This window comes from Ruegeria sp. YTSB088 (genome assembly GCF_059609825.1).
This window is the reverse complement of record NZ_JBXWMM010000007.1, coordinates 222,655-279,985: the sequence shown is the minus strand read 5'-3', so window position 1 is coordinate 279,985 and position 57,331 is coordinate 222,655. Positions and strand designations below refer to the sequence as shown.

51 protein-coding genes, 1 tRNA gene and 4 pseudogenes (2 of these 56 running past the window's edge) are annotated in these 57,331 nt (G+C 57.3%); 35 read left to right on the top strand and 21 right to left on the bottom strand.

What is annotated here, in order from left to right:
* A pseudogene (locus AC2FFA_RS13755) lies at positions 1–150 on the top strand (IS5/IS1182 family transposase) (its annotated part extends 21 nt beyond the left edge of the window); the annotation flags it as partial.
* Positions 151–159: 9 nt separating this feature from the next.
* Here the strand turns inward: AC2FFA_RS13755 and AC2FFA_RS13750 are convergent.
* From AC2FFA_RS13750 to AC2FFA_RS13735, 4 genes are all read right to left on the bottom strand, one after another.
* Positions 160–1,176 carry a DUF2955 domain-containing protein gene (locus tag AC2FFA_RS13750; RefSeq protein WP_496852025.1) on the bottom strand — a complete coding sequence of 339 codons (1,017 nt, stop codon included), beginning with the start codon at positions 1,174–1,176 and terminating at the stop codon, positions 160–162.
* Positions 1,166–2,230 carry an HlyD family secretion protein gene (locus AC2FFA_RS13745; RefSeq protein WP_496852024.1) on the bottom strand — a complete coding sequence of 355 codons (1,065 nt, stop codon included), beginning with the start codon at positions 2,228–2,230 and terminating at the stop codon, positions 1,166–1,168. The genes AC2FFA_RS13750 and AC2FFA_RS13745 overlap by 11 nt, the downstream gene beginning before the upstream one ends.
* A complete protein-coding gene (locus AC2FFA_RS13740) occupies positions 2,227–3,306 on the bottom strand; it encodes an AI-2E family transporter (protein ID WP_496852023.1) in 1,080 nt (359 codons plus the stop codon). The genes AC2FFA_RS13745 and AC2FFA_RS13740 overlap by 4 nt, the downstream gene beginning before the upstream one ends.
* A 176-nt stretch (positions 3,307–3,482) precedes the next feature.
* Complete coding sequence (locus AC2FFA_RS13735) at positions 3,483–3,752, bottom strand: potassium channel family protein (protein WP_496852022.1); 270 nt, start codon at positions 3,750–3,752, stop codon at positions 3,483–3,485.
* 883 nt (positions 3,753–4,635) lie between these two features.
* On the opposite strand from AC2FFA_RS13735, the gene AC2FFA_RS13730 reads away from it, so the two are divergent.
* The 3 genes from AC2FFA_RS13730 to AC2FFA_RS13720 all read left to right on the top strand — a co-directional run bounded on the left by AC2FFA_RS13730 (position 4,636) and on the right by AC2FFA_RS13720 (position 6,047).
* A tRNA-Ser gene (locus AC2FFA_RS13730) sits at positions 4,636–4,725 on the top strand.
* Between the two features lie 146 nt (positions 4,726–4,871).
* Positions 4,872–5,819, top strand: a complete 948-nt coding sequence (locus tag AC2FFA_RS13725) for a tyrosine-type recombinase/integrase (protein ID WP_496852021.1) — start codon at positions 4,872–4,874, stop codon at positions 5,817–5,819.
* 39 nt (positions 5,820–5,858) lie between these two features.
* The gene (locus AC2FFA_RS13720; protein ID WP_496852020.1) at positions 5,859–6,047 is read left to right on the top strand and encodes a hypothetical protein; all 189 of its coding nucleotides are present in this window, start codon (positions 5,859–5,861) and stop codon (positions 6,045–6,047) included.
* A 215-nt stretch (positions 6,048–6,262) separates the two neighbouring features.
* Here AC2FFA_RS13720 and AC2FFA_RS13715 read toward each other — a convergent pair whose 3' ends face one another.
* From AC2FFA_RS13715 to gntH, 6 genes are all read right to left on the bottom strand, one after another.
* A complete protein-coding gene (locus AC2FFA_RS13715; RefSeq protein ID WP_496852033.1) occupies positions 6,263–8,158 on the bottom strand; it encodes a DUF3604 domain-containing protein in 1,896 nt (631 codons plus the stop codon).
* A gap of 514 nt (positions 8,159–8,672) precedes the next feature.
* Positions 8,673–9,326 carry a DUF3299 domain-containing protein gene (locus tag AC2FFA_RS13710; RefSeq protein ID WP_496852019.1) on the bottom strand — a complete coding sequence of 218 codons (654 nt, stop codon included), beginning with the start codon at positions 9,324–9,326 and terminating at the stop codon, positions 8,673–8,675.
* A gap of 18 nt (positions 9,327–9,344) precedes the next feature.
* Positions 9,345–10,835, bottom strand: a complete 1,491-nt coding sequence (locus tag AC2FFA_RS13705) for an ABC transporter permease (RefSeq protein WP_496852018.1) — start codon at positions 10,833–10,835, stop codon at positions 9,345–9,347.
* Complete coding sequence (locus tag AC2FFA_RS13700; protein WP_496852017.1) at positions 10,835–11,521, bottom strand: ABC transporter ATP-binding protein; 687 nt, start codon at positions 11,519–11,521, stop codon at positions 10,835–10,837. The genes AC2FFA_RS13705 and AC2FFA_RS13700 overlap by 1 nt, the downstream gene beginning before the upstream one ends.
* A 29-nt stretch (positions 11,522–11,550) precedes the next feature.
* Positions 11,551–12,660 carry an HlyD family secretion protein gene (locus AC2FFA_RS13695; RefSeq protein ID WP_496852016.1) on the bottom strand — a complete coding sequence of 370 codons (1,110 nt, stop codon included), beginning with the start codon at positions 12,658–12,660 and terminating at the stop codon, positions 11,551–11,553.
* Between the two features lie 82 nt (positions 12,661–12,742).
* Positions 12,743–14,317, bottom strand: a complete 1,575-nt coding sequence (gntH, locus tag AC2FFA_RS13690) for a guanitoxin biosynthesis MBL fold metallo-hydrolase GntH (protein ID WP_496852015.1) — start codon at positions 14,315–14,317, stop codon at positions 12,743–12,745.
* A gap of 454 nt (positions 14,318–14,771) precedes the next feature.
* Here gntH and AC2FFA_RS13685 point away from each other — a divergent pair, with 454 nt between their 5' ends.
* Positions 14,772–15,980 (top strand): tetratricopeptide repeat protein, encoded by a 1,209-nt coding sequence (locus AC2FFA_RS13685; RefSeq protein ID WP_496852014.1) that lies wholly within the window; start codon positions 14,772–14,774, stop codon positions 15,978–15,980.
* Between the two features lie 351 nt (positions 15,981–16,331).
* On the opposite strand, the gene AC2FFA_RS13680 is transcribed toward AC2FFA_RS13685, so the two are convergent.
* Positions 16,332–17,225: an AraC family transcriptional regulator gene (locus tag AC2FFA_RS13680; RefSeq protein ID WP_496852013.1), complete on the bottom strand. Its 894-nt coding sequence runs from the start codon at positions 17,223–17,225 to the stop codon at positions 16,332–16,334.
* A gap of 168 nt (positions 17,226–17,393) precedes the next feature.
* On the opposite strand from AC2FFA_RS13680, the gene AC2FFA_RS13675 reads away from it, so the two are divergent.
* From AC2FFA_RS13675 to AC2FFA_RS13605, 15 genes are all read left to right on the top strand, one after another.
* A complete protein-coding gene (locus tag AC2FFA_RS13675; protein WP_496852012.1) occupies positions 17,394–18,347 on the top strand; it encodes an SDR family oxidoreductase in 954 nt (317 codons plus the stop codon).
* A gap of 749 nt (positions 18,348–19,096) precedes the next feature.
* On the top strand, positions 19,097–20,173 hold the full coding sequence (locus AC2FFA_RS13670) for a metallophosphoesterase (protein ID WP_496852011.1): 1,077 nt from the start codon (positions 19,097–19,099) through the stop codon (positions 20,171–20,173).
* Positions 20,174–20,629: 456 nt separating this feature from the next.
* On the top strand, positions 20,630–20,893 hold the full coding sequence (locus AC2FFA_RS13665; RefSeq protein ID WP_496852010.1) for a hypothetical protein: 264 nt from the start codon (positions 20,630–20,632) through the stop codon (positions 20,891–20,893).
* Between the two features lie 464 nt (positions 20,894–21,357).
* Positions 21,358–22,920 (top strand): arylsulfatase, encoded by a 1,563-nt coding sequence (locus AC2FFA_RS13660; protein WP_117871178.1) that lies wholly within the window; start codon positions 21,358–21,360, stop codon positions 22,918–22,920.
* A 130-nt stretch (positions 22,921–23,050) separates the two neighbouring features.
* On the top strand, positions 23,051–23,440 hold the full coding sequence (locus tag AC2FFA_RS13655; RefSeq protein ID WP_117871176.1) for a DUF4345 domain-containing protein: 390 nt from the start codon (positions 23,051–23,053) through the stop codon (positions 23,438–23,440).
* The gene (locus tag AC2FFA_RS13650) at positions 23,441–24,301 is read left to right on the top strand and encodes a DUF302 domain-containing protein (protein ID WP_496852009.1); all 861 of its coding nucleotides are present in this window, start codon (positions 23,441–23,443) and stop codon (positions 24,299–24,301) included. It abuts the gene before it with no gap.
* Between the two features lie 642 nt (positions 24,302–24,943).
* The gene (locus tag AC2FFA_RS13645) at positions 24,944–25,858 is read left to right on the top strand and encodes a LysR family transcriptional regulator (protein WP_496852008.1); all 915 of its coding nucleotides are present in this window, start codon (positions 24,944–24,946) and stop codon (positions 25,856–25,858) included.
* A 122-nt stretch (positions 25,859–25,980) separates the two neighbouring features.
* A complete protein-coding gene (locus AC2FFA_RS13640; RefSeq protein ID WP_496852007.1) occupies positions 25,981–28,059 on the top strand; it encodes a hydantoinase/oxoprolinase family protein in 2,079 nt (692 codons plus the stop codon).
* Positions 28,060–28,070: 11 nt separating this feature from the next.
* A complete protein-coding gene (locus tag AC2FFA_RS13635; protein WP_496852006.1) occupies positions 28,071–29,780 on the top strand; it encodes a hydantoinase B/oxoprolinase family protein in 1,710 nt (569 codons plus the stop codon).
* On the top strand, positions 29,780–30,997 hold the full coding sequence (locus AC2FFA_RS13630; protein WP_496852005.1) for an NAD(P)/FAD-dependent oxidoreductase: 1,218 nt from the start codon (positions 29,780–29,782) through the stop codon (positions 30,995–30,997). Before AC2FFA_RS13635 ends, AC2FFA_RS13630 begins: the two co-directional genes overlap by 1 nt.
* Entirely contained in the window at positions 30,997–31,770 is a 774-nt protein-coding gene (locus tag AC2FFA_RS13625) for an HpcH/HpaI aldolase family protein (RefSeq protein ID WP_496852004.1), read from the top strand. The genes AC2FFA_RS13630 and AC2FFA_RS13625 overlap by 1 nt, the downstream gene beginning before the upstream one ends.
* Positions 31,767–32,543, top strand: coding sequence for an aminotransferase class I/II-fold pyridoxal phosphate-dependent enzyme (locus AC2FFA_RS13620; protein WP_496852003.1), 777 nt, complete (start codon positions 31,767–31,769; stop codon positions 32,541–32,543). The genes AC2FFA_RS13625 and AC2FFA_RS13620 overlap by 4 nt, the downstream gene beginning before the upstream one ends.
* The gene (locus AC2FFA_RS13615) at positions 32,543–33,379 is read left to right on the top strand and encodes an NAD-dependent epimerase/dehydratase family protein (protein WP_496852002.1); all 837 of its coding nucleotides are present in this window, start codon (positions 32,543–32,545) and stop codon (positions 33,377–33,379) included. Before AC2FFA_RS13620 ends, AC2FFA_RS13615 begins: the two co-directional genes overlap by 1 nt.
* 15 nt (positions 33,380–33,394) lie before the next feature.
* Positions 33,395–34,564 carry an aminotransferase class I/II-fold pyridoxal phosphate-dependent enzyme gene (locus tag AC2FFA_RS13610; protein ID WP_496852001.1) on the top strand — a complete coding sequence of 390 codons (1,170 nt, stop codon included), beginning with the start codon at positions 33,395–33,397 and terminating at the stop codon, positions 34,562–34,564.
* 9 nt (positions 34,565–34,573) lie between these two features.
* Positions 34,574–35,473, top strand: a complete 900-nt coding sequence (locus AC2FFA_RS13605; RefSeq protein WP_496852000.1) for a Rossmann-fold NAD(P)-binding domain-containing protein — start codon at positions 34,574–34,576, stop codon at positions 35,471–35,473.
* 157 nt (positions 35,474–35,630) lie between these two features.
* On the opposite strand, the pseudogene AC2FFA_RS13600 reads toward AC2FFA_RS13605, so the two are convergent.
* Positions 35,631–35,822 (bottom strand): annotated as a pseudogene (locus AC2FFA_RS13600) (integrase core domain-containing protein); the annotation flags it as partial.
* Between the two features lie 105 nt (positions 35,823–35,927).
* Between AC2FFA_RS13600 and AC2FFA_RS13595 the strand changes: the two are divergent.
* A pseudogene (locus tag AC2FFA_RS13595) lies at positions 35,928–36,083 on the top strand (IS3 family transposase); the annotation flags it as partial.
* Between the two features lie 16 nt (positions 36,084–36,099).
* On the opposite strand, the pseudogene AC2FFA_RS13590 reads toward AC2FFA_RS13595, so the two are convergent.
* Positions 36,100–36,255, bottom strand: a pseudogene (locus AC2FFA_RS13590) (DUF2924 domain-containing protein); the annotation flags it as partial.
* Here AC2FFA_RS13590 and AC2FFA_RS13585 point away from each other — a divergent pair.
* The 5 genes from AC2FFA_RS13585 (at position 36,254) to AC2FFA_RS13565 (ending at position 38,785) form a co-directional block, all read left to right on the top strand.
* Complete coding sequence (locus AC2FFA_RS13585; protein ID WP_496851999.1) at positions 36,254–36,547, top strand: hypothetical protein; 294 nt, start codon at positions 36,254–36,256, stop codon at positions 36,545–36,547. The pseudogene AC2FFA_RS13590 and the gene AC2FFA_RS13585 overlap by 2 nt on opposite strands.
* Before the next feature lie 142 nt (positions 36,548–36,689).
* The gene (locus AC2FFA_RS13580) at positions 36,690–37,217 is read left to right on the top strand and encodes a DUF4142 domain-containing protein (protein ID WP_496851998.1); all 528 of its coding nucleotides are present in this window, start codon (positions 36,690–36,692) and stop codon (positions 37,215–37,217) included.
* Between the two features lie 62 nt (positions 37,218–37,279).
* The gene (locus tag AC2FFA_RS13575; protein WP_496851997.1) at positions 37,280–37,564 is read left to right on the top strand and encodes a cupredoxin domain-containing protein; all 285 of its coding nucleotides are present in this window, start codon (positions 37,280–37,282) and stop codon (positions 37,562–37,564) included.
* A gap of 28 nt (positions 37,565–37,592) precedes the next feature.
* Positions 37,593–38,306: a glutathione S-transferase family protein gene (locus tag AC2FFA_RS13570; RefSeq protein ID WP_496851996.1), complete on the top strand. Its 714-nt coding sequence runs from the start codon at positions 37,593–37,595 to the stop codon at positions 38,304–38,306.
* Complete coding sequence (locus AC2FFA_RS13565; RefSeq protein ID WP_496717865.1) at positions 38,303–38,785, top strand: GNAT family N-acetyltransferase; 483 nt, start codon at positions 38,303–38,305, stop codon at positions 38,783–38,785. Before AC2FFA_RS13570 ends, AC2FFA_RS13565 begins: the two co-directional genes overlap by 4 nt.
* A 13-nt stretch (positions 38,786–38,798) precedes the next feature.
* Here the strand turns inward: AC2FFA_RS13565 and AC2FFA_RS13560 are convergent, their stop codons facing one another.
* On the bottom strand, positions 38,799–39,440 hold the full coding sequence (locus AC2FFA_RS13560) for a hypothetical protein (protein ID WP_496851995.1): 642 nt from the start codon (positions 39,438–39,440) through the stop codon (positions 38,799–38,801).
* Between the two features lie 217 nt (positions 39,441–39,657).
* Entirely contained in the window at positions 39,658–40,146 is a 489-nt protein-coding gene (locus tag AC2FFA_RS13555) for a GFA family protein (protein ID WP_496851994.1), read from the bottom strand.
* Between the two features lie 641 nt (positions 40,147–40,787).
* Between AC2FFA_RS13555 and AC2FFA_RS13550 the strand changes: the two genes are divergently transcribed.
* Both AC2FFA_RS13550 and AC2FFA_RS13545 read left to right on the top strand, forming a co-directional pair.
* Positions 40,788–42,770, top strand: coding sequence for a phosphatase PAP2 family protein (locus AC2FFA_RS13550; RefSeq protein ID WP_496851993.1), 1,983 nt, complete (start codon positions 40,788–40,790; stop codon positions 42,768–42,770).
* 144 nt (positions 42,771–42,914) lie between these two features.
* Positions 42,915–44,162: a DUF8225 domain-containing protein gene (locus AC2FFA_RS13545; protein WP_496851992.1), complete on the top strand. Its 1,248-nt coding sequence runs from the start codon at positions 42,915–42,917 to the stop codon at positions 44,160–44,162.
* A gap of 7 nt (positions 44,163–44,169) precedes the next feature.
* Here the strand turns inward: AC2FFA_RS13545 and AC2FFA_RS13540 are convergent, their stop codons facing one another.
* A complete protein-coding gene (locus AC2FFA_RS13540) occupies positions 44,170–45,111 on the bottom strand; it encodes a hypothetical protein (protein WP_496851991.1) in 942 nt (313 codons plus the stop codon).
* A 68-nt stretch (positions 45,112–45,179) separates the two neighbouring features.
* Between AC2FFA_RS13540 and AC2FFA_RS13535 the strand changes: the two genes are divergently transcribed.
* Positions 45,180–45,491, top strand: a complete 312-nt coding sequence (locus AC2FFA_RS13535; RefSeq protein WP_171171326.1) for a hypothetical protein — start codon at positions 45,180–45,182, stop codon at positions 45,489–45,491.
* Positions 45,492–45,523: 32 nt separating this feature from the next.
* Positions 45,524–47,143 (top strand): hypothetical protein, encoded by a 1,620-nt coding sequence (locus tag AC2FFA_RS13530; protein WP_496851990.1) that lies wholly within the window; start codon positions 45,524–45,526, stop codon positions 47,141–47,143.
* A gap of 7 nt (positions 47,144–47,150) precedes the next feature.
* Here the strand turns inward: AC2FFA_RS13530 and AC2FFA_RS13525 are convergent, their stop codons facing one another.
* Genes AC2FFA_RS13525 through AC2FFA_RS13505 form a run of 5 tightly spaced genes read right to left on the bottom strand, consistent with a single transcriptional unit; the run spans position 47,151 to position 51,123 of the window.
* Positions 47,151–47,534 (bottom strand): carboxymuconolactone decarboxylase family protein, encoded by a 384-nt coding sequence (locus AC2FFA_RS13525; protein ID WP_496851989.1) that lies wholly within the window; start codon positions 47,532–47,534, stop codon positions 47,151–47,153.
* A 17-nt stretch (positions 47,535–47,551) separates the two neighbouring features.
* Entirely contained in the window at positions 47,552–48,298 is a 747-nt protein-coding gene (locus tag AC2FFA_RS13520; RefSeq protein WP_496851988.1) for a sulfotransferase-like domain-containing protein, read from the bottom strand.
* Positions 48,299–48,312: 14 nt separating this feature from the next.
* On the bottom strand, positions 48,313–49,131 hold the full coding sequence (locus AC2FFA_RS13515; RefSeq protein WP_496851987.1) for an aspartate racemase/maleate isomerase family protein: 819 nt from the start codon (positions 49,129–49,131) through the stop codon (positions 48,313–48,315).
* A 19-nt stretch (positions 49,132–49,150) separates the two neighbouring features.
* Positions 49,151–50,239 (bottom strand): aromatic ring-hydroxylating oxygenase subunit alpha, encoded by a 1,089-nt coding sequence (locus AC2FFA_RS13510; RefSeq protein ID WP_496851986.1) that lies wholly within the window; start codon positions 50,237–50,239, stop codon positions 49,151–49,153.
* Positions 50,236–51,123, bottom strand: coding sequence for a MurR/RpiR family transcriptional regulator (locus AC2FFA_RS13505; RefSeq protein ID WP_117870585.1), 888 nt, complete (start codon positions 51,121–51,123; stop codon positions 50,236–50,238). The genes AC2FFA_RS13510 and AC2FFA_RS13505 overlap by 4 nt, the downstream gene beginning before the upstream one ends.
* Before the next feature lie 67 nt (positions 51,124–51,190).
* Between AC2FFA_RS13505 and AC2FFA_RS13500 the strand changes: the two genes are divergently transcribed.
* The 5 genes in view from AC2FFA_RS13500 to AC2FFA_RS13480 are tightly spaced (each overlapping or abutting the next) and all read left to right on the top strand, a layout consistent with a single transcriptional unit that may run on beyond the window.
* Positions 51,191–53,644, top strand: a complete 2,454-nt coding sequence (locus tag AC2FFA_RS13500; protein WP_496851985.1) for an FAD-dependent oxidoreductase — start codon at positions 51,191–51,193, stop codon at positions 53,642–53,644.
* On the top strand, positions 53,644–54,726 hold the full coding sequence (locus AC2FFA_RS13495; RefSeq protein ID WP_496851984.1) for an alcohol dehydrogenase family protein: 1,083 nt from the start codon (positions 53,644–53,646) through the stop codon (positions 54,724–54,726). Before AC2FFA_RS13500 ends, AC2FFA_RS13495 begins: the two co-directional genes overlap by 1 nt.
* A complete protein-coding gene (locus AC2FFA_RS13490) occupies positions 54,723–55,301 on the top strand; it encodes a dimethylsulfonioproprionate lyase family protein (RefSeq protein ID WP_299899330.1) in 579 nt (192 codons plus the stop codon). Before AC2FFA_RS13495 ends, AC2FFA_RS13490 begins: the two co-directional genes overlap by 4 nt.
* Positions 55,298–56,404 (top strand): mandelate racemase/muconate lactonizing enzyme family protein, encoded by a 1,107-nt coding sequence (locus AC2FFA_RS13485; protein WP_496682404.1) that lies wholly within the window; start codon positions 55,298–55,300, stop codon positions 56,402–56,404. Before AC2FFA_RS13490 ends, AC2FFA_RS13485 begins: the two co-directional genes overlap by 4 nt.
* Positions 56,401–57,331 carry the 5' portion of a mandelate racemase/muconate lactonizing enzyme family protein gene (locus AC2FFA_RS13480; protein ID WP_496851983.1) on the top strand. The gene runs 176 nt beyond the window's last position, so 931 of the gene's 1,107 nt are visible here — the first part of the coding sequence; it begins with the start codon at positions 56,401–56,403; its stop codon lies off the right edge, out of view. The genes AC2FFA_RS13485 and AC2FFA_RS13480 overlap by 4 nt, the downstream gene beginning before the upstream one ends.

Sequence of the window (57,331 nt, the reverse complement as noted above, 5' to 3'; positions counted from 1 at the left end):
ACGCCGTTCAAGTACGACAAGCGCAGATATAAGCGGCGAAATCGCATCGAGATTATGTTTGGCAGGCTCAGGGATTGGAGGCGCGTGGCGGCACGCCACGAGCCTTGTCCCAAGGTCTGCGTCTCAGCAACTGTCATCTGCTGGTTATGAATCCTGACCCTAGCTGCATTCAGCTGTCTGGCGCTTTTTTTCCGGCCAGAATTCATCCACCACAACATATGCGATGATCACAAAGATAGCGGCGCTGGCAACTTGCATAACCCGAGTGATGCTCTTGACGTCAGCCTCGTCTGAAAACGGCGCAACCGACCCGCCATATACGATCAGAGCCGTTGTAATAGCTGAACCGGCTGCCGCGGCGAGCGGAGCTTGAGATTTTCCAAGCGCTCCGAGTGACAGACAGAAGAAGAAACACAGCAGAATGGGTGTCAGAATAACCGGAGCCATGACGTTTATTTCATAGCATACGATAGACACCGCAGCCCCAAGGAGGTTTGCCGTCAGCATAGATTTTGCAACTGTCTTGCCGGCCGCAGGCATCGCCGCAAGTTGCTGGCTCAGCAACGCGACAAAGAACAGAACCAGCAAAGCAGACGCGCCGGAAACAAAAAACGCCATAGCAAACGGAATGGTGACAAGCGACATCCTGACTATTCGACGATGTGGGTCGAAGTCCGGCGACAATACAGCTTTCTTTTGAGCTGCCGTTTGAGGTTCAGCAGGTATCAGTACGAACATCAGCGTCGATACCATGCCTGCAAACAGCAGGTTCAACGGAATCCAATACACTAGCACCAAGGCCAGATCCTGGGATTGCAGAACCAGGTTCGGGATCATCAACGCCCCCATGAGAGCTATGACGCCCGGTAAAACTCCGGCGCCGGAAACCGACCACATGAAAGACAGGATTATTCCAATTGCCACGAGAATGAGAAACACGAGTGGATAAGGCGAGAAGATCGACGACATAAGGAATGAAATGAACATCAATCCAATAGAGAAGACAAAAAGCTTGGCAAATGCTGCTAAAGGCAATGCGGCAGGTGCTTGCAGAAAAAGGGCCGTGAACACCGCGCCAACAACAGCGAGTGGCCAGCCAAGAAACAGGCCCAAGGAAAACACGCCAGTTACACCCAGTGCAAGCCGGGTGACAGAGCGTTGGTCCTCAGTACGCATAGGACAGAATTGAAACCAAGCGAATGTAGGTACGACCAACGAGGTTCAGCAAAGTGTTGTCACCTAGGTACATAATCACATCGGCCTGTCCGTTGAGCTGAAAGCGAAGGTCATCTTCTGTGCTTCCAGCTTCGTAACCGGGCAAAACAATCCGGACCGGGAACCTTTCAGGCTCTCGCAAAAACCCTTTGGTGCTTGGCGGGCTCGCCAATTGCCCGGGCTCATCACCGCCACTTAAGGAAACGGCCGCACTAAAGCTCTCGATGACGCCCGAAACGATTTTACCGGGATGCATGTCCAACACGACATCAACCGGGGACCCTATGGAGGCTCTTCCAAGGTTGTTCTCGGTAAAATACGCCTCGATCCAGACGTCAGTTGCATCAAGAAACGTCAATAGATCCTGACCGGATCGCGCATACGTCCCTGGCGCTATCAGCAGATTGGATATGACGCCCGTCGCCGGAGCGCGTAGTTCGGTCCATTCAAGGTTCAGTTCCGCATCCGCCAATGCAGCCAACGCGCGCTGGATTTTCGGGTTTTCAATCCCGTCGTCACCAAGCCTCTGTTTTGCTTTTTCCAGATCCGCTTTTGCGTTCTCAAAGTTTGCCTCAGACTCTGCAAGTTGACCTCGTGCATCATCGGCCTTTGAGACGGCAATCAACCCTTTCTTTTCAAGCGCAAAAACGCGTTCCGTTTGAATGCGCATTGTATCCAGATCACTCTGCGCCCTTGCCAGCTTGGCTTGTGCAGCTCTTACCTCTGCCGAGGATGCACCCACTTCCTGCGTGGCAGCTTCGAGGTCAGCTTCCGCCTTGTCGCGCTGAATTTCATAGGGTCGGGGGTCGATCCGGACAAGGACATCTCCGGCCGAGACAATCTGACCATTTTCGACCAGTACTTCAGTCACGGTACCAGTCACCTGCGGGACGATCTGGGTCGCCACGGCTTTCACTCTGGCGTTCCCGGTAAATGGCGTTTTCCGATCAGCGACCAGGTACCAGACAAGAAAAATCAGAATGACAGCCAGGGTTGTCCAGATCGTCTTCCTCATTTCGCCGCACCTTCTGCAGCGGCCTCGGCTTCGGGCGAGGTATCAATCCAAACCTTGAACAACTCATAAAAGACGGCAAAGAGTACCGGTCCCATGAATACGCCGATCAAACCGTACGCCATCATACCTCCGAGAACACCGATGAGGATGACCAACATGGGAGTCTCGAGGCCTTTTGAGATGAACACGGGTCTTAGGAAGCTGTCCATTATTGTGACGGGCACGGCCAATATGGTGAATATCAAAGCAGTTCCGCCGGACATGGAACTCCATGCGTAGATAATAACCGGTATAAGAACCAATCCGGGCCCGATTTGGATGATCGAGAGTATCAGGCAGATAAATGCCAGCGTGGCGGCCGAAGAAATTCCGAACAAAGCCAGCAGTATCCAAACGAAGACCGCCTGAATGGCTGCTACGCCGATCACGCCTTTTGTCACGTTCCGAATTGTTGCACCTGCCAGTGTTACGAATTCACCGCCGCGCGGTGCGAAAACACGGTTTGCAAAGCGTTGGAGACCTTGGACCAAATTTGGCCCGGGGCTGAACAACGCCCCCATAATCAATACGGACAGGGCCAAGCCAAGAAGCCCGATTCCGATGCCCAACACCTTTCCGAAGAGCGATTTTGTGATTTCAAGGATTTGCGCGCCGTATTTTGCAAGCGCGCCGTCCAGATTCCGCTCGAACATACCCCAAACATCGGAAATTTTGTCTCCAACCAATGGCAGTTCCTTAAGGCCCTCGGGCGCAGGCGGGACTTTCAACTCACCCTTGTCTGCTTGTTCCGCGAACTCAGACCCAAGTTCTGCAGCACCGGATATCGCCGTAGCAACCGGCCCCAAGGTCAAAACAAGACCCGCCAAAACCAAGATCGCCGCCGCAAGCTTCTTCCGCCCTCCCAACTTGGATTGCAGCCAATCAAATGCCGGGTACAGCGCAACGCAAAGGATCGTTGCCCAGATAACCACGCTTGCAAGCGGGGCGACCATGATCAAGGCGCTGTAGAGGAATAATCCGAGAAAGAGCAATCGTATTGCCAGATCGACAATCTTCGCGTCCTGAGTCTTTTCCATTCCATCCCTCCATGTGTTTTTCGAATGTTACACTCAAAAAACATAATATGTATATTTTTTTGAATTTTGGTGATCATCTATCAGCTTGAAGACACAAATGAATCCGGGCCACGGCTTGAGGGTCCCAGTCAAACCAATGCCTGGGCATGAACTCGATTTGGCCAAACTGGGATAATCTACTTGTCCGCTTTTTTGTCGTCCTGGGACAAGATTGTATCCGCCACTGTGGTCGCCGCGGTTACGAAGACACCGAGGCCCACGACGATGTAAATCATTGTGAAGATCTTCCCTGCCGCGGTTTCAGGTGAGAAGTCACCAAACCCCACGGTCGAAATTGTCACGACAGAAAAGTAGATTGAGTCGAGCCAACTCCAACCTTCGACAAAGTGGTAAAAGACCGAGGCCCAAAAAATCATTCCAACCGTGAATGCAAGAATGCCTTTCACTCTGCCGTCCTTGAGGGCGACGCCTATCCCTCGTGTTATTCTGGTTAGTGAGTTCATCATGTCCTCATTGTTTGATGAATTCACATATAACAGTTATTGGATGAATGTGGAGAATCCAGGGAAACCGGCTGCCTGTCGGTTGAAGGATGCGTCGACCCGCCAAAGGGTCCTGACCCCTTGATTTCCGTTTGGCAGAGTAACTCACGTTCGATAACGAGCGATAAACACGTCTGATCTCTTGGGGGCGGCCGACGCCTAGATGGCGCGTCTTGAACCCGTTGCCCAAGTTTCCCGGCAAGCCGCGCGTTCACTGCCCGTTATATCCATGCGGTCATCCCGCCGCGTGAGAACACCAAACTCTGAAACAACCAGCGCAGAGGCAATAGCCCGGAACGAAGCAGTCAACGCATCGCGATACCTGGGCCGTGCCCTGTGGCGGCGAAGGAGCGGATATCACCACTGGATCCATGTCGAGAGCAAGACGAACTTCGTGTTCAGTCACTCATGGCTCGCACCTGCGACTGACAGGTCGTTGAAATCCGGGCAGGCGTCGGGGCCCTGAACCACTAAACCGCTTTTGGCACACCCGTCAAAGAGCCCGTAGGATTAGTCCGTCCGGGGAGTGAGCCCGTCCGGGCAAAGGGGAAGTCTGCCCGACAACGGATTTGTGCAACAAAGCCCATCCGACCCCTTGGGAAACGCGATTCTATGAATATTGCTGAATGTTGGGGCTTGAAATGCGTTAATCAAATCTGACCCAAAACCGGTGGAAGACGCAGCTATTCTGCGCTTTTTCAATGGCTTCGAGCGAGTCGGTAAAAAAAGCCAAACAATGTAGAAACGGCCTTGTATTTCCGTCGCTTGCACGGATATACCCGTCGACGGAGACGTGGCCGAGTGGTCGAAGGCGCTCCCCTGCTAAGGGAGTAGGCCCGGAAGGGTCTCGAGGGTTCGAATCCCTTCGTCTCCGCCATCAACCCATTTCAGTGAATTGGCATGGCGTGTTTAACATGCTGTAAATATATAAATAATCGGTATTTACCATCTCATAGTATCATCTTGAGTTTTACTAAGTTGCTCTTAGTGTATTTCATTGAGTGGTATATATTGTGGTGTTTCATGGCTGCGCTCAGCGGGAAGCAGACAAAGAAGCTGGTAGAGAATCTTGGCCCGGGTCGGCATGGCGACGGTTCTAGCCTGTACCTTGTTGTCGATCCCTCGGGTGCGCGACGCTGGGTCGTCCGCGTAACAGTCAAGGGACAGAAGAACCGCAAGGGCGCGCCGCTGCGCACAGATTTTGGATTGGGCGGCGCTGACGTCGTCACACTGATTCAGGCCCGCGAGAGGGCACTGGAATACAGGCGTATGGCGAAAGCCGGGTTGAACCCGCGCTTCAACGCCCAGCGTGAAATCCCGACCTTCGAAGAACTCAGCCGACAAGTTCACATCGACCGCCTGCCAACATGGAAGAATGCCAAGCACGGCCAGCAGTGGCTCAACACGTTACGCGACTATGCGTTCCCCAAGATCGGCCGCATGCCGGTCGACAGCATCGATCAGCCCGAAGTGCTGATGTGCCTGTCCCCCATCTGGACCGAGAAACACGAAACCGCAAAGCGACTGTCGCAACGGATCAAAACGGTGCTCGATGTGGCAAAGTCCAAAGGCTTCCGCTCGGGCGAGAACCCGGTGACCGCGATCCGCGAAGGCAAGGTACTTCCCACCGTCAAAGCCAAGGTCCAGCACCATGACGCGATGCCGTGGCAAGAGGTACCCGCGTTCTATGCCGAGTTGCAGACGCGCTCAGCCATGGCTGCCAAGGCGCTACAGTTCACCATCCTGACCGCCTGCCGAACCTTAGGGGTGTTGGAGATGAAGTGGCCTGAGGTTGATGTCGAGACGCGTCTGTGGACCATACCTGCGGATCGCATGAAAGGCGGGCAGGTCCATCGTGCCCCCTCACCGACGAAATGCAGGCCATACTGGAGCCGCTGCGTGCGCTGGCGTCTGACTATGTGTTCGAGGGTCAAAAGCGGCATTACCCCTTGTCGAACATGTCCATGCTGATGCTGCTGCGCCGGATGCGGCAGGATGGAGTCACCGTGCATGACCGGCACCAAGGAAAAGCAGTCATTCGACAGAACTGTTTCGATGGCCGCTTCGAGCCCGGAGCGGATCTTCGTTTCGCCGTTGGAAACGAAGGAGCAACGAAGGAACACATACCTAGCGACACAACCCGGCATCGAAAACGGCCATCATTGCGCTTCTCAGGCGGGCCACATCTTCGTCCACTGAAGCGGAGTGATCGCATTTTAATGACGGCAATACCTCGACCCGGATCGTTCCGCACTTGGCACTTGCTGGCTGCCCTCTGGGCGCACGACCCGACAAGCACCCTGCACCCCGCCTCTATTCGGCAATGGCGAGGGCACATCAACAGAAAGTCTGACGTTGGCGATTGGCATCATTACCAGGTGTGAACCCATACCCGACCGACATTGTAAATCGAGCTACTGTTGCGGCGAGTACCAAATCGGCGAAGTGTAGGCGCGTTCCTGTGCTGTCATTGGGACGTTATCTGGCATTTGTATTCCAAATTTGACGGCATCATACGTCGTCCATCGAGGGGTTGGAATTTCTATGACCCGGGCATAATAGAATGCGCTTTCCGAAGGATCGAAATCCGGGTCTTCCCACACGGTTCCCAGCTCAGAGGCTCCAATTGTGTTGGTCCACGAGGGAATTGAAAGGTCCACTGTGGTGCCTACGGATGACAACCTACCAGCGGCATCTGGTTCGCGGGTACCAGACCAGGCCACGTCATAGACCTTTTCCCGTTGATCTCCATCTGCATCCAACCAGCCCTTTATGATCTGGATTCGATCCAGGTTTGCTCCCATCGGATCACGAAGCGCATATACCAGAAAGGAAGGTGCGCCTTCCCCGGGGGCAAGATCACCACCCATCGGCACACCTTTGGTGTATCCCACAAGCGCCAAGTCGCGCCGCAAGGCATCTTCTTCGGTAAAAGAATATCCACCGAACATACGGACGCGCATTCGAGGTCCTGTAGTTGCGTAGGTTTCACGCCGATGCATCGCATCCCAAATGGCTTCTCGGGAATTCTCCTGCGCCCATACTGCGGTCAGACCGCCAGTAATGTATTGCGATGAAAGCAGCGCAACAGTCCCGTCAGCATAGGTCTTGCTGACATGTTGGCTGCGCTCTTCGCTGGGCTCATACCCGGTGAATTTCCCGAAGAAATTGTCGTTGTCTGGAGTTGTCAAACCTGTGTGTGTGTCACTGGCCCCACCCAAGCCAAACTTGAAAGGATTCACCCCCAAAGTCTTTTGTAGGGACAGGCCTCGAAGCAACCCGGATCGAGCGTATTCACCGGGCAACATTTCTGGCTCTTTCGGAACCGAAGCATCCAGATTGCCGTAATCCCACGTTTCGAAGTCGGCAAATTCATCGTCAGGTGACAGGAACGGGTGGGCCTCACCATCTCCCTTAATCTGGGTTGGTTCGTACAGTCTTTCCCATTTGTTTCGCGCTTCTGAGTATGCGGGATCTAGCGGCACCCCATCCGCGAAGTCATCGACTAAAGGGAACATCCAGCCGTTAGACAAGTTCCCATTATGTGGAATAGCAAGCACACGCCCGCCTGTCGTTTGCTCATAGTTCTCCAACCACTTCCAAAGATCACGAGGGTTAGGTGAGCCCACCGGTGGCGTTGTTGTGTAAGGCAGTACCTGTCTTGTGAGCTCAGGGCCGTCGCGAAAGATCACATTTCGGTGCAAATTGTTCCCTGCAACAAGAGATGTCCATTCATAGGCGATAAAGGTGCTGAACACGCCGGGATCATTGTACTCTTCCGCGGCATCGATAATATCGCCCCAAACACGGGCATACGCGGGGTTGCCCGGTTGATAGTTCAGCGCAGGGGAAACCTGTCCTTGAGCAAACGCCGCTGTCAGCTCGAGCGCAGCCGCCAGAGCGGCTTCTCCACCTTTGTTGAATTCTTCATGGAAATATCTGCCTTGCTCATCTGCTAAGATGTTGGGAGCACCTCCGATGATGTCGGTGATAGCACCCATCGCATCCGAATGATCTGTAATCATGAAGAAATCGAGAGGCATCGACAATTTTACAGGTTGCCCCGTGTTCGACACAACTTCTTCGCCACGCGCAAACCGATAGGCATCACGCGGCATGAGGCGCGTACCGCCTCCACCAGCATCGCCGGAAAGCCCAGTATGAACGTGAGTGTCACCAAAATAGACTTGTGTTGGATATGCGCGTTCGGCGTAAGGTGAATAAGGTCGACCGGAAGGACCGGAAAGGCCCGACGGATTTATTGCATCCTGAGCTAAGACTGGGCTCCCCAGAATGAGAGCTGCTGGCAAAACATAGCGAAACAATTTTTCCTCCCTAATTTAAGGCACCATAGCACAACTCTGCTCCGGAATTTTTTCCGACTTAGTTCGAAGGTTTGCTAAGTCCGCAAAGTACACGTTCAAGCAAGTTGCAGCGAACGACCGCATTGAGCCCAAACTAACGGATGCCGCGACACGCACGAAAGGCGGCTTACAAGCGCGGTATGCGATTCGATTAAGAACTCTGATCAATTAGTCAAAGAGACAACATGATCGATCAAGAGCAATGAAAAAGAGTTCTCGCTACTTATGATAAGCAGATTAACCAGCGAGGGTTGCCGGGTGTACTTGTGAAACCCATGCGCGCGGATTGGTGTGGTCACAAAATGGCGGTTTGTGACAAAAAAATCGCCGTATTGATCATCAAGGAGCTTCAGGAGAGATTTGCAGCGTCACATCTGCACGAACCAAAGATCCTGATACAGGGGTGTGGTGCAAAGATGTATCCCGGTGAAGCCATGGAACGGACCTCTAGTCTGACTGATCAGTCATAGATTTCTACCGACAGCGCATCCATCGCATATGAGGTTTCGATGTTGGCCTGGCCGTCCACGTAATTGAGTGACTGGGACCTGCTCAGTGCCCGCATTTCCCCGCTTATCCAGACTGGCTTATACAACTCGTCGATTTCGAAGCCTTGTTCGTATCGCACATAGACCATCTGATTGGCTGGAGGTGGTGGTGTGTGAATGCAGGCTCCAACTGTCGGAACCAGAAGGAATTCGACCGCCTTCTGGTCAACAATATCCAGGGGAAGGAGATAGCCGGGAAGGCGCACGTTCTCCCCCAAAAGGTCAAGGTTCGGTTCGCGCGCGGCAATCAACCGTTGGTTCATCACAATTTCGCGTTGTTCAAACAACCAATCTGGATCAAGACCTTGAGATACGAGGTCTTCGCGGATCTGAACCGCTTCGGCGCGCTTCTTGTCATCCGCAGTGTCCGCATGCAGAACCTCAATCCGATAAAGCATGGCCAACGCATTGACCTGAGAATATTCTAGGGTGGCAAAAGGATCGTGGTAGGGCCGCTCTTCAGGAAGGAGATCCTGCCAACTTATGTTGCGCGGATCCGCTGCAAGAAGAGGCCCCGCAATCGCAAGGGCGAATAAGATATTCAGAAAATGCGCAATGGTCTTCATTTCAGCGGATCCTCTTATTCAAAGCCGCACCGACAGTCCGTCTGATAGCGTCATACGGTACACCCTTAACGCAGGTATAATACTGGCAAGAAGACCAGAGCAGAAAACGAGGGCTATGAGAAGAACCTCGCGAAAACTCGGCAGGTCAACACCGATGCGGAGCCCAAAATTTGCGGCAAGAATCGGATCTATCACGAGCGTGAGAGCGCTGAGCGCGATTACTCCAAGCACGATGCCGGCCGACAACAATAAAACGGCTTCAAGCAAGATCAGGGAAAAGACGCCGGCTGGTGTTGCGCCCACGGATCGAAGGATCGCAAATTCACGCCGCCGGTTGTCGAGCGAAGCAGACAACATGACCACCATGCCGATCATTCCAGCCACTGCCACAGCGCCTGCCATCAGACGCAGCGCAGTCTCGGCCGTACTGGTAATCGACCAAAGCTGCAACAGCGCAACATTAGGAAGAACAGCAGTCAGTGCCTCGTCGCGATGGTCTGCCAGTTGCCGTTGAACTGAAAGCACCGCTGTCTTCTCCTCAAGCCCGGCAAAAATCGCGTTGATGGCCCCCGGTTCATGATCATGGCCACCGTGATCGTGCTCGCCAGAAGTCCTGACAGCTTCCGCCTCGTCTTCAAGGTCGCTTTCGTGGGCATGACTGTCGTCATGTTCCTGATGCCCTTCTTCGTGCTCGTCAGGCTCGTCTAACTCCACATGGCTATGGTCTTCGTGTTCTTCGCCGTGATCCGCATGCCTGTTCGCAAATTCGCTGGCTGCGTGGTCTTCATTATGGGAATGCTCGGTGTCATGGTCTTCGTGTTCTTCGGCGACTTCAGGTGCATCGACCAAAACAAACGGGTCCGCACCCTCTGATGTAGGTTCTTCGTGTAAGGCGTCAAAACCCTCGAGCGAGACAAAAACCATTCGGTCAACGGCCGTCCCGGTATGCCCCAGCACGCCGGTCACTGTGAAAGGCGCTTCGTCGTGGACATCAAAGGCAACTTCACCCGAACCATGGGCATTCACAATCGCCGTGCCGAGCCCATATTCAAACACCCGTGCAACTTCTGCACCGATCACTGCGCCATATGCAGACGAAAAAGAGTGTCCTTCAGAAAAGGTCAGATGTCGGCCGCCGCTGTGACGAAAACGATCAAAGTAATGCTTGGACGTGCCAATCACTGGATATCCACGATGGTTGTCACCCATCATGATCGGCACTGTCCAGCTTACCTGGGGCAGATCTTCGATCATCTCGTAGCTGTCCCAGGTGATACCGGCGCCTGTTGTACCGACACCAAAAACCGTTGCCATCAGGATCTGCACATCGTTTCCGCGTGCCGCAATGATCAGGTCGATACCTGATGCAGAATTGGCAAAACCCGCTCGTGCCTCTGTTCGCAGTCGCTCAACCCCAACAATCAAAGCCACGCTCAAGGCAATGCTAAGAACAGTCAACGCAGCGATAAAGCGGCGATTGAGAAGGCTTTTCAAACAAAGGTTGAACATCACGTTTTGCCCGCGTTCAGCTTTGGCAGGTCGACGCTCCGATCGAAGTGTTTTTCCAGGCTGCGATCATGGCTCACAAATAGCAAACTCGCCCCTGATGCATTGCATTCCTTCAGCAACAGCTGGACAAACGTGTCTTTCGCTTCCTCATCCAAAGCCGAGGTAGGTTCATCCGCCAACACAACTTCGGGCGCCCCTATCAAAGCCCGCGCCGCCGCAACTCGTTGTTGCTGCCCAACACTCAGGGCGCTGGCAGGTCGATTGATCAGCTCAGCATCCTCAAGACCCAGCTCACTTAGCAACCGTGTTGCGGTAGCCTTGGGGGCTGGCCCCGATCGATTGCGACGGTGCGCTGAAAATCGGCAGGGCAGCAACGTGTTTTCAAGCGCACTGAGCCAAGGCAAAAGATTAAAGACTTGGAAAACAATCCCCAAATGATCCACGCGAAAACGGTCGCGATCACCTCCAGCCAAAGCCCCGACATCCGTGCCTGCAACGCGAACCGCGCTTTGCGGTACATCGATCACGCCGGCAATTGCCGAAAGCAACGTGGTCTTTCCGCTGCCACTGGGGCCTCTCATAAACACGCTTTCCCCGGCCTCAAGATCGAAGTTATCGACTGAGAGCACCGGATCGTGTTGACCAGGCCACCGAAATACCAAGGATTTGAGTTCGACAGTTTTCATTGATGACACCGATGCTTTGGTCAGGTTTTTCAAAGATAATTGAGCTTTTTGGTGATCCAGAAAAGGATCTCTGCCAAAACACCAATGGCTCCGGCTTTGTCTGTCTTGACCAAAGCTGTTCCTGACGTTCCAAATTGCAATGAATTACTGTCTGTATCTGCAGGTAGTTCAACCAAAACGATGTAGCTGGATATCCCAGCTAGTTCCCGCAATGAGGGAAGACCTGATCTTAGATCAACAGTGCCTTCGACAGTTCCGACCGGAAAATCGGAAATACGGCCGGTAATTTCTCCACCGGGTTCCGTTCTAAATGCAAGCCGGATTTCGTCACCGACCGAAACATTGGTTCGACTGGATTGGGGAAGAGTAGCAATTATTGCATAGTCTCCAGGTTCGACAAAAGTAATTGCCCCTTGTAGCGGAGTGGCGCGGTTACCTGGTCGGAGTGAAACAGCCGTAACAACGCCGTTTCCCGGAGCTTTCACAACTGTTTGCTCTAAATCCCAAATAGCTTGCGCAAGCGTCTGTTCAGCCTCCACAACACCTGCGTCACGCCCGTCGATCTTCGCGGCGATACGCCGCTCAAGGCTTGTCTTCCGGGCTTCGGCTGCGCGGATATTCGCGGTCAACTGGTCGATGGTTGAGACAGCCTCTTGCAGTTGGAACGTGGTTGATGCCCCGCGTTCTTCCAAACGGATGATGTCATCACGACGCTGAATTCCGAAAGTCAGCTGAGCAGTCAAGGATTCAATCTCGGCCTCGGCAGCTGATAAATCTGATACCAGTTGATCGGCAGATGACTTTGCAGTTTCCAAGACGGCTTCGAGCCGAGAGACCTCGGCTTTATACACCTCATTATCTATTCGAAATAGAGGCTCGCCTTTTGCGACTTCCTGGTTTGGCTCGACAATGACTTCTGTAACCGTGCCGGCCACATTCGGAGCAATATTCGTTGAAACACCCTGAATGGATACCGGGCCAGTCGGAGTTGTGTGGTTCAGTGCACCGATGACCACCAGAGCGATAACAGCAGCTACACCGTAAACCAGAGTTTTCCAGAACCCATTCCAGGGGAGAAGGTGAAACTTGGAAAAGACCAACCAGACTATTCCAAAGTAGAGGCCGAGTACTATTAACAAGACTTCATTCCTTCGTGATGTTTCCGGAAAGTTTGAACGACCACCCGAGCTTACGAGTGATCGCCCTGTTTGTCATGATGACTTAATTGTCGTTTTGCTCTTCCAACACTTTGCGGTTGGCTTCACGATGGCGCCACGCCGCGCCCATACTTTCCTTCAGATTTTCGGGAAGCGCATCCAGAGGAACAACAAGATCGTCATCAACTGGCCACTCGGTCAGCAATTCAGGATGATATCCTTCGGGATAGTACAGCTTAGGATCGATCTCCATATCTCGCACGTAGGGTTCTTGAATGTCTTCACGCTGATGCGGCGGCTTGGGCACGATCAACTGACCATTGCTAAAGTCAAACTGCGGCGCTCTTGAGTTTGGAAACTCGGGCAATATGCCTTCGCGAACCCATATCTGATCTTTGGTGACGTTCACAACGATCCCGTCAGGCGCTCCAAAGTGATAGGGGCCTTTCCAGTGCTCTCGGATCTCCGCCACGGTTTCCTCAATCTGATATGGGTCATAGCTCATGTGAGTGTTCATCAGAAGCCTGGGTTGTACCAGATTGGCAATGTAGCCGGCAGCGTAGCTGGGCGTATGATGGGTATCGACGGTATAACGCCCGAGGAAGGGCGGCACGCCTTGAACTCCAGAGGAGATTTCGATGATTTCCTGCTGCTGTTCCGTGACGAAGACATCACAGCCTTTGGCAAAAGGAATGTCGATCATGTTGGGTCGACCGTCACCTGTCCAGATAAAGCACATGCCATTCCAGTCCATCCGGTATCCCGACGCACCGTCTTTGGCATGGCTTCTTTGCCAATGTGTGACTTTGACCCCGTCTTCGTCATAGATCACGCCACCATTGTCACGGAAATCAAATTCGTTGACTTCGATGTCCCAACCTTTGCCAACGGGAAAGACACTGAACGCGTCCCGGTGCCATCCGGTCATCATTTTCATGCCTTCTACCATGGTTGCAGTGCCGTACTCTTTGGTGCGGCCGGATGGGCCATGGACCGTCAACTGCTCGTGCCATCCACCTGCCCAAGTTCCGAACATCCACAGGTACGGCAACCCACCAAAGTGGTCTACGTGCAGGTGCGTAATAAAAACATCAGTGATTTCATTCAGTGCATATCCGCTGGCAATGATGTTTGCAGGTGAGCCTTCACCAATGTCGAACATGAAAATCTTACCGTTGCCCAGCTCAACAAGAATCGCCGTGTTCATTTGCCCAGGGCGAATGAACGGGGCAGATCCCATGAAGATAATTCTCATCTCATTGGGCTGTACATCTTCTGTGCGCGGGAACCAGTTTGCCGCGCTTTTCAACCACGGTTGTGGAGAGATGCCCTCAAAGGTCAGACCTTCTTTCCAACGCCCCATGGGGACGCCGCCGGTCAGTGCAGCCTCAATATCTTCTTGGGATGAGGGCTCCTTTACTGGAGGAGCCTGACCGAGCGCACTAGTGGCGAACAATGTCGCTGCGGCGGCGAGTGCGCCGAGTGAATTAATCGATTTATTGCATCTGTCTTGCAGCATATTTTCAGTCCTTTGTTCGAGCCTTTGTGAATATGGGAGCCACTTCTGAAATTGATTTCGGGACGATTTCTGATTGGATGACCCAAGAAAGATGTTCGGCGATTTCTTCAGCCAGGCCATCAAGGCTTTCCGTGACGGGATCGATCAGACATGCTGGAGTTGTTTTATTGACCTTCTCCGGTCTCTCCAACTCGGCCGAGAGCAGCTCGAAATCCTGGCAAAGCGTCTCAAATCCATGATGAGTCTTTCGCATGTGGCGGATGCGGTTGATTTGGTCAGGGAAAGTGAGTTCTAGTAAACTGACGTCTGTCATCGTCCGGCCACTTGGTTCTTCTCTGAGCACGAGCTTGAGGGCACAAGGCGTATCGCGGTAGGGTAACACCGTGAAATTAGGGTGACATCCAGTTGGTCAGGCGGCAGTATTGTTTTGAAAATACAGCAAAACTTGATTTGCGAGATGGCTGAGCAAGATCTGACACTTGATCCGGAACGGCATCCAACCCGCGTAAGGGATGCCTTGGAACGCGTGTTGACCAGTGACACGTTCGCCAAGGCGGAACGCCTGCGGAACTTCTTGAACTACGTAGTTGAAGAGGCCATTGAAGGCAGGTCCGAGGCTATTCTTGGCAAAACGATCGCTCAGGATGTCTACTTCAAGAGTTTTGCCAGTGATGACGGCCACATCAATGTTGTCCGTGTGGATGCAGGGCGGTTAAGGCGGAAGCTTCAACAGTACTATGAAACGGCAGGTGCTGGAGACAATCTGCGCATTCACATTGATAGCGGCGGCTACGCGCCTTGGTTCGAGGACCGCTCTGGTACAATTCAGAGCAATGTCGATCATACGCCATTCAGGCCAGGATTACCCTGGCTGATTGGCATCCCTGCTGTCACCATAGCGATCATTGCTCTTGCTTACTTCTTGGGCGGGCGCATGGAACAGGTTGTTGATCTCAACCCAAAGACATCCGCGCGCTCACTTGAGCGACAGGCTCTATCCGCCAAATCACCCGCCGCAGTACAGGCGTCAAACTACTGCGATCAAGCTCGGGGCCTGCTCTTTCCAATCGCAACTATCGATAACCAGATCCTGGCCAGCGACATATTTAGAATAGCAATAAATGAGGCTCCCGATTTTTACTGTGGATATGCCGGATTGGCCCATAGTCTGGGAACCCAGGCTCTACTAACGCGAGACGAGGAAGAGCGTGACGCGCTGATACTGAATTCAGGACAAATGGCTCAGAAAGCTGTGGACATTGCGCCCTCAAACGGCTGGAGCCAATCGGCAATGGCATGGGTATCTTACGTTTCCCGCGACTATGACAGAGCATTGGAGTATTCAGCACTCGCGCAGTCGCTTCGACCCAATGACGGAAACGTTCTGGACTTTCGCGGCGTGATACTACTGGTTATGGGTCGCTTTGAAGAAGCGTATGACGTCAGCGACCCAAGCCACCGCAGAGAGATAGGAAGTCATCGGTTTGCCCACAGGAACATTCACGCGGTTGCCAGTTTTCACATCGGTGATTTTAGGGAAGCAATCGCGTCTTTGAAATTTGCGAGTGACAATGGTGACCCCGTCAGTGCACTGTCTTTGGTATTTTTGGCGGCTTCCTATCAAAGGTTGGGCAAATCCAAAGAGGCACATGCAACCTTGAAACAATTGAAACAGTCGTGGCCAGAGTTCAGGCCAGATCTTGTTCTAGCAGCATTTTATTCCAGTCCAAATCTATCGGACGAAGTGATTTCAGCCCTAACAGATGCGGGATGGCGGTTTTAAGATATTCCTTTTCGAGCCATGGTTGGAGACAGGCACATGTGCGTAAAGTGTGTTTTTCCGCCAACACAGGAGAACATATCCCGGTAGTGTTAAGGTACGCTGAAAGCGGTCATCGGAATTTGTTGTAGCTAACGGCAGCTTTGTCCGCATTGCGGAACTACGGGTAGTTTTCTTGAATGTCCACTTTCGGCAGAAGCAGACGTTCGAGCCGACGAAATCGGGGCGATTCTGAGCGATGTCTGCTTTCACCAGGACCGGACGTTCAGCAAAATCGGGTCTATGTCCGAGTTGCGGACAAAGCTCCCCTTCGCCGCGGGGCTCCAATGTCCGCTCTGCTCACGCAAGTCTGCCTCAAGCAACTTTGACCAGTAGTTTCTGTTCCTCACCCCATTGCCTCGGCGATTGCCCATATATGCGCCTGAACTCGCGACTGAACTGGGACGGGCTGACGTAACCAACGTCCATTGCGGCTTCGTTCACAGGCATCCCGCCCGCGATCTTCATGGCGGCGTTGTTGAGGCGCATCGTCTTGACGAACTGGATTGGAGCCATCGTCGTGACCTGCTTGAATTTGCGATGGAAAACCGCCCGGCTCATGCCCGCTCGGCTTGCCATATCCTCTATGGAGATCGGCGCATCCAGATGTGACGACACATGCGCAATTGAACGTGCGATGGCGTTGCCAGCACCAAATGCTTGCCGTGCGAAGGTGCCAGCTTCTCCACTCAGGATCGCATAGAGCACCTCACGTAATCGCGCCTCGCCGAGAACTGCTGTATCCGTCTCGCTGTTTCCGAGCTGCAGTAGCCGCAGCAGCGCTTCAGTGAATCCATCGTCCCATCGTGCAAACCTAATTCCTGGCTCCCGCAGTTCTCCTTTGACCGAAGGCAGAACGCCCCCGGCATTTTCCATCTCCATCTCCAGCTCGGTCATAGCGCGTTGCTCAAGAGTGACCATGACTCCGTAGAGCGGGTGGTCACGCGAGGCCAACGGCGTCCCCGCCTTGACCGGCATCGACATTGGGCAGCAGAGATATTGACTGTTGTCGTATTCGTATCTTCGGCCATTCAGTACGGCTTCCTTCACCCCACTCACGATGGCCACGATGCAGGGCTCGTAAACGGCTGGAACACAAGGGATTGAACGCGTGGCGCGAAACAGCCGTACACCCTTGATGCCCGTCTCGGTCAAGCCGTCCGTTTCGGTTCGGCCTGCGATGATTTGCTTGATCTGATCCTTGCTCATAAGAGAGATGTAAAGGCTCCAGATCGTTGCAGGCAACTACCTTGATACAATCGGGCAAGTATTTGCGATGATCTCGCCTGTTTCCGCATTCTGGTGAGAGCTATCTGCATTTCCAAGCCGAAACACAATTCACTCGGTCCCCGCGCCAACGCAGATAGGAGACAAAAGATGCCAGATACCACATTCGGACCCAAAGGCTGGATGCCCGAGCGCCTCGGCGACCTTTCCGGCAAGACCTACCTCATCACGGGCGCCAACGCCGGTGCCGGGTTCCAGGCCGCGCGGACGCTTCTTAAGAAGAAGGCCAAAGTCGTGATGTTGAACCGCTCGGCAGAGAAGTCTCAGGCAGCTTTCGCGGACCTGAAAAGTGAGTTCGGAAGCGGGGCGGACGTGAGCTTCATTCGCATGGACCTGGCCTCTCTCGCAAGCGTACGCAAAGCTGCGGACGAGGTTCTGAATTCCGTTCCCCGCATCGATGCGCTCATCTGCAATGCTGCTATCGCGCAGGTGCCATCCCGCAAGCTGACAGAGGATGGGTTCGAAAGCCAGCTCGGCACCAACCATTACGGTCACTTCCTACTCTGTGGTCTTCTGTTTGAGCGGATCGAAGCCTCGAAAGGTCGGATCGTCGTTGTCGCCAGTCTTGGCTACAACATGGGTCTGAAGACGATCAAGTTCGGCGACATGAACTGGGAGGAGGGTTACGGGCCGAACACCGCATACTCGCAAAGCAAGTTGGCGCAAATGATGTTCGCTTATGAATTACAGGACAGGCTTGCCACCGCCGGGCGCACCGAGGTCGAGGTTTATGTCTGCCATCCCGGCTCGTCGGCAACGTCACTGATCAGTACGAGCGGCAGCCGGACGATGCGGTTCATCTGGTGGCTCATGACCAAAACACCGATGGTTCAGACTGCCGAGCAAGGGTCCTATCCCGAAGTCATGTGCGCCACCGAAGAGGCTTTGACCGAACAACGCGCGCTCTACGGGCCAACGGGCCGCCTTGAAGCCGTAGGCCCGGTTGGCAAGGGTAAATTGAACCCACACGCGTATGACAAGACCGTCATGGCAAGGCTTTGGGAGGTCACTGAACAAGAAACAGGCTTGAAGTGGGAGATTTGATCCAACGGGTCCCGTGCGGCTGGTGATGCTTCACCCACCATCGGAAATTCGTGCACCGTGCAGCATTTAGTAGAATGGGCTCAACGCGGACGTTGGTCGAAAAATCGCGAATGACCACTAAGCGGGACGAAGCCGCCTTTTGCTCATGCGGCGAGTTTGGTGGTCGCGAGCCCACCAAAAGTTGGAACGAGTAGCGGCACTACAGCGCGATTTCCCGAAAGCGGACGTTCAAATCACTCAAATCGGCCGAAATCCAATCCGGACATTCTCTGCGTCTCTGTGCAACGTCTCGCATGCGGACAAATCCGACATCGGGTCGGCTTGCTGCTCCTACTGCGCAGTGGCTTCGTAAACTCAGCCATTTTGGAACCTATGCGTAGCGGGCTAAGAACAGACCTCAGACACCTTGCCAATACGGTACGTCCCAATGGTGCATGCGGTGAGGTACTCCAGAAAGCTTTCAAATGAAGTGTGATATTCTATGCTACTGAAGTTGCCGGCTGCCTCAACCTAAGTTCCTCTTGCAAGATCCACTGGACTTTTCAGATCCCGATCGTAAATTCGCCGCTTAATTCGAAAGGGGTGCCCGTTTGTTGACTAGGACCGCTTCAACCGTTCTCGGGGCTTTGATTTGGCTTTGTTTCGTTGCTCCACCTTCTACTGCTGAAGTACTGCAGCATTGGGTTCAACTCGGGCCCGACAAGACAATTGTTGTTCGAGCTATCTCTACATCGTCTAGCTGCCCTTTGTTGAAAATCGACGGGCGTGTTGTTGCAATGCATAAACGTGCTGCTCCAGATGACCAATTTCCGGAAATCGTTTGCGAGCATCGTGCCCGACAAGATTCACAGAAGATGAAACTTGAGGGAGACACGCTACCAACCTTGAGTCAAAGCGTACAGCGTATTGCCGTGATTGGAGATACTGGATGCCGTATTCGCAGATCCAGAGTACAAGATTGCAATGATCCCGATGCCTGGCCATTGAAATCAATTGCCGCAGAAATTGCGTCCAGATCGCCAGACTTGGTCATCCACGTTGGCGACTATTTGTACCGATCGGCAGAGTGCCCCGAACCGGAGAAGTGCGGTGGATCGCCCTTTGGTGACAATTTCCAGACGTGGTCTGCCGACTGGTTGGATCCTGCAGATAGGCTGCTCAAGCTCGCTCCATTTGTTTTTATAAGAGGTAATCACGAAAACTGCGGACGCGGCAGCAAAGGATGGTTCCGTTATTTTGCCCCAGGTTTCGTTCCCTCAGATTGTCCAGCTGTGACCGAGCCGTGGATAGCTTCTGTCAACGGCCTCAATCTAATTGCATTTGATTCATCCGCAGGCCCTGCACCTCAAAGCAGCACTGAGTTGTTAAATGTTTACGGTAAGATGGCGCGAGATTTGTTTGCAAATATCAGCGGAGAAACTTGGTTTCTTACTCATCGCCCACTTTGGGTAAACATGCATGCATTCGGTGAATTGATCGATGGTGACGACACACAGCGCGCAGCATTCGGTAGAGCCATTCCAGAAACAGTAAATCTTTTTCTTTCTGGCCATATTCACGCTTTTCAAGCAATCGATTTGTTGGACGGACCGGTGCAGGGTATTAGCGGCAACGGCGGGACGCAGCTTGATCCGATGCCCACAGGTGTTGTCACCGATGTCAAAGTTGCCGGAAATTTGGCGAGTATCGTCGCGAACAATGGTGATTTCGGCTTTCTGATGTTGACCAGACAAGCCGACAGCAATTGGTTGATGGAAGCGATCGATGAAACAGGAGCGGCTCGGAACCGATGCCGTTTAGTCAGGCGTGCGCTTTCCTGCGAGTGAAACAAAGCCAAATCTTAGCAGCATCAATTCGCTTTAGAATCCTTCTCCAGGAGGTCAGTCTCGCGCCCCTGTGCAGCATCGCTGAAGCGGGATACTTTGGCCAGAGTTAGTAGCGGATAGCGGTCATTATTTGTGGTCATTCCGAGAAATTTTGCCTGAAGGTCTGCATTGAACGGCAGCGAACGTTCGCTGAAATCTGCTGAACGGCAGAGTTGCGGACAAAACTGCCGTTGGGGCTAAGACGGTTTGGGCGTTGCCGCATAGCAAATGCGTCAATCTTTTTCAGCGGAGCTGAGCATATATTGGTCCGCTAACGCTTTTGGCACGTATCTCCAGTATTACCACACACTGTGGACCGCGTTGTCGGCCAATACCTTTTCTCATCGCCAGCGCGGGTTCTAGAGACGCCTAAGCGTTTCCAGTTGGGTCATTGATAAAGGTAATGGGAGTAGAAACATGACTAATAGATTGGACGTTAAATCAACGTGGGATTCAGTAATGAACGAAACTAAGAATCCTCTAAAAAACCAGTCCCTTCCCACCGCCCATTTGCTGATGCAAATGCTGGCCTGGATGTGGAGCGCTATCTTTTCGCTCATGGTTGGAAGCTACTTTGTTTTTGGCGTAACGGCTGCGGCTCACACAATGCTAATTGGCGGTGTTTTTATAACCTTGCTGGTGTTTCAAAAGTCTGAAGCAGCTAGTTCTGATCTTCGATAACCCGCAAGGCTCATACAATATCGGGATTGGGGCGCGCGTTTGGAGACATCTTGTGCTGTAAACGAACTGGCACCCACTTTCGTCTCTCGCTCTGACAGCCTTACGCCCAGATAAATATGGTCGAGTTTGGGCTCAACGCAGTCACCTGACGGATTTACTCAGATGACCGATTAGCGGCTTTGAGCGGACGTTCACCCCCGAAAACTCGGAGTTTTGAACAGGAACGACCGCTCTCACCAAAAGCGGTCGCTCTCCCAAAACTTAGCTACGACTGGCTTGCGGACACAGCAGCCGTTCGCCTAATCTTAGCGCTTTGAGATTAGTTGCATGTTTGCTCAGTAGAGTTTTCTGAGATACCGCCTGATGGCTGACTAACGGCTGCACAAAGAGTTAATAAATTAAGGTATTCTACAAACCCGAAGGTTTGCCTATCGTCTTAAAGAAGTAACGCGATGGGAGGTCATATGAAAAAAATTGTCTCACTAGTTGGTGCGCTATGTATTACCGCCACTGGAGCTTGGGCCGATGAGGGCCAACCCCCAAATATTATTGTTATCATGGCTGATGACGTGGGATGGGCAAGCGTTGGTGTTTATCATGGCGGTGTCAAAAGCATTGAAACGCCGAATTTGGATCAGCTCTCGTCCGAGGGAGCGCGTCTTACAGATTACTACGCAGAGCCAAGCTGCACCGCCGGTCGATCAGCTTTTATGACAGGGCAAATGCCAATTCGCACCGGTATGCATACAGTTGGATTGCCTGGTGACCCAATAGGTTTGAACCCAGATGATCCGACACTTCCGATGTTCTTAAAAAAACTGGGATATACGACCGGACAGTTCGGTAAAAACCACCTTGGCGATCTGAACGAGTTCCTACCTACTACGAAAGGTTTCGACGAATACTGGGGTTGGCTTTATCACCTTAACGCCATGGAATACACGTCTGACCCGGATTGGCCAGACGACCCAAAATTCAACGCCCAATTTGCTCCCCGCAATATCATTCATTCCTTTGCGACAGAGGAAGAGGATGAAACAGTCGATCCGCGTTTTGGTAAAGTCGGAAAGCAGCGCATCATTGATGATGGTCCAGCTCCGCCGGAACGCCAAAAGACTTTGGACGACGAAGTAACTTCCTACACGACGGACTTTATCTCGCGCGCGGTTGAATCAAATACACCGTTTTTCGTCTGGATGGCTCCAGCCCGAGCTCATGTCTGGACCCATCTAAGCCCAAAGTACGAAGGGATGCTGGGCAATGGTCGAGGTCTTCAGGATGTGGTCATGAAGGAGTTGGACGACAACGTTGGAAAAGTGCTCGCGCACCTTGAGGACCTCGGCGTTGCTGACAACACCATAGTAGTGTTCACCGCCGATAATGGCCCGGAAACACTGACTTGGCCTGATGGTGGAACCACACCGTTTCATGGAGAGAAAGGTACAACCTGGGAAGGTGGATTCAGAGTACCCGCGATAATCCGTTGGCCTGGAAAAATTCCCGAAGGTCAGGTCTTAAATGGTATTTTCAGCGGGATGGATTGGATGCCCACCTTCGTTGCGGCCGCTGGAGGTCCCGCAGACCTGAAAGAGAAACTGCTAGAGGGTTATGAAGGCTACAATGTACATCTCGATGGCTACAATCAATTGTCATATCTAACAGGTGAGCAAGTAGAAAGCAGTCGTCGTGAACTGATTTATTATCAGGGTACGGACCTCCAAGCCGTTCGGTACAATGATTGGAAAGCACATTTCGTCGTGCAAAATCACGGTTGGTCAGGTCCTAAGGAAGAATTGGTTGCTCCGTTGCTCTACAATCTGCGGCGGGACCCTTATGAAAAAGCTGCGGACGAAAGCGGCATGTACGTTCGCTGGATGGGTGAGAAGATGTGGGCCTTCGGTCCAGCAGCTCGATTGGTGCAGGCGCATCTTGCTACCTTTGAGAAGTTCCCTCCGCGTGGAAAACCGGTCGCAAACAAGGGTCACGTGGAAGAACAGACATCAACTGAGGGTGGAATCTCTCAGTAAACGATTTGAGACTGATGCTTCGTCTTTCAAATTGAAGTGATGCACTCGGCCTATTGGCCGAGTGTCAATTTAAGGTAAGTCATGAACCGCGACCGACTGGCGGATTTGGCTTTGTGTAAGGAAAGCCCTTATGACCGCTAGATTAGTCCTACTCTTAGCCGCTGTTGGCCTCGTCCCGATTGCCTTGTCTTACGGACTTGTGCCCGGGCGTTCTGTCCCTTTTCTTTTAGGTTTCCCAGTAGAGGGAACCAATCAATCCCACGTCTTCCGCGCCATTATGGGGTTGTACCTCACCAACGCTGTGTTTTGGTTGGTAGCCACTGTGAAGCCTGAACTGCAACGTCCAGCACTTTGGGTTCTTCTTCTCTTCATGTCCGGTCTGGCTGCTGGGCGTTTGTTGAGCATACTAATCGATGGCTTTCCGAGCGGCATTTTGTGGTTTTATCTTTTTGCTGAGCTGGCGTTTGCGGCGTTGGCTGCAACTTCCTTGCGAAGAGAACGTGAGATTGGATGTACTTAAATGTTTAGATATTGCGTTGCCCTTTCAATAATCTTGGCAGTTTTCACGGTTTCACTTTCAGTTCTGGCTCAATCATCAACTACTCAAAGCGAAGTGGATGAAAACTACTTGGTGCTGGAGGCAGCGGTTGGTACAGCAGGCCTGACTGAAGTTGCATCGATTGATCATGCGCGCTTGGCTCAAGCCGAAGGCGTCGAAATGCCCGCGTCGCGCGTACTTATTTTTTCAGACCCTGAGATCAATTCCTCAATACTCGCTGGGAACGTGCGCGCTGGACTGGATCTTCCGTTTCGCGCTTTGTCATTCGATCAAGATGATCTTGCGCAGATCACCTATACGGGATCGCAATTTTTGGTAGAGAGACACGGGTTGACTGAGACCTCGATGCTGGAGGCATTCGACAACAGGATGCTTGATGTTCTTGGCGGTTTAGTCGCGAAGCCAGCCCCGACTGACGGATTGACGCTGGACTATGGGGTGATCGAACTGAAGTCGAAGCTAAACGTATCGGAGGCAGTAGGGCGACTCACCGAGGTTGTGATGGCGCAGGACGATACCGTCTGGTTTGGAGAAATCGACTTTGCGGCCGAAGCATCCCAATTGGGAATGGAGATTCCAGAGGCCGTTCTATTGTTGTTTGGTGGCCCAGCACCCGGCGGAGTAGCAATGGCGGATTTTCCGGCAATTGGGCTAGATGCATTTTGCCAAAAGCTGTTGGTGTACGCGGACGACGATGGGGGTTCCACGATCATTTACAATGACATTGCCGCACTAGCGGAGTTGTATTACGGCACCTCAACCAAGCCCCATCGTGCGTTAAATGAGCGACTCACTGCGACATTCAGATCCGCGATTGACTAGCTGCCAATTGGAGAAAAGGACAATCGGTGAATGCCGTTCAGTTATTTCCACCGCGGGTTTCAGGTCTGGTAAAGTTATTAGCGGCGGTGCAGCGTGGCAACGCCAATAAATGGCTGCTCTGGGCTCAATGCGGTCGTTCGCTGCAACTTGCTTGAACGTCTACTTTGCGGACGAAGCGGACAAATAAACCATCCGGTTTTCCACTGCCCGACTCAAGCAAGTAGGCAACCTCTCAACCCTTTGAGCCAACAGGTCGCTTGCTCTTTGCATCGCGTCTTCGAGCTTTTGAATGTCGGCTTGACTCGACTGGGGCCGGTCGATTTTTATTGTTAGCTTTTCCAGCTTCGCGGTTAGTGGGAACAGTGGTTGGTAGTCGTCGTCGTTAACGCCAGTCAATGTATCAGAACCTATGTCAAACGCCTCGTCCCACTGAAGGGTGGTGAGAACCAGTTCTGCGCCTAGTTCCACGAAACGTTCAAAGATCCCGCCTTCGCCAACACATGGACACATCAAACAGTGCTGACTGGCATGGCGATCAAGGAGCCCTCGCAGCCCCCATATCGCGCGAGCGGGCCGAACCGTTCCCCTTCCGGCGTCAATCTGCCAAAATGAGGATAGATTTTTCTTATCCTTGAGAGCCGCATGATAAAAAGTCGGATCACCATCAAGCAATTGGAAGCTTTCGTCCTGGTGGTTGACACCGGAACGTTTCGCAAGGCGGCGGCGGCACTAGGAACAACACAGCCGAATGTCTCGGCGCGGATTTCGGCGCTGGAGAAGTCTCTCGGGGTCGTTCTGATGCACCGGGATGCGGGATCGGTCCGGCTGACGAAAACCGGGGAGACGCTGGTCGAGGCGGCCCGACAGGTGATTTTGGCAGGCGAGGCGTTTCTCGAACAGGCCAACCGGCGGGATCTGATCAGGGAGCGGATGCGCCTGGGCGTAACCGAGCTGATCGCCTGCACATGGCTGCACGACTTTCTGCGCGCGTTCAGGGCGTCTTATGCATCGGTCAGCGTTGAACTAGAAGTTGATCTTTCGCGCGAGATCGACCGTGGCCTTGTCAGCGGGCAACTGGATTTGGCGCTGCAGACAGCACCATTTTCCAGCGAATTGCGCGGGACGATCCCGCTTGGCAGTTACAGCTACGTCTGGGTTGCCACGCCGGAAATGGGACAAGGTATTGGCGGCAATATCGGGCTCGCCGACCTGTTTGCCCATCCTGTCCTGACCCATGCGCGGCACACCGTGGCCGTGCGTGAGCTGGCCGAAATTGCCGATCACAACGGCCTGTCGCGCGATCGGGTTGTGCACTCGAGCAGCCTTGCGTCCTGCCTGCCGATGGCGGTGGACGGGATGGGCATCGCGCTGTTGCCCAGGGCGATCGTGCAGGAGGCTGTTGCCGAGGGCCGGCTGGTCGAACTCAACTGCGACTGGACGCCCAGCCCCTTGCAGGTCTTTGCGCGCTATGACGACCGGCGCGTGCCGCGGTTCGTGCGCTATGCCGCCGAACTCGCCCGGCTGACGGCCGAAGCGGCCAAGGATAACACAACATAACCACAACAAGAAAATATTCCAATTTTTCGTTTTCCTCAGCAGGCCCTAAGACTGGGCACCGAGGGCCGAGCGGGGTCGATCCCCGCCGCCGCTTGCTCTGGTTGGTCGAAAGGAAACACGGGATGAACAGGCGTGCGATCCGGCTTGGCGCGGATATTGGGGGAACGTTCACGGATGTCGTGCTTGAAAAAGGGGATAACATCTTTTCCACCAAGGTGCTGACCACCTATACCGCGCCCGAAAACGCGATCATCGACGGGATGCACCAGGTCTGCGCCAGGGCCGGCATCACGCCCGGTGAGATCGGGCAGATCATCCACGGCACGACGCTGGCCACCAACGCGCTGATCGAGCGGCGCGGAGCCAGAACGGCGCTGATCACCACGCAAGGCTTCCGCGACGTGATTGAAATGCGCACCGAAAGCCGGTTCGAGCAATACGATCTGAACCTGACTCTGCCAGAGCCGCTCTTGCCGCGGCAGTCCCGGTTTACCGTGAATGAACGGGTGAACGCGCGTGGCGAGGTCATGGTGCCTCTGGACCGCGCCGAGGTCGAGGCGCTGGCCGCGCGGATCGAAAAGGCGGGTTTCGAAAGCGTCGCGGTGGGCCTCATCCATTCCTACCTGAACCCGGCGCATGAGCAGATGGTGCGCGAGGTTCTTACCGAGCGCCTGCCGCATGTCTCGGTGTCGATCTCGTCCGAGGTCAGCCCGCAGATGCGTGAATACGAACGGTTCAACACGGTGGTGGCGAACGCCTATATCAAGCCGCTGATGGCCTCCTACCTCGGCCGGCTGGAAGAGGGGTTGCGCGGCGAAGGCGTAAACTGCCTCGTCTTCCTGATGCATTCGGGCGGCGGCATCATCTCGCTTCAGAACGCCGCCGATTTCCCGGTGCGGCTGGTGGAAAGCGGTCCGGCGGGGGGCGCGGTCTTTGCCGCCCATATCGCCGCGCGTTACGGCATCGACAAGGTGCTGAGCTTTGACATGGGCGGCACGACCGCCAAGATCTGCCTGATCAAGAACCAGACGCCCAAGACCAGCCGTGTGTTCGAGGTCGCGCGGACCTACCGGTTCAAGAAGGGGTCCGGCATGCCGATCTCGATCCCGGTGATCGACATGGTGGAGATTGGTGCGGGCGGAGGTTCGTTGGCCCATGTGGACGACATGCGCCAGATCCGAGTCGGGCCCGAGAGCGCGGGCTCCGAACCCGGCCCGGCCTGTTATGGGCGCGGTGGTACGCGGCCTGCGGTCACGGATGCAGACCTTGTTCTGGGCAAGCTGGATCCGGACAATTTCGCTGGTGGGGCGATCAAACTGCACCCAGACCAATCGCAAACGGCGCTGACCGCCCATGTCGGCGACACGCTGTCGATGGACACCATCGAGGCCGCCTTTGGCGTGGCCGAGGTCGTGGACGAGAACATGGCCAACGCGGCCCGTGTTCACGCGGTCGAGAATGGCGAGGATCTGTCGGAATACACCATGATAGCCTTTGGCGGTGCGGCGCCGCTCCATGCCGGGCGTTTGTGCGAAAAGCTCGGTGTCGACCGCCTGATCGTGCCGCCCGGTGCCGGGGTCGGTTCGGCCATCGGGTTCCTGCGCGCGCCCTACAGCTACGAGGCCAACCGCTCGGTCTACATGAAACTCAGCGGTTTTGACCCCGCGCGGATCAAAGCGCTGCTGACAGAGCTGAAATCCGAGGTCACGGGCTTCGTGCGGACTTGCGACGAGACCTCGGAGATCCTTTCGGAATTCAAGGTCTACATGCGGTATGCCGGACAGGGCTGGGAAATTCCCATCGCGCTGACGGAAGACCAGGCCACTAATCCCGATGCTGCGACCTTCCTGGCACGCTTCGAAGAGGACTATGCCAAGCTCTTCGGCCGCACGGTCGCGGGTCTGGATGTCGAGATCACCGTCTGGTCGGTCAACGCGACCACACCGCCCGAAGCCGTCGCGCCTGTGGCCGCATCGGCCGGCGAAAGCACCGCCGTCGCGCAAGGCCAGCGCCGGGTGTTCGATGCCGCGTCCGGGGCCTTCGTCGAGGCTCAGGTCATCGACCGGGTGACCATGCAGACCGGCCAGCGCGCCAACGGCCCCGCCGCCGTGACCGAGGCCGAAACCACCATCATCGTTCCCGCAAGCCGCGACGCGATCTGCCAGCCCGACGGCTGCATCGACGTCGTGACCAAGGGGTAAGGAGCGCCGACATGACAAAGCAACATTCAAAGGTCGCCTATCAGGTCATGTGGAACCGGCTGATCTCGGTGGTCGAGGAACAGGCGCAGGCGCTGGTGCGCACGGCCTTTTCGACCTCCGTCCGGGAGGCCGGCGACCTGTCCGCCGGGGTCTATGACACCCACGGCAACATGCTGGCGCAGGCCGTCACCGGCACCCCGGGGCATGTCAACGCGATGGCTGACGCCGTGGTGCATTTCATCCGCCGCATCGGGCGGCAGAACATATTCGAGGGCGATGTCTACATCACCAACGACCCGTGGGAGGGCACCGGCCACCTGCACGACATCACCATGGTCACGCCGTCGTTCCACAACGGCGTGCTGGTAGGGTTCTTCGCCTGCACCGCGCATATCGTCGATATCGGTGGGCGCGGCTTCGGAGCGGACGCGGCCAGCGTCTATGAAGAAGGGCTTTATATCCCGATCATGAAATTCGCCGAGCGGGGCGAGGTGGACGAAACGCTGGTGCGGATCATTCGCGGCAATGTGCGCGAACCCGACCAGCTGATCGGCGACATCTACGCGCTGGCCACCTGCAACGAGATCGGCCACCGCCGCCTGATAGACATGATGACCGAGTTCGATCTGGATGATCTGGATGGCATCGCGGCGTTCATCCTTGAAAACTCGCGCCGCGCCACGCTGGAAGCCATTGCCGCCCTGCCACGAAAATCCGCCGAAGGCGAAATGACGGTGGACGGGTTCGACGCGCCGATCACGCTGAAAGTCCGCGTCACGGTGCACGAAGACCGCATCGTGTCGGATTTCACCGGCTCCTCAGGGCTCGACAAGAAGGGCATCAACTGCCCGCTGGTCTATGCCAAGGCCTATGCGTGTTATGCGCTGAAGGTCGCCATTGCGCCCTCGATCCCCAACAACGCAGCCTCATTGGCCCCGTTCGAGATCACGGCCCCGGAAAACACCATCGTCAACGCGCTGCGCCCCGCACCCGTCGCGCTGCGCCACATCGTCGGTCACTTCGTGCCGGACACGGTCTATGACGCATTCGACAAGATCGTGCCGGGTCTGGTGCCTGCCGAAGGGGCTGGATGCCTGTGTAATTTTCAAGTCTCGCTGCGCCCACGCTCTGACGCGCCGACTCTAGTCGACGCACGGCGCGCCGAGGTGCTGACCTTCAATTCCGGTGGCTCCGGCGCGCGGCCTGAGCTGGACGGGCTTAATGCAACCGCCTTCCCTTCGGGCGTGATGACCATGCCGATCGAGGCAACGGAACACGCGGGGCCCGTGATCATTTGGCGCAAGGAGCTACGCCCCGACAGCGGCGGTGCGGGCAAGGCGCGTGGCGGGCTGGGCCAATACATGGAGGTCGGCGCAATGGAAGGCCACGAGTTCGACATCCAGGCGATGTTCGATCGGGTCGAACATCCCGCGCGCGGGCGGCGCGGGGGCATGGCCGGGGCCTGCACCACCATCGCGCTGGACGATGGCACGCCGATGCGCGGCAAGGGTAAGCAGTTCGTGCCCCACGGGCGCCGCGTCGTGATGGCTTTCCCTGGTGGCGCGGGCTATGGCTACCCTGCCGAGCGGCCACGGGATATGGTCCTGCGCGATCTGGCGCGGGGATACATCTCGGCGGAAACCGCAGCGCGGGATTACGGCCTGACGGCCGATGACATCAAGGCGGTCGAGGATGCCGTCGCAAAAGGGGAGATCGCCTGATGGCCGGACAAACGCAAAGCCCGAAACAGGCCCAGTATGACGTAGTGATTGTCGGCGGGGCGATCATGGGGGCCTCGACCGCCTGGTTTCTAAGCGACAACAAGGATTTCGACGGCTCGGTTCTGGTGGTGGAACGCGACAAGACCTACCAGGCCTGCTCAACAGCCCACACCAACAGCTGCATGCGCCAGCAGTTCTCGGCCGAGCTCAACGTGCGGATCAGCCAGTTCGCGGCGGATTTTGTCAAAAACCTGCGCAGCTACATGGGCGGTGACGAACGGGTGCCGGAACTCAGCATCCGCAATTTCGGCTACATGTATCTGGCCGACAATGACGCCTTCGCCAATGTCCTGCGTGAAAGCCACAAGGTTCAGGTCGCGGCGGGGGCAGGCACGCAGTTGATGACGCCCGACCAGATCAGGGCCGCCTATCCCTTCTACAATGTCGATGACATCGTGCTGGGCTCGATCAACACGGTGGACGAGGGCTTCTGGGACGGGTCGGCCGTGTTCGACTGGTGGCGACGGTCCTCGCGCGAACACGGCGTGGAATATGTCGAGAACGAGGTCGTGGCGATGACGCTCAACCCCGCCGGCACGCGTGTGGGCAGCGTCACGCTGAAATCGGGCGAGGTAATTGCCTGCGGCCATGTGGTCAACGCCTCGGGCCCGAGAGCGGCGCGCACCGCAGCCATGGCCGGCATCGAGACCCCGGTGGAGCCGCGCAAGCGCTATTCCTGGATTTTCAAGGCCGAACAGCCGCTGGAGATGGATCTGCCGCTGACCATCGACCCATCCGGCGTGCATGTGCGCGAAAACGGCGGCGGCACCTATCAGTGCGGCGGCCATTCCGAGATCGACCCGGCGGTGGACTACGACGATTTCGCGATGGATTTCTCGCTGTGGGAAAACCACGTCTGGCCGATCCTTGCCACCCGAATCCCGCAGTTTGAGGCGATCAAGGTGCAATCCGAATGGGCCGGGCATTACGCCATGAACACCTTCGATCACAACGCAATCTTGGGGCCGCACACGAAGGTGGAGAACTTCCTCTTCCTCAACGGATTCTCCGGCCACGGGCTGCAACAATCCCCTGCGATGGGGCGCGGTACGGCGGAATGGATCACCTATGGCGGCTATCGGGCGCTTGACCTGACGCCCTTCAACTACGAGCGCATCCCCAACCACTGCCCGATCATTGAAAAGGCCATCATCTGATGCAGCTTGCCGCCAATCCCTTTACAGCGGCGCTCACGGCGGGGCGCAAACAGGTCGGCCTGTGGATCAGCCTTGCCAACAATTTTTCGGCCGAGGTCGTAGCGCCCGCGGGCTATGACTGGGCGCTGATCGACATGGAACACAGCCCGAACGACTATTTCAGCACTCTGGGGCAGCTTCAGGCTTTTGCCGCCAGCGACACAACCGCCATCGTGCGTGTCGAATGGAACGACCCGGTGGCGGTCAAGCGGCTACTGGATCTGGGCGCGCCGGGGCTCATGTTTCCGATGATCCAGACGGTCGAGGAAGCGCGCTGCGCGGTGGCCGCCACGCGCTATCCGCCCAACGGGACCCGTGGTGTCTCTGGCGCGACGCGGGCGACCAAGTTCGGGCGGATCAGCGACTATACGGCGCGCGTCGAGGCGGAAACGGCGGTGCTGCTGCAGCTGGAAACCCGTGCGGCCGTTGAACAGGCCGAGGCGATTGCCGATGTCGATGGCGTCTCGGGCATCTTCTTCGGCCCGGCGGATATCGCGGCCGACATCGGCAAGCTTGGCAAGCCGATGGACCCCGAGGTCTGGGTGCTGATCAAACCGGCGGCGCAAAAGCTGATCGCCAAGGGTGTGCCGGTCGGAACGCTGGTGTTGGACCCGGGCTTTGCAACCGAGCTTTTGAACGAGGGCTTTACATTTGTGGCCTGCGGCACCGATGCCTCGATCCTGGCCCGCGGCGCCGACGCGCTGCTGGCGCAGGTGCGCGGAGGCATGGCATGATCGCGCTGTCGTCGCGGCTGGATCCGGTCAAGCCTTCGGCGTCAGCCTGGGTCAGTCAGGCGGCGAAAGAGGCCCGTTCGCGCGGCGAGGACGTGATTGACCTCGGGCTCGGCGAGCCGGATTTCGACACGCCCGAACACATCAAGCACGCCGCCCATGCTGCTGACATGGCTGGACAGACGAAATACCCGCCCACCAGCGGCACGCTGGCACTACGCAAGGCGGTGGCCGACAAGCTGCGTCGTGAGAAAGATCTCGCCCATGGCGTTGACGAGTTCATCGTCGCCGACGGCGCCAAGCAGGTGATCTTCAACGCGATGAGGGCCACGCTGGAGGACGGCGACGAGGTCCTGCTCTGCGCGCCTTATTTCGGCCAACACAAGGATAACGTTCTGATCTTTGGCGGCAGGCCCGTCACGATCCCTTGCGTGGCCGAAAACGGGTTTCGGTTACAACCCGGAGACCTTGTCCGCGCCATCACGGCGCGCACGCGCTGGATCATACTGAACCTGCCGTCCAACCCCGCCGGCGCCGTTTACTCCGACGACGATCTGCGCAGCTTGGGCGTGGTGCTGGCCGACCATCCGCAGGTGATGATCCTGTCGGACGAAATCTATGAGCACATCCTGTTCAACGGGCGCAAGTTCCGCTCTTTCGCCGCGATCAACTCGGACCTCAAGGACCGCACGCTGACGGTCAACGGCGTTTCCAAGGCCTATGCGATGACCGGCATTGCGTCAGCGGTCGCCCAACTTGAAAAGGAATCCAACTGATGAAGAAACTCGTCCTGACAGGCGCCGCCGGGCGGCTTGGCTCTTACTTGCGCGAACCGCTGACCATGATGTGCGACCAGCTAGTCTCGACCGACATCGCGGACGATATCGGCACGCTTTATGACGGCGAAACCTATGCTAAGGCGGATCTTGCCAGCCTTGACGACATGATGCGCGTGCTGGAAGGCGCCGACATGGTCGTGCATATGGGCGCCTATGCGGACGAAGGGCCGTTCGAGAAGCTTTTGGGGCCGAATTTCATCGGCGCCTACAACATCTGGGAGGCCGCGGCGCGCAACGGATTGCGGCGGGTGGTCTATGGCAGTTCCATCCACGCTGTCGGAATGCACCCCACGACCGATTTCATCGACACCGAGGTTCGCCATCGCCCCGATACCTTCTACGGGCTGGCCAAGTGTTTCGCCGAGGATCTGGGATCGCTTTACTGGGACAAGCGCGGGCTGGAAAGCGTGCATATGCGCATCCTCTCCTGTGCGCAGGTCACCAGTGCCCGCGCGCTTGGGTCTTGGCTGTCCTATGATGACCTGATCCACCTGGTGCAGCGCAGCATCGAAACACCGGTGACCGGGTTCGCCGTTGTTTACGGGGTTTCCAACAACGACCGCTGCCCGGTGGACAACAGCAAGGCCAGCTTCCTTGGCTATCGCCCGAAGGACAATGCCGAGCAATTCGCCGAACAGATCCTGGCTGAGACGCCTCCGCTGGACCCGCGCGACCCCGGTAACACGTGCCACGGCGGACCATTCGCGGCGGTGGAATTGGGCAATAGCGGCCTTGCCACGATGAAAATCGTGGACGATACGAAAAAGACCTGAAGGAAGGACCGCTCGATGACGGCACCCCGCCAGATGCGCGATTTCGGCCTGGAAGTGTTCTTCTCGGAATGGGAATTCACCGCCCGCCACCACATGACGGCCTCGGACCTGGAAAGCATGTCGGTGCCGGACCTGTTGGCACTTGCCACACCCGAAGATCGGGACGCCTATGAAAAGCTCTGGCTCGGCTATACCGAGACATGGGGGGCGCCGGCCCTGCGGGCGGAAATCGCGGCAACCTATGACGGACTGGCGGCCGAGAATATACTGTGCCTCGCGGGCGCGGGTGAGGGGCTTTACGCGGTGTCCAAGGTTCTGCTGGATGGCGCGTCCCATGCCATCGTGCCGACCCCGAACTACCAGAGCGCCGAGACCATTCCGCTGTCGGTCTGCGACGCCACTGGCGTGCCCATGCACCGGACGCAGATGAAAGGCGGCTGGCGGGTTGATCTTGATGACATCCGCGCCGCGATCCGCCCGAACACGCGGCTGCTATCGCTGAACTTTCCGCACAACCCGACCGGCATGCTGATGCCGCGCGACGATCTTCAGGCACTGATCGACCTTGCCCGCGAGCATGGCATCTGGATCCTGAGCGACGAGGTCTATCGCGGCGTCGAACTCGACCCCGCCGACCGGATGCCTCAAATCGCCGATATCTACGAACGCGGTATTTCGCTCAATGTGATGTCCAAGGCCTATGGCCTGCCGGGCCTGCGCATCGGCTGGATCGCGGCGCAGGACAGGGACTTGCTGCAACGGGTCGAACGCTACAAGCACTACCTGTCGATCTGCAATTCCGGCCCCTCTGAGGTGCTGGCCCTGATCGCGCTGAAGGCGCGCGAGCGGATCCTTGCGCGCAACCACGCGCTTCTGTCCCGAAACGTTGTGGCGCTGGAACGGCTCTTCGCCGATTTCCCGGGCTTGATCGAATGGACGCGCCCCCTGGGCGGGTGCGTGGCCTTTCCGCGCTTTGTCGGGCCGGAAGGGGGCGATGCGTTTTGCTGCAAACTGCTGGAAGAAAGCGGTGTGCTTCTATTGCCCGGCGCGATCTATGCTTCGGAGCTGACCGAGATCCCGCAGAACCATTTCCGCATCGGTTTCGGCCGCGAACAGGTGTTCGAAGACGGTTTGGCCGCGATGCGTGCGCATTTCGAAACCCACTACGCCGATTTCCGGGCCTGAGGCAGCATCATGAGGATTGTGGCACTGGACGAATTGCGGGAGCTGATCGACATGCCCGCTGCCATTGCGGCGGTGCGGCAAGGGTTCATCGACATGGCAAACGGGCTGATCGACCAGCCCGAGCCGATGCAGTTCCTGTTTCCGGGAGCGGTTGGCGAGCTGCTTGGCGATTGCCACATCAAGGGGGCCAAGGCCAAAGGTCGGCCGTGGTTCGTCGTCAAGCTTGTCACCGGGTTCTACCGAAACCCTTACCAGGGCTTGCCGGTGAATGATGGTCTGGTTCTGGTCCTGTCTTCGGAAACTGGCCGCCCTGTTGCGATCCTGCAGGACGAGGGCTGGCTGACCCAGATGCGCACGGCCGCAGCCGGCGCACTGGCGGCCGCGCTGAAGCCGGTAGAACGAGAGGCCACGCTGGGTATCGTTGGAAGCGGCACACAGGCCCGCCTGCAAGCCGAGGCGATCCGTGCCGAGACCGGGATCTCGCGCCTGATCGTGAAAGGGCGCTCTCCCGAGAGCATGCGCACCTATGTCACTGACATGGAAAGGAAGGGCTTTACCGTCTCGGTCGCATCCACTGGGCGCGATCTCTGCCATGCTGCGGATATTGTCGTGACCACGACCCCGGCCACATCGCCGGTGCTTCACGCGGATGATCTGACGGACAGGCTCCATATCGTGGCGGTGGGTGCCGACAGTCCCGGCAAGATCGAACTGGCCCCCGAGGTATTGGCGCGCGCCGCCATCATCGCCACAGACAATCACGCGCAATGTCTGCATCACGGCGATTTCGGCGCCGCCGTGCGCGCCGGGTGCGTTTCAGATATGGCAGACCTGTCCCTTTGCGACATTCTTGCGGGCAAGGCGGAGGGGCAAATTTTGCTGACGCGAGCCTTTCCGTCGTGGATCTGACAGGGCTTGGGGTCCATGACCTGACAATTGCCTCGGCTGTTGCATCAAGCCTTGGTGAGCCATAAGGGTCTCTCAGCTATATGCTGGATGCGCGCGCTGCTTCCCGGCGGCGCAGCCTGGGTCCAATCGGCTCACTTCTGATTGGGCGCAACCTTCGTCACGTACCTCGAAAGATGCGCGAGAAATGACCCGCTCCCCAAAGAGGCCGCGTTGACTGGTTAGCTCTGTTCGGGTTTTGGCCCACGGCGGACCGGTTAGCATATTCCCTTGGTGTCAACCCACTCAGGCTCGAATGCGGGCGGTATTGGTTGTAGTCGTCGCGCGATGCCGCAATCAGATGGCGGGCATGCCCGTCCGAACCCGAGGGTAGAGGCAGTTCCTCGCACACGTAGAAGACGGTGCGCAGGATCCGCATGAAGCCGTAGTTCCTGTGGAAATCTTAGTTCAAAAGCAGAAGCTTTGCACAACGATGAAGGCGAGCGATGTCACCGACACGCTGGAGTTGGCATAGGACGCTTCAGGCCGCAACAGCGCTACCGGTGTGCACAAGAGGAGGCTGCTCAGCGACAACGGCTCGTCGTACGTGGCGGCTGATCTGGCAAGTTATCTTTAGGACAAGGGCATGGATCTTGTCCGCGGTGCGCCAGTCGGCTCTCGAAATAGCGACGATTGAATGGCGGCGGCTCGCTGTCGAGCAATTCGCGCCATTGTTGCTTCAGGTCTGGCGTGGACTTGGTCTTGAGTGCGGCCACGCGGGCGGGAATAGGATCTTGATTGGTCATGTATTTCTCCGTCGAGTTGGAGTTGCATGACGTCATTCGCCGGCCGGATAGCTCGGCTCGGTGTACTGCGGGGGTCGGACATCTTGAGCGCGGTCAGGTCGCCTTGAGCCAGATGCGCCGGTACCGGGAGCCCCGCCACCCGCACCAGAGCCTCGACCCGATGCGCGAAATGAAAGCGCGCCACGTCGCGGAAGGCCGGCACGCACCCCCCCTGGGGATCGGTGAAGCTGGTGCGGAACTAGAGCGTGCCGAGCAGCGACAAGCGGGTGAGGATATCGCTGAGCAGGTCTAACATGGTTTCCATGATTGTCGGGTTCTCACCGATGTCCAGTTCTTCGGACGATCGAGCATGGAATACGGACTTGGCAGCATTCAAACGCCGGAGATCCTCGGGCAGATCGGAGGAACCGAAACCACGAAACGGAGAATGACCGATGAAGACTATGACCCTTGCCCTCGGCCTTGCCCTTGCTAGCGGCTGTCTCGCTGCCCATGCCGCGGAGCCGATGAACGACCTCGAGATCGCCCACACCGCCTACACCGCCGGCGGTCTCGACATCCGCTATGCCCATTTGGCGCTGGCGATTTCCGAGAACGAGTCGGTGCGAGAGTTTGCGCAGACGATGATCCGTGACCATTCGGCGGTGAACGAGGCTGCGGGCGCGCTGATCGCCGAACTGAGCGTTACCCCGCAGGACAACGCCCTTTCCCAAGCTCTTGTAGAGGGTGCCGAGGCCAAGCGTGCGGAGCTGATGGCGCTCAGCGGGAAGGCCTTCGATTGCGCCTATGCGACGAACGAGCTGGGCTATCATCAGGTCGTCAACCAAACCGTCGCCGAAAGCTTCATCCCGACGGTCACGGTCGAACCCCTGAAGGCACTGCTAGAGGATGCGCTTGTCACCTTCCGTGTGCATGAGCAGCACGCCGAACGGATGGTTGCGAGTCTGTCATGCATCGGCTGACGCGACGTGACTTTGGCCGGGGCCTGGGCTGTGCCCTCGCCCTGGCCGGGTCGGCCCCACGCGTGCTAGCCCACGACGGCCCACACGAGGTCGAGGTCCGTATTTCCCGATTTGCGTTCGAACCGGCACTGGTCGAGATCGCGATGGGCGACACCGTTGTCTGGATCAATGACGATCCAGCGCCCCACACCGCCACAGCGGCGGACAGCTCCTGGGACACCGGCGAGATGACGCGCGACACCCGCGCCGCGATCACCTTCGACCAGCCGGGCGAACACCCTTACCTCTGCACCTTTCACCCGCAGATGCAGGGCAAGGTGGTCGTCCGATCCGAATCCAACCACTGAAAAACCTGGTTCATGCAGGTAAACTGCCATGAACCGGTTGAATCACGAGGCTGCTATCATGACCGAAAACCTGACGCTGGTCAGCCATGCGCTCTGCCCATATGTCCAGCGCATCGCTATAGCCTTGGCGGAAAAGGGCATCGCCCATGACCGCGTGACTGTGGACCTTGCCGACAAACCCGGCTGGTTCCTCGAGATCTCGCCGATCGGGCGGACGCCGGTGCTGAAGGTGGGCGATGCGGCGCTATTCGAATCCGCCGCGATCCTGGAATATCTCGAAGAGACCCGGCCCAATCCCCTGCACCCGGCCGACCCGATCGACCGAGTGCGCCATCGCGCCTGGATCAGCTTAGGTTCGGAATGCCTGGGCGACATCGCCGGGTTCTATTCGGCCCGCGACGACGCAACGCTGGAGGCCACGGCCGGCAGACTGCACGCGCGTTTCCGACTACTGGAGGATCAGCTTGGCGATGGCCCGTGGTTTGCGGGCGCACGGTTCAGCCTAGTTGACACCGTCTTTGCGCCGGTCTTCCGATACTTCGATACTTTCGACCGCATCGCGAATTTCGGTGTGTTCGACGGGCTTGCGAAGGTGTCGCAATGGCGCGCGACACTGGCGGCGCGTCCATCAGTCCGCGACGTCGTGTCATCGGACTACCACACGTTGCTTGCGGCTTTCCTGCGCCGTCGCGAAAGCGCGCTGGATGACCGAGGGGGATCGAAGGCCGGGTTGTCGACATGAGCCTTTCCCACGACATACGCTTTGGTCGCCTGACCGAGGTCGCAATCGCCGATCTCGTTGCGCATATGTCGGACCCGCGCCTGCGCGAGCACATGCCCTTGCTGAAAGGCCCTTGGGGCGAAACGGACGCACGCGCCTTCGTCGCCGCCAAGGAGGCCTGCTGGGCGCGTGACAGTCTCTGCCACTGGGCCTTTTTCGCCGGGGAACGCTATGTCGGCTGGGGTGGCTTCCAGAAGGAAGGTTCCGAGTGGGATTTTGGTCTGGTCCTGCGCCCGCAGGACTTTGGCCTTGGCGCGTGCATCACCCGGCAGGCGCTTGAATTCGCGCGCCGGGAACCGAACATTCCATACGTGACATTTCTTCTGCCACCCAGCCGAAGGAGGCTGGCTGCACTGACTCGTCTGGGCGCGCGGGCATGCGACCCGGTTCAATGTGCGGGAACGGCCTTTCTGAAATTCTGTTTAAAGACAGACAGTTAAGATTGTCATAATGTCACTCGCCGCCCTCGCGGCCAGGCGCGATCCCTCGTTCGGACCCTGCGGCAACTCGGCTCGGATCAGAACACTTGCCCCCTGTGGAGTGATGCACAAGCCGCTTCGGATACGGGCCGGCACCGCACCCTTCAGGGCAGACGCTGTCGCCCAAAACCGGTGTGCCGTCGGGCTCGTATCCGGTTACGACGGGTGTCCACCACCAGACGGGATTGGCCTCGAAGCTTTCTCGCTCGTCGAGCCAGTCCAGCTGGGCCGCGATCTTGGCGAACCTTTCGAGCCCGACGTCGATGTCCAGCGGCCGTGCCTTAATGAAATGGACATGAGCGGCAAGAAAGATGCCCTGGATAGAGACACTTCCGGGCAGGAAACCCTCGGCGCGCGCGCCGATCTGCTTCTCGAGCCTTGCCAGAATGTGATGGAGCTTTTCGGCCGATCGCGCCAGGTGGCTGTTGTCGCTGACCCGAACCCCGGCCAGGTCATCTGGGAAATTGTCGTTGCCGCGGTGCCGAAGGTCTGGATGGTGGCCAGGATCATCTTGTCGCGCCAGAGCGGCCAGTGGCGGAGTTGCCGCCGGTCTTTCAGGATAGGTTTGCAGCGGGTATTCGGCGATCAGCCCGTTTTCCAAAACGCGTGACCGCACCGTCCCGAAGGATGGGCACCTGCAGGGTGGGCGCCGAGGCCGGATCGTCGGTCCCGGGGGGCCGAAAGCGCCTCGTTGCGGTCATAGTCGAGCCCGAGTTCGTCAAGCAGGATCCGCACGCCACGCGCGACGGGGGACCCGGAGGTATAGAGCAGGCTTCGCATCGCGTCACCCGCTGCCGGAAGGCGCGCCTCGCCTGTCGAGGCGATGGGGCTGATCAATGGCTGCCGATGACATGGCAGGTCTCGAATATCGTCGCGTTCTGCGGTTCACCGTCATTCGTCATCGCATGTTCGACAAAGGTCGGCAGGCCGGGCGGGATGACCGTGTCGACCCGGGCGACACCAAGGAAGATGTGCTTGGACGTTTCCGGTTCAATCGGGAACCAGCAGGGGTCAACGAACGTGCCGGCATAGATGCCGATCGCGCCGGGGAAGCTTTCGAAACTCAGCCACAGTCTTGTGCTGCAATCGGCGCAGAAATGGATATGGACGGTCTTGCCCGACCCGGCCGAGATCTGGTTATAGACCTTGGGCGTCCCGGTCAGGATCTCCAGCGCCGCCTCGTCGAAAATCGGTTCGACCATGAAGGCCGAGCCGGTCGCCTTCTGGCAGAACCGGCAGTGGCAGATCGTGACTCGGCTTGGCGGTGCCGATACCGCATAGCGAATGCTGCCGCAAAGGCAGCCCCCTTCCTGTCTGGTCATCATCTTCTCCTTTTGCCGCCGAAGTGTCTTGCCCGTTATTTTCCCCGGGCTTCTTCCTTTCTGCCAATTCTCGTGTGCCATGGGATTTACGACAAGTCGTTTCACCTTCGAGCTCCGCCAGCGCGAAGGCAAAGAGGTCCGAGATCACATTCGCGGTCGAATTTTGGAGTTCTGCTCAGTTCTCGGGGAATACGCCCGAAAGTTTGATTTGGCTCCAGGGCAGGACCGCTCCGGCCATGCGACAGAATTGTCGTGGATCGTTGAAGGTCTGATTGGTTCGACAGTCGCTTCCTCTCCAATTGGCCCCTACAAGTGAATCCAAACAAACGATAACAGTGACTTATCAGCCAGAGAACGTTCGACTCTGGTCCCGTCCGCTCCGACACTCAGCATTCTTTTTCATTCTGTCCGGTGCGTGCAGGTCGAAGCTGTCAGAGCCCTTGATGCCGATTTGCACTAGGTATTGCGTCTTCCCGAAAGATTAGAGGGCAACGGTCGCGCGTAGTCTCTGTGCCGCGAGTCCCCTTAATCGTAAGACCGTCTCAAGGTGTTTCAGAACAAGAAAAACCCTTTCCGAATTACCGGTCACGATCCGGTAACGGCTTCATGCGAATCGTTGTTCGGTAGATCGGGAGAACAACATGCCGCAACATACTGTTCCATCTGAACCCTGGCAGGGCCTCGAGACGCGTATCCAAGGATTGGGCCGGGATCGGTGTCATTCGAACGCGCCGGTTGGAATCCGAGAGAGGGCGGCCGAAGAACATAACGGCGAAACAGATTTGTTTGCCGGGATCTGGCCCACGAGCTTTTCGAAGGGCTTGCGGCATGACGAAAATGGTATTGTTGACGCGCAGGTTTATACCGAATTTTTGGAAGAAGTGGCTGACCCTACCTGCACCGACAATTATGGAAACAGGCTGACGCTGTTTGATACTCCAGCCTATTCCGGGCCCTTCCGCACCACGCCATCAGAGGGTGGTGAATTTAGATGGCGTGCGTGGGAAGGGCCAATCCTGGGTCACCGGTTGGGCCTGAATGGTTTGGATGCCGGCGTTTTGGGTATCGCTCCGGCACCCAGGCTTGGATCAGATGAACTTGCAGCAGAAATGGCTGAACTCTATGCGATGGCCTATTTGCGGGATGTGCCGTTTGAAACCATTCGAGAGGGTGCCGAGGTATCCGACAAAGTGGTAGGCGCCCTTGGCAAGTTGGAGTGGTTCCGTGAAGACGGTTGTCCAAAGGACGCCAACGGCGCCGAGATCGGTAAAGTACCTTCGGCACGCCGGGTTCGAGATGGCCAGGGTCTGTCTTCCCGAACCTTGTTCCGCGGCTCGAGCCAAGGCTGCTTGGAAGGGCCATACGTGTCGCAGTTCCTTTTACAGGGGCATGACACGCTGACGTCAGACCAAGCGCATGCGCAAGGGCAGCGGTTGGCAAAAACAACGGCATCAGGGGCAATGCCATTTGGTGCATTGCGGCTTGACCAAAGGGTTGCTCCTCAGGCTGTTGGCGTGGATTATTTGCGGGACTGGGCCGAATGGCTGGATGTTCAGAACGGGGCAGACACAGCCGGCGAACAAGCCTTTGAGATGAGTGGCCCGAAATTCATTGAAACGCCGCGTGACCTTGCAACCTATGTACATTTTGACACGATCTATCAGGCTTTTTTCAACGCTTGCCTGTTGATGTTGGGCCGAGGTGTTGACGCAGATGACGGTCTGCCTGAGGGCGGGCATTCCTGCGCGAATGGTGCCAAGGCTGATTGGGGCGGGACCCATGTGCTGTCAATGCTGGCGGAAACTGCGACCAGGGCGTTGCGGGCCGTGCGACGCCAGACCTTTCAGGTGCACAACCGTGCCCGCCCTGAAAAGCTAGGCAATATTGCTACTCTGGTGGCGAATGGTCATGGCGCGGTGCTTGGAACAGCCGAGCCGTTTGCCGCAGCGCATCTGGAGAAATTGGAAAGCGTCGCCAGCGAAGACTTCAGTCTGATGGACGCCATTGCCGCTGCACCGTCCATCAGGCGGTTCGCGCACAACGCGGTGTCTCATAATGGGCTTCCGAAAATCGATTGCAACTTGCTGTTGCCAATTGCGTATCCAGAAGGCTCACCGATGCACCCGTCCTACGGCGCGGCGCATGGGGCAGTTGCCGGGGCGTGCGTCACATTGCTCAAGGGGTTTTTCCGGACCCATGCGCTGGACGGGTCCCGGGTGTCTTTGGCCGAGGCGGGTATGCCGCGCGTTTTTGTTCCGGCTGCAGGCGGCAAAACACTGATTGATTCTGAGCGACCAGACGACAGCTCAGAGAAACTGACGCTGAATGGCGAACTGAACAAATTGGCTGCGAATATCGCGATCGGGCGCAGTTTTGCAGGGGTTCATTTCTACAGCGACTACTTCGACAGTGTCCGAATGGGTGAACGCGTTGCCGTCGGCATTTTGGCCGAGCATATGGCGAACTTCCGGGGCACCGCGAAAATGTCGCTCGAAACGTTTGATGGAGATCGCCTCAGCATCGTCAGCGGTTGCTCCTCCGGTAGTGAAATTCATATCGCGAACAGTACACCTGAACTTTGGTGGACCCGTCATTTGCCTGAACAGGCGGGCTGGGCAGGATGAAGGTGCCCGACCCATGACAGGTCGTTTTTCATGATGCTCCCGTATTGGTCACCCGCCGGGACCCTCCCATTGGAAATGAAACCACGCGGGCATAGGCCTCTGACTTTCCATTCTTGTATTTCTGATGCCCAACGGTGTTCGTTGATGTCTGTATTTCAATCGCCTGGACTTGCCGATCAGCGCGCGAACGACGCTGCCCTGTCAGCGTGGAATTCAAGCATTCAGAACACTTTTGAAAGGCAAGGCGTCAGCCCTTTTCTGGTCATGGATCCGCGTGACATCGAGGCGGGCCAGCCATCGAATCGGTTCAGATGGCGCGCCAGTCCACGAGAGCCGCGGGATTGTCTGGGCGATGAACTGGCAGCTCGCCTGTCAGACCAAGGCTGGTCCAGCAGGGTTGAACTGCACAACGAATACCTTGAATACGCGCTGGTAATGCGACCCGATGCCGGCGGCAGAATGCGTCCGAAGCGTTTTGTGGCCACCACCGAGTTGATGGAATGGTGGCGAACCATGGCGGTCTTCGATCTCGATCACTTCCTGTCGGTGGTCGCATCGGCGTCCGGGCGCTTCTACTCCTGCAAGGACCTGTTTGAAGTCTCGCGGTCGGTATGGACGTCGATGGATGTTTCCGAGCGCGCGGCCCTCTTTCACAAAAGGCTGGTGGGTACGGATTACGCGCATCCGCCGGAACATCCATTGAATATCCAGCATGTTTTGTTTCTGGCCAAGGATACGAACAGATTGACCGATCTGATCCAGACCATGCACTTATTCTCGTTCCCTTACGTCGTTAAGAATGGCGATAGCAGGCGGCGTGCCCGACCCGAAGAAGTGCTTGATTTCGCGAACCGGAAAGATCTGTACTGCCGGCATGCCGGGGTCTGTTTGGCGAGCGATACGCTCGAACTGGCCGTGGGAAAAGGTGGTAAGTCACCTACAGGCAAGGCAATGGCATTCTCTGATCCGCTGGGGCTTTATTTTCGGGCGTTCCAAACGTCAGAACTGTTCTTGGGCGAGCACAAAATGCCTCTGGACTGGGTCCGGTTCCGGCGCGGCGCACCTGGAATGCCCATGCGCCTTGACTTCGGGCCTGCCGACGATGATCCCCGGTTTCTGGACGATATTATGCTGGGAACAGGCACATCGGCGCGCCCGGTCTCGGGCTATACACTCGCCAGTCTGATCGAGGTTGGACCCATGATCACAGTTGCCGCCAAACCACGCGTGATCACCCGTGTCGAATTTGTTGAAATCCCGCATGTTGACCCGGGACGGTTTGTCTGCGGCTTGCCCGAGACCCAGCGTTGCAGGCAGCTCTCGGAATTCGCGGATCGTTGCGAAGCAGGGACCAACCGCAACACGACGCGCTTTCGTAAAGACGGATCCTGACAGGTGCTCAGACTGGCACGGCTTTGACCACTGGCAGCGGGATTTTAGGTGCCGTCATATCAAAAATCGCAACCGGACGACCGAATGCACAGCTTGCGGCCGTTAATACAGTCGTCAGCGACGGGTTCGGGGTCTTCCACGCCTGAACGTCGAACAACTCTGTCGGAGCCGTGGGCCGGTCATTTAGCGCGCCGCGATAAAGCCGGAATAAACGTGCCTGCTCGGCATCCATGCCGTGATCCGTCACGCCGTTATGATCAAGCATCACCATGTTGCGCCAGGACACCACCGCCTCGGATGCTGCGTGCCAGACGCCCTGCGCCAGATTTGCGGAAAGCGCCGATCCATAGGTGGGCCTGCCGCCATCCGCGTCTGCGCAAACCGCGCGCAGCAGAAGGCCGATGCCCGGGACTTCGAGGGTGTGAATGCTCAGTTGCCGCAGTTGAACATTCAGCCACTGCGTCAAATCGTGGGGCAGTGCAGTCTCCGGCACCAGATGGTCAAATCCGTGTGATCCAAGAGCGTGTTCCAAACACTCCAGCGCCGCCCAAAGGGCGGCGGCTTCGTGTGTTGGACCGGCAGCGGCACCTTTCGAAGTGACCGTTCCGTCGCTGCCCGGAACACCCAGTGCAAGCGCTTCGGTTGACATCCCATGGGATGCACCATCCGACGCGATCAGGCTTTCGCGGGTTTGTGGTGCTTCGGTACTGTATTGCAAGGCATAGCGCTCAATCGCCTCAAACCCGGCCAGCCGCGCCGCCTCCTCCGGTGTGCGGCCGGTGCCGAAAGACACGCGATGGCCCATCCCGCCCTTGGGGGGCAGAGTCCCGTTGCGCAGCTCGATCAAGCGAAAAGCCGCGTGGATTGGCGCACCCTTGGGGAATTCGGCAAACGAGGGTTCGGAAATTAGCCGAGCAGTTTCAGCGCGTTCAATCAACGTGTCGGTCATTTTCGTTTCCGGATAAGCATGTAACGGGGTATACAAATGGGCATTGTTGTTTGAGAAGGAGATTTTACATGGCTCGTTTGACAATCAACCCGAATTATTCATTGAAAGACTTGGGGTGTGAAGTTCTGAATGCCGCGCGCGGTCGTGCACTTGGGTCGCAAGATGATCAGGATGCGGCGGAACGCAAAATTCAAGAAATCCTGGCGGACAGTGGTAACCCAGAGGTCAGGTTTGTCTATGACACCAAGGATCTGGTTCATATCGTTGTTCCGGACCTGAGTGACAAAAAGCCGGATCCGAACCCCGATCACGAGTCATGGTGCTGCAAACTTGCCTATGAAGCGATGGGCGGTATCGTCATTTTTGGATGCAGCGGTTAACGACAACCCCCGAACGCTTTTGAGGGCCGTTAGTGACTGAGGCAAGAACCAAGGTTTTTTTGACCGGACCGTTTCAGATTATTTGCGACGACGGTCAGGATGTAACGCCTCGGGGCACCAAAGCGAAAGCTCTTCTTGCTTTGGTGCTCCTGTCGAAAAACGCGATACGCAGCAGGGCTTGGTTGCAGGACAAGCTCTGGAGCGAGAGTTCGCCCGCACAAGGCGCGGCGTCGTTGCGCAAAGAGCTTAGTGTTCTCAGCAAACATTTTTCCAAGCATAAAGTTGATTTTCTTGAAGTAACCCGTGAAACGGTGTCGATCAATCTGGCAGCAGTCGAGGTTGATCTGTTTGACGAGCAGCTCAGTTCAGACCGCGCTGAGTTGCTGGAAGGGTTGGACGTTGCCGACCCCGAGTTCGAGGCATGGCTGACGGTTGAGCGGCAGGCTTATTGGGACATCGATACAGAGTCAGACGGTCCGGTTCTGGCGGGCCGCGGTTTGCCGGTGCATTGGGGGCGTTTGCGTCCAGCGGTTGTTGTAGAGCCTTTTGAAGTTGTCGGGGAAACGCCGGATATCAGCATCGCTGCATCCTCCATACGAGACGAGCTCATGTTTCTTCTGGGCACAATGTCCGACGTGATCGAGCTTCGTGACGCGCGCAGGCAGGAAGGCCCGGTTGAAGGCTATGTTCTCAGCGGCAGTGTGGTCGGCGCAGAAGGCCTGCGGGTGGCCGCTCAACTGACGTCAACCGCAGATCAGGTTTGCCTGTGGACACAACGGTTCCGCTTTCGCGCAAAGGAAACATTCGACGCGGTCGAAGAAATCGCCATGAAGGTCGTCGAGGCGCTCCAACTGCGATTGCGCGACGGGTATTGGTCAGAAATCTGGTCAGGTCGTGCCACATCGACCGAGGCTTGGTCGGCGTTCCAGAAGGCCCGCATTCTGGAAAGTCAGGCAACAGAAGACGGGTTGCAGGATGCCATCCGTCAATATCGCGCCTGTCTGGAGTTTGACCCGGGATACCTTCCGGCACGTGTCGCGATCGGTTTCTGTCATTTGGACATGATCCGCCTGGGCATGAATGCAAACCCGACCGAGGCGCTGGCAATGGTAGAGGCCGAATGCAAGAAGCTGTGCAATCTGAACCCAACGGACCCGTACTGCTCGGCCCTCCATGCCTTCACCCACAGTGTTGCTGGCAACACGTCAGAGGCTTGCAACTTGATGCTTGCCGTCGTGGAACGTTTCAGCGGAAGCCCGGAATTGTTGGGATATTACGGCATCCTGTTGGTGTATGATGACAGGGCTGAAGAAGGCGTTTCGGTCTGCAAGAAAGCGCTGGCATTGACGCCGCATCCCCCTATTTGGATCGAAGCAAACCTGGCAATTGCAATGATGATAACCGGGGACAAGGCCGCGTGGCAGCATGCCCATAACGTGTTGCGGGTTGACCCCGGACGCGTTCGTCCCAGGGTCGTGCTTTGCATGCTGTCCGCCGCCGCCGGGAACCATTCCCTGGCGCGTCGACATGCCCGACAGATTCTGGAATTGCAGCCGGGCTTTACCGCCGAGCGCTGGGCCTGGCCCGGCTGTTTCAAGAACAGGCGACACTACGAAGAAGGCGTGCGGCTCTTGTCGGCGGCTGGTCTGTGACGGGTCGTCAGATTTCGTCCAGCACCTTGCGGGCCACGCGAAAACACTCCAGCGCTTGAGGAACGCCGCAATAAATCCCGACCACGTGGATGATGGCGCGGATTTCTTCCTTTGACACTCCGTTGTTGATGGCGCCCCGGCAGTGGATTTCCCATTCATGCATCTTTCCCAGCGCACCGATCATCGAAAGGTTCATCATCGACCGGGTCTTGGCGTCAATCACGTCGTCGCCCCACCCAAACCCCCAGCACCAGGCCGTCATGGCTTCCTGAAACGGGCGGGTGAAGTCGTCGGCGGCAGCAAGGTTTTTCTCCACATACTCTGCGCCCAGCGTGTTCTTCCTTTGCTCCAGTCCTTTCAGAAACAGGTCTTCGTCGAAAATGTCGGCCATTGCGGGTCTCCGGTGTGTCAGTGTGTCAGGCGGTGTTTGTAAAGGTGATCGTAATGCGGTTTCATCCTGCGGTGCACCTGTTTCACACGGTCTGGCGCGTCCGCGATGTCGATATGCGTGCGTGTCTGCGGCGCAAGCCCGGTCGATTTCGCGAGGTTGCCATGGAACGACCCGCCGTCCCACCAACTGAGGGCGGACGGATCACCGCCCGGTTCCCAGCTCAGCGCCTGTTCGATGAACGGAATTCCCACCGCGTCACAGAAGGCCCGGGTCATGCCGTGTGGATCTTCCAGCAGGTCATCGCTGTCAATGACCGGCGGCGGAGTTCCGTTCAGTGCGGTCAACAGATCGAACAGGGCACGCTGTTCGGGAAAGCCAACCTCGCCTTCGGCAAAGTCCGGCCATTGTTTGTACATCGAAGTGATGGTCTTGGCCGGGTCCCGGATCAGAAAGGCGTGGGTGAAATGCGACAGAAACCCGGCATTCCACATGTGGTTGATGTAATGCGGAAAATCCTTCAGGAAGACTGGCCCCCGTTTCGCCCGCTGTTGAATGTCCAGCCACACGCTGTCCAAAGTCAGGCCTGGCGTTGTCACGTCCCCTGGTTGGAACCGATGCCAAAGCGGGTCTTCACCCTGATACCACGCCTCGCCAAAGGGCTCGTGCAGGCAGTCGAGATCACCGCGTTGTCGCATCATCCACTCGAACGCAGTTGACGTGGACCTGGGCACGGCCCAGAGCGCGAGGATTGTGTGCATGGTCATGGCCTCTCGAATAATTAAAGACGTTTCAGCAATTGCCCGTGCGGTGTACCGGGTGCGATACCGAGGGATTTGAAGACGCGCCAGTAAAGCGCGATGTCATGACCAATCACCGGTTTGCCCAGCGCATCTTCAAGGGTATCGGCCAGATGCAGTGGGCGCTGCGGCAAGCCACCGGGCCCGGTACGGAAATTGCACATGCCATTGATCAGGATCGCTTCGGCCCGGGGTGCCTTGTCGGCCACATATTCAAAGCTTTTCAGTGCCAGATCGCCGTCAAAGACCCAGCGACAGGAATTGACCTCTTCCTGACCGCCGAACCAGCCCTGATCGTGGAAATTCCCGGCCCAGACCACATCAAACCCGGCTTCCTTCAAGAAGCCGGCCGTGCCCTGCCACCATTCCGGCCAATGATAGGCGGCGTTCAGGGCAACCTTTTCGACATTCAGGTCACGCAGTGCCTCGACCATGGCATATCCGGCCATGTGAAAGCGCGTGCCATATTTGTCTGACAGGTCTTCGCAGTGTTGCCGAACGCCTTCTACGCCCAGCCCGCAGGCATGGACCCAATTCGAACCGACCTGACCGCAGACATCCACACTGTTGCGGGACATGCAGTGCACGAAGTCTTCGAGCATGCCAAAGTTCTGTCTCCGCTGATCCAATCCGTGCACGTAGTCTGGCACGTGCAGCATCCACCCGTGAACGCCCACGGTTTCGGGGCACATGCGCAGGAAATCCGAGGGCGCGGCGTCAAAGTCGAACGGCGGGCAGGTGAACCCGACCTGATGGGGGAACAGTTTGTGTTCCGGGCGCCAGACTTCAGGCATCAGCATCAGCGTGCAACCTCGGCCACTAATCCACAGCCTCGCGCATCCATTGCTGAAGTCGCGCGATGGAGTGTTCCGACATCACCCCGCAGCCCGGATCCAGAACAAGCGGTCCGGGGCGATAGCCCCGCGACTTGAGCCCGCGATGAACGGATTCCACAAGGCGGATGTCTTCCTCGACAGTCGTTTCGCGGTCTTGGACCGCCAGTTGCCGGATAACCGCACTGTCCGAGCCGCCTTCGGTGTACCAGCCGCGCCAGACGGTGCAGTGGTCGGCATCAACCGCGCGCCAGTGATAGGTGTTCAGCACATTGCCGGGATAACACTGGAACGAGAACATCGGCCACAGGAACCACGATTGGTAATCGCCCGCGTGCGGTACCGACAGGTCGATGGGGTAGGTCATCTTGTCGAGGCTCTGGCATTCCGTCGTGTGACGCAACACATAGCCGCCACCCGCGTCCGGCTGAATGTCATAGGTCTCGGGCTTGACCACTCCTTCGGCAAAGGTCGGGTGATTGGTCGGGCAATGGTAACATTCCGAATAGTTCTCGATACTGACTTTCCAGTTGCAGTTTTCGGGGATCTCGACCCATTCTAGCGGTTCCAGATCGTCGATTTGCGGGACAAAGGCGCGGATTTCTTCGCGCACGCCGGGGTACCATTCATCCATCGGGGCGGCGTTGTCATCGAGATTAACGAAAATGAAACCATTGAACACTTCGGTGCGCACCGAGGTCAGGCAAATGGCGCTGCGGTCGAACCCGGGGACGGATTTGATGTTGGGTCCGGCGCGCAATTGACCGGACAGCTCATAAGTCCAGGCGTGGTAGGGGCAGACGACGACACGCGTGTTGCCCGCGCCGGTGACCATTTCATGCGCGCGGTGCTGGCAGACGTTATAGAAGGTGCGGATTTCGCCGTCGCGGCCGCGAATGCAGAACAGGTTCTGGCCGGCGATCTCAAACGCAAAGTAATCCCCCGTTTCCCGGACCTGCGCGACATGGCCCGCAAACTGCCACGTTCGGGCCAGAAGCCCCTGTATTTCCTGCTCGAAAATCGCAGGGTCGGTATAGTATCGCGCGTCCAGTGAGTGGGTCAGGGGTGCGTTCATTCGGGCTCCTCCGCGTAGAGGCCAAGTTGGTGTCTGCGTTGGTGAAACCGTTCCACCCGCTCGACGATCTCATCGCTGGACACGGCGATCACGAAGGACAGCAGAGTTTCCAGCAAGGCAATCGTCGAAACGGATGACGGAAAGAACTGCGGCGTGTCGGCGGCGACGACAAAACCGTGATGGGCGTTCAGGATCACCGGGCTGGCCGGGCTGTCGGAAATACCGATGACGGTCAGACCCTGTTGTCGGGCCAGCTTGATCGCCTCGATAACTTCGGTGCGATAGGGGTGGCACGTGATCGCGATCAGCACGTCCTGCTCATCGGCCCAGGCCAGATCATCCACCGGAGTGGAACCGGGACGCGGGATGGCGTGAAACTGCTTCATGCCGGTTGAGGCCAGATAGGTGAAGTTTCGCGCGTTCGAATTGTTGACGCCTACACCCAGCGTGAAAATCTGGCGACAATTCCAGATATCCTCGGCCGCGGCCTTCAGCTTTGCGGCGTCGATCCCGGCAAAGGTTTCTTCAATATTGCGGATCGCGGAGCCGATCATATCGGCGTAGAGGCCGCCCAGTTCCCCTGACTTGCCGATGTCCTGCAACCAGCGGGCGCGGTCCGGAAATGACACACGTCCCTGCCGGATCGCATCCCGGAACGGGGCACGGAAATCTTCGTAGCCTTCGAACCCCACCTGCTGGGCCATTCGCACGAAGGTGTTCGGTTTTACTCTGGCGGCCTCGGCAATCTCGCGCACAGTAGAAACCCCAACGTCCGTTGGGTTTTCCAGCACGTAGCGCGCGGCCTTCTGCGCCTCGGGCGTCAGGGCGTCCCATTCTTCGGACAGGCGATCCAGAACAGTTGATGATACATTTGTGTCATTCATGATTGACGATGGTACATTTGTGGAATTAGCCTGTCGAGCAGAAACGCGACTCGGGAGAGGAAAAATCATGTCCGAGAAGAATCTGCCGTCCCATTCCCGCGTGGTGATTGTCGGTGGCGGCGTCATGGGGGTCGGTCTGGCCTATCATCTGGCGCACGAAGGCTGGGGCGACGACACCGTCCTGCTTGAAAAGGCTGAGTTGACCAGTGGCAGCACCTGGCACGCCGCTGGGCAGATCACGCATTCGACCTCCAGCTTTGGGTTAGGTAAATGCGTGGATTACAACATCGGGCTGTATTCCGGCCGGTTGGAAGCTGAAACGGGCCAACCCGTCACATGGCACGGCTGCGGTTCATTCCGGTTGGCCTATACCGAGGATGAGATGGACTGGCTGCGCCACACGCTATCTGTGGGCCGGTCGCTGGGGTTCAACATTGAACTGGTCGGACCTGAAAAGGTGGCGGAACTGCACCCGTTCTACAATCTCGACGGCGTTCTGGGTGCACTGCACACGCCGGATGATGGACATGTGGACCCGACCAACGTCACCATGGCGATGGCAACCGGGGCGCGTCAGAAGGGCGTGCGCATCTTCCGCAATTGCCGCGCCACCAACATCACGCAGGCCGGGAACGGTGAGTGGGTTGTTGAAACCGAGAACGGCACAATCACCTGCGAGCATGTAGTGAACGCAGGCGGAACCTATGCAAGGCAAATGGGCGAGTGGTCGGGGCTGCAACTGCCGATGACCTCGATGACGCACCATTATTTCGTGACAGAACCGGTGCCGGAATTCCAGAACCTGGACACCGAACTGCCGGTGATCCGTGATGACCTCAAGGTCTCGGGCTATGTCCGCATGGAGCAGCAGCGCGGGCTTATCGGGATCTACGAGAAAGAGAACCCGAACTCGGTCTGGCACGACCATTGCCCGTGGGAATACGAGAACTGGCTGTTCGACGCGGATTACGACCGGGTGATGCCGTGGCTTGAGGAAAGCCTGAACCGGATGCCAATCTTTGCCGAGCTTGGCATTCAGCGCGACGTTCACGGGGCGATCTCGCACCCGCCGGATGGCAACCCTCTGATCGGACCAGCGCCGGGTGTTCGGAACTATTGGTGCTGCTGCGGGACGCAGATCGGCATCGGCTGGGGGCCGGGTCTGACCCGCGAACTGGCGCGGTGGATGGTGCATGGTGCCGCCGATATCTCGATGCGCGAATTCGATCCGCGCCGGTTCGGCAGCTATGCCACGAAGGATTGGCAGGTGATCAAGGCCGAGGAAGATTACTGTCTGCGCCACGAAATCCCCTTTCCGCATTTCAACCGTCTGGCCGGGCGACCGATCAAGCCGTCGCCGCTCTATGAGCTGCTGAAATCCAAGGGCGCTGTGCATGAAGAAGTGTATGGTTTCGAACGCCCCCGATGGTTCGCCCGCGACGGTGTGGAACAGCGCGACCATTATTCCTTCCGCCGCACGCCTGCCGACGACATGGTGGCGACCGAAGTGAAGGCGGTGCGCGAGTGCGTCGGCGTCATGGACGTCACCGCCTTCACCAAGGTCGAGGTTTCGGGGCCGGGGGCCTATGCCCTGCTTGACAGGCTGACCGCAAACCGAATGCCTCAGAAGGTCGGTTCGATCACACTGACCCACATGTTGAACCGTCGCGGCCGTATCGAATTGGAGACCACGATTGTCCGCATGGCCGACGACCGCTTCTATCTGGTCTGTGCCGCCTTCTTTGAACAACGCCTGCTGGATCATCTGGCGCAGCAATGCGCGGATGAGGATGTGCAGGTAACTGCCCTGTCCGCAGACTGGTCGGCCCTGTCGCTGAACGGTCCCCGATCGCGGGATGTGCTGGCGCGCTGCACCGATGCCGATCTGACCAATGCTAGGTTCCGCTGGCTTTCCGCGCAGGAAATCAACATCGCCGGTCACAAGGTCTGGGCTTTCCGCATGTCCTATGCCGGGGAACTGGGCTGGGAGCTGCACATGCCCAACACCGCCTGCATCGACGTCTACAACGCGCTTTGGGCCGCAGGCGAGGCGTATGGCATCACCGACTACGGCAGCTTCGCCATGAACGTGATGCGAATGGAAAAGGGTTTCAAAGGCGCAGGAGAGCTGACCAACGAGGTCACTCTGGCCGAGGCCGACGTGCTGCGTTTTGCGCGCACCGACAAGGAATATCTGGGCAAGGACAAGACGCTCAACACCGATCTGCCCTGGATCTGTGCCTATCTTTCAATTGAACCGGATGGAGAGATTGATGGGCATGGTGGAGAGGCGGTGCTGCTGGACGGGCGCGTCGTCGGTTCCACAGCGTCGGTCGCTTATGGCCACACCGTCGGCAAAATCCTGGCCTTTGCTTACCTCAAGCCCGAAGCGGCCAAAGCCGGGACAGAGCTGGAGGTCGTGATCCATGGCCAACCCCGTGCCGCCCGTGTTCTGGGTGAACCTGCCTACGATCCCGACAGTTTTCTGCCCCGCATTGACGCCATACTGGAGACCGCATGATGAGCCTGCCCGATACGATGAGAGCCATGGTCACAATGGGCCACGGTGGACTGGACCAGATGGTGATGCAGGAAGACTGGCCGCGCCCCGAACCCGCGGCTGGTGAAGTGCTGATCAGGGTCGCAGCCTGTGGCCTGAACAATACCGACGTCAATACGCGATCCGGCTGGTATTCCAAGACCGTCACGGATGCGACGACAGGTGGCGCGTTCGATGAGGTGGGCGAAAAAGACCCCACCTGGGGCGGCAATCCGATTACCTTCCCGCGCATTCAGGGCGCAGATGTCTGTGGGCATATCGTGGCCGTTGGCGAGGGCGTGGACAGCGTTCGTATTGGCGAGCGTGTCATCACGGATGGCTGGCTGCGAGATCCGGCTGATTCTGGCAACATGAACAAGACAGGTTACTTCGGCTCAGAACGCGATGGCGGGTTCGCCGAATATACCACGACTCTGGCGGTCAATGCGGTGCCGATTGCTTCGGAACTGTCGGATGCCGAGCTTGCGACCTTTTCCTGTTCTTACTCTACTGCCGAAGGGATGCTGTCGCGTGCCAATGTGACGGAAAAAGATACCGTTCTTGTACCCGGTGCCTCGGGCGGGGTGGGTGGTGCTTTGGTTCAATTGGCCAAACGCCGAGGCGCGCGTGTGATTGCGATGGCATCCGAATCCAAACACGCCGACGTGGCCGACCTTGGCCCTGATCTGGTTTTGCCCCGCGCACCTGAAGACCTGCGGTCGGCGCTGGGCGGCGAGAGGATCACGGTGGTCGCCGATGTGGTAGGTGGCCCTAACTGGCCGAACCTGATCGACGTACTGGAGCGCGGCGGGCGCTACACCTGTTCGGGGGCCATTGCAGGCCCGATGGTCGAGCTCGACCTGCGGACCTTCTATCTGCGCGATCTGACTTTCACCGGTTCGACCGTGATTGACCCGCAGGTTATGCATAACCTAGTGAAATACATCGAAGCGGGTGAGATCAAACCGGCGCTGGCTGCGACCTACCCCTTGGAAGAGCTGCGGGAAGCGCAAGCCGCCTTTATCGCCAAACAGCACACTGGCAATATTGTGGTGATCCCATGACGCTGGATGGTGTTCTCGAGGCGGCCCGCCAATTGCATCAGGCGCATCCTGACCTTGCCGCGTTTGCATCATGGCCGGACGATCTGACACCGACGAGTTTGCAGCCTGCGCACATACCGGCGACCGATCTGGCGGGCGATTTTGGCCTTGATGGCGTGGCGCCAACCCGTGATCTGGTCGCGGCGATCCAGGCCAGCGCGCATCTGGCGCACTGGAAACACACATACACCGCAGAGGAAGTCGGCGCGGATTTCCTGAATCGGTACGGGTATTACGAACTGTTCGGACCGACCGGGCATTTCCACTCGACCCAATTGCGCGGCTACGTGGGATATTGGGGCGCTGGACTGGACTATGACTGGCACAGCCATCAGGCGGAAGAGCTGTATTTGACCTTGGCGGGCGGAGCGGTTTTTCGGAGCGACGAGGGTGAAACCTTCGTTGGCCCGAACCAGATACGGCAGCACAAAAGCTGGCAAAGCCACGCCATGACCACGACGGACCAACCGATCCTGACCTTTGTCCTGTGGCGCGGCGAAGGGATGGGCGACTTGCCCAGAATGGACGCAGCATGAAAATCACCCGCATCCGAATCTACCAGACCGGGCTTCCCTATGTCGGCGGTACGTATGTCTGGGGTGCGGGCAATGCAATTGAAACAGCGACAGCCTCGGTTGTGGTAGTCGACACTGACGCGGGTTTGCAGGGATGTGGTGAGTTCACCCCCTGTGGCGAAAACTACATGATGGCCCATTCCGAAGGTGTGACTGCGCTGGCGCGACTTGTCGCTGGCAAGCTGCTGGGCGAAGATCCGCGTCAGGTGGGGCGGATCGAACACCTGATGGACCATCTGGTACAAGGGCATGGCTATGCCAAGGCCCCGTTCGATGCGGCGTGCTGGGATATACTGGGTCAGGCGTGTGATCAGCCGGTCTGGATGCTGTTGGGCGGCAAGCTGACTGATGGCGCGCCAATGTACCGGGTCGCGCCGCAGAAAGCGGTAGAGGACACCGTGGCCGAGATGGACCAGTACCGGGAACAGGGTTATCAGCAATTTCAGGTCAAAGTGGGAGGCGACTGGGCCAGTGACATTGACCGGATACGCACCACTGTACCGTTGCTGAAACCCGGCGAGAAAGCCATGGCCGATGCCAATCAGGGCTGGCGCGTAGACGATGCGATCCGCGTGGCACGCGAGACCCGGGATCTGGATTTCATTCTGGAGCAACCCTGCCGCACGTATGAGGAATGCCAGCAAGTGCGACGGATTGCCGAGCAGCCACTGAAGCTAGATGAATGCGTGACCGGGATCCACATGGCTCAGCGTATCGTCGCGGACCGGGGGGCAGAGATTTGTTGTCTCAAGATTTCAAACCTTGGTGGCATCAGCAAGGCCCGGCGGGTACGAGACTACCTGATCGACAACCGCATCCCTGTGGTCAGCGAAGACACTTGGGGTGGAGAGATCACGTCTTCGGTTGTCGCCCATTTCGCGGCATCGACCCCGCCTGAATACCTGCAGAACACCACGGATCTGATGAACTACAACACGCGATCTACGGGCGTCGGCGGTCCTGTCGTGAAAGACGGAAAGCTTTATGCAACCAATACGCCGGGATTGGGTGTAACCCCTGATTTTGAAAGCCTCGGCGCACCCGTGGCGGAGTATGCTTTATGAAGATTGAAACCATTACCGTTTTTCAGGTCGATTTGCCGCTTGAGCATCCATATTGGCTGTCCGGGGGTCGCCTGAAGTTCGAAAGGCTTGATGCGACGCTGGTCAAGCTCGAAACCGATACCGGTCTGGTCGGCTGGGGCGAGGGCACGCCCTGGGGGCACACCTATGTACCCGCGCACGGGCCAGGCATCCGGGCCGGGATCGAAACGATGGCCCCCTTCATCCTCGGCCTTGATCCGCGTCGGGTTTTGGACGTGGAACGGGCCATGGATATTGCCTTGCCCGGACACCTCTATGCCAAAAGCCCCATAGATATGGCCTGCTGGGATATTGCTGGGCAGGCAGCGGGTCTGCCGATTGCCGATCTGATGGGCGGCGGATCGCGGACACCGCGCCCGATTGCGTCCTCGGTCGGGGCGAAAACCGTCGAGGAAACACGCGACGTCATGGAGCGGTATCGCAAGCGCGGCTACATCGCCCATTCGGTGAAGATCGGCGGTGATGTCGAGCGGGACATTGCCCGTGTGCGGGATGTCGAAAGCATCCGGCAGCCCGGAGAGATTGTTCTGTATGATGTCAACCGTGGCTGGACTCGCCAGCAGGCCTTGCGGGTGATGAGCGCCTGCGAAGACCTGAACGTGATGTTCGAGCAACCCTGTGAAACACTGGATGATATCGCGGCGATCTCGGGGCTTCATGCGTCTCCGGTGTCTGTGGACGAGTCCCTTGTGACCTTGCAGGATGCCGCCCGGATTGCCCGCGATGGTCTGGCCCAGATATTCGGGATCAAGCTGAATCGCGTGGGTGGCCTGACCAAGGCCGCGCGGATACGGGATATCGCGCTGGCCCATGGGATAGACATGTTCGTGATGGCCACCGGCGGAACGGTTCTGGCCGATACCGAAGCGCTGCATCTGGCCGCCACGA

Excerpts from the sequence above, each read along its gene's own strand:
- AC2FFA_RS13515 (WP_496851987.1), bottom strand. The coding sequence starts at position 49,131 with ATGCTGATGCCTGAAGTCTGGCGCCCGGAACACAAACTGTTCCCCCAT.
- AC2FFA_RS13510 (WP_496851986.1), bottom strand. The coding sequence starts at position 50,239 with ATGAACGCACCCCTGACCCACTCACTGGACGCGCGATACTATACCGAC.
- AC2FFA_RS13565 (WP_496717865.1), top strand. The coding sequence starts at position 38,303 with ATGAGCCTTTCCCACGACATACGCTTTGGTCGCCTGACCGAGGTCGCA.
- AC2FFA_RS13630 (WP_496852005.1), top strand. The coding sequence starts at position 29,780 with ATGGCCGGACAAACGCAAAGCCCGAAACAGGCCCAGTATGACGTAGTG.
- AC2FFA_RS13645 (WP_496852008.1), top strand. The coding sequence starts at position 24,944 with ATGATAAAAAGTCGGATCACCATCAAGCAATTGGAAGCTTTCGTCCTG.
- AC2FFA_RS13615 (WP_496852002.1), top strand. The coding sequence starts at position 32,543 with ATGAAGAAACTCGTCCTGACAGGCGCCGCCGGGCGGCTTGGCTCTTAC.
- AC2FFA_RS13490 (WP_299899330.1), top strand. The coding sequence starts at position 54,723 with ATGACGCTGGATGGTGTTCTCGAGGCGGCCCGCCAATTGCATCAGGCG.
- AC2FFA_RS13620 (WP_496852003.1), top strand. The coding sequence starts at position 31,767 with ATGATCGCGCTGTCGTCGCGGCTGGATCCGGTCAAGCCTTCGGCGTCA.
- AC2FFA_RS13485 (WP_496682404.1), top strand. The coding sequence starts at position 55,298 with ATGAAAATCACCCGCATCCGAATCTACCAGACCGGGCTTCCCTATGTC.
- AC2FFA_RS13710 (WP_496852019.1), bottom strand. The coding sequence starts at position 9,326 with ATGAAGACCATTGCGCATTTTCTGAATATCTTATTCGCCCTTGCGATT.
- AC2FFA_RS13520 (WP_496851988.1), bottom strand. The coding sequence starts at position 48,298 with ATGACCATGCACACAATCCTCGCGCTCTGGGCCGTGCCCAGGTCCACG.
- AC2FFA_RS13525 (WP_496851989.1), bottom strand. The coding sequence starts at position 47,534 with ATGGCCGACATTTTCGACGAAGACCTGTTTCTGAAAGGACTGGAGCAA.
- AC2FFA_RS13660 (WP_117871178.1), top strand. The coding sequence starts at position 21,358 with ATGAAAAAAATTGTCTCACTAGTTGGTGCGCTATGTATTACCGCCACT.
- AC2FFA_RS13680 (WP_496852013.1), bottom strand. The coding sequence starts at position 17,225 with ATGAGCAAGGATCAGATCAAGCAAATCATCGCAGGCCGAACCGAAACG.
- AC2FFA_RS13675 (WP_496852012.1), top strand. The coding sequence starts at position 17,394 with ATGCCAGATACCACATTCGGACCCAAAGGCTGGATGCCCGAGCGCCTC.
- AC2FFA_RS13745 (WP_496852024.1), bottom strand. The coding sequence starts at position 2,230 with ATGAGGAAGACGATCTGGACAACCCTGGCTGTCATTCTGATTTTTCTT.
- AC2FFA_RS13540 (WP_496851991.1), bottom strand. The coding sequence starts at position 45,111 with ATGACCGACACGTTGATTGAACGCGCTGAAACTGCTCGGCTAATTTCC.
- AC2FFA_RS13700 (WP_496852017.1), bottom strand. The coding sequence starts at position 11,521 with ATGAAAACTGTCGAACTCAAATCCTTGGTATTTCGGTGGCCTGGTCAA.
- AC2FFA_RS13585 (WP_496851999.1), top strand. The coding sequence starts at position 36,254 with ATGTATTTCTCCGTCGAGTTGGAGTTGCATGACGTCATTCGCCGGCCG.
- AC2FFA_RS13650 (WP_496852009.1), top strand. The coding sequence starts at position 23,441 with ATGTTTAGATATTGCGTTGCCCTTTCAATAATCTTGGCAGTTTTCACG.
- AC2FFA_RS13605 (WP_496852000.1), top strand. The coding sequence starts at position 34,574 with ATGAGGATTGTGGCACTGGACGAATTGCGGGAGCTGATCGACATGCCC.
- AC2FFA_RS13725 (WP_496852021.1), top strand. The coding sequence starts at position 4,872 with ATGGCTGCGCTCAGCGGGAAGCAGACAAAGAAGCTGGTAGAGAATCTT.
- AC2FFA_RS13625 (WP_496852004.1), top strand. The coding sequence starts at position 30,997 with ATGCAGCTTGCCGCCAATCCCTTTACAGCGGCGCTCACGGCGGGGCGC.
- AC2FFA_RS13640 (WP_496852007.1), top strand. The coding sequence starts at position 25,981 with ATGAACAGGCGTGCGATCCGGCTTGGCGCGGATATTGGGGGAACGTTC.
- AC2FFA_RS13505 (WP_117870585.1), bottom strand. The coding sequence starts at position 51,123 with ATGAATGACACAAATGTATCATCAACTGTTCTGGATCGCCTGTCCGAA.
- AC2FFA_RS13545 (WP_496851992.1), top strand. The coding sequence starts at position 42,915 with ATGTCTGTATTTCAATCGCCTGGACTTGCCGATCAGCGCGCGAACGAC.
- AC2FFA_RS13500 (WP_496851985.1), top strand. The coding sequence starts at position 51,191 with ATGTCCGAGAAGAATCTGCCGTCCCATTCCCGCGTGGTGATTGTCGGT.
- AC2FFA_RS13555 (WP_496851994.1), bottom strand. The coding sequence starts at position 40,146 with ATGACCAGACAGGAAGGGGGCTGCCTTTGCGGCAGCATTCGCTATGCG.
- AC2FFA_RS13610 (WP_496852001.1), top strand. The coding sequence starts at position 33,395 with ATGACGGCACCCCGCCAGATGCGCGATTTCGGCCTGGAAGTGTTCTTC.
- AC2FFA_RS13535 (WP_171171326.1), top strand. The coding sequence starts at position 45,180 with ATGGCTCGTTTGACAATCAACCCGAATTATTCATTGAAAGACTTGGGG.
- AC2FFA_RS13665 (WP_496852010.1), top strand. The coding sequence starts at position 20,630 with ATGACTAATAGATTGGACGTTAAATCAACGTGGGATTCAGTAATGAAC.
- AC2FFA_RS13550 (WP_496851993.1), top strand. The coding sequence starts at position 40,788 with ATGCCGCAACATACTGTTCCATCTGAACCCTGGCAGGGCCTCGAGACG.
- AC2FFA_RS13495 (WP_496851984.1), top strand. The coding sequence starts at position 53,644 with ATGAGCCTGCCCGATACGATGAGAGCCATGGTCACAATGGGCCACGGT.
- AC2FFA_RS13705 (WP_496852018.1), bottom strand. The coding sequence starts at position 10,835 with ATGTTCAACCTTTGTTTGAAAAGCCTTCTCAATCGCCGCTTTATCGCT.
- AC2FFA_RS13720 (WP_496852020.1), top strand. The coding sequence starts at position 5,859 with ATGACCGGCACCAAGGAAAAGCAGTCATTCGACAGAACTGTTTCGATG.
- AC2FFA_RS13655 (WP_117871176.1), top strand. The coding sequence starts at position 23,051 with ATGACCGCTAGATTAGTCCTACTCTTAGCCGCTGTTGGCCTCGTCCCG.
- AC2FFA_RS13740 (WP_496852023.1), bottom strand. The coding sequence starts at position 3,306 with ATGGAAAAGACTCAGGACGCGAAGATTGTCGATCTGGCAATACGATTG.
- AC2FFA_RS13635 (WP_496852006.1), top strand. The coding sequence starts at position 28,071 with ATGACAAAGCAACATTCAAAGGTCGCCTATCAGGTCATGTGGAACCGG.
- AC2FFA_RS13570 (WP_496851996.1), top strand. The coding sequence starts at position 37,593 with ATGAACCGGTTGAATCACGAGGCTGCTATCATGACCGAAAACCTGACG.
- AC2FFA_RS13580 (WP_496851998.1), top strand. The coding sequence starts at position 36,690 with ATGAAGACTATGACCCTTGCCCTCGGCCTTGCCCTTGCTAGCGGCTGT.
- gntH (WP_496852015.1), bottom strand. The coding sequence starts at position 14,317 with ATGGCCTGGCTGAAGAAATCGCCGAACATCTTTCTTGGGTCATCCAAT.
- AC2FFA_RS13750 (WP_496852025.1), bottom strand. The coding sequence starts at position 1,176 with ATGCGTACTGAGGACCAACGCTCTGTCACCCGGCTTGCACTGGGTGTA.